Consider the following 56285-nt stretch of genomic DNA (forward strand, 5'->3'; position numbering starts at 1 on the left):
TAGGAGGCGAGGAACCCAATGCCCGCGCCCCGTTCGGAGCGTGGCAGCTCCGGCACCGCAAACAGCACCGGCAGGGCAAAGATGAAGAACCACAGGGCCGAGAACACTGCCACCAGCCGGATGTTCAGGCTGTCCGCGGTGGAGGCGCCAAACCAGTCGAAGCTGGGCTGGACAAAGAGCTGGAGCACAATCAGCAGCGCCACGATGCCGCCGAGATACCCCATTCCCCAGCCGAAGCCACTGACCTTGCCGATGTTGTGCGGGGTGGAGATCTGGGTGAGCATGGCGTTGTAGTTGACCCCCGCAAATTCGAAGAAGACGTTGCCAAGTGCTATCAGCGTGACGCCAAGGATCAGGAAGTCGGGCCGGGGAAAGACGAAGAAGCACAGCCCGGTCAGGAGCGCGACGGCGGCCGTGTTGACTCCCAGCCACAGCTTCCGCCGGCCCCCGGTGTCCGAGCGCTGCCCGGTGACCGGGGCCAGGAGGGCGACGGCAACACCGGCGGCCGCCAGCGCGGCGCCCAGGACCGCCGAGGCCTGGTCCTCCCCGCCGAATGCCTTGGAGGTCAGGTAGACGGTGAAAACAAACGTTGTCATGACGGCGTTGAAGGCAGCCGAACCCCAGTCCCACGCGGCCCACGCGAGGACCCGGCCCCTGTGCGAGACAGGGCTTCCCGATTCCAGTTCCGAGGGGCGCATTGCCTCTGGGGCGGCGGCAGTATTCATAGCCTGAATGGTAACTGCCCAGGGTCTCCTCCGCGGGGCAGCGTGCAGGGTCTCCGGCGGGTTTTGCCCGGCATTGGTAAGCTCCGGCGCCGCTTTGGCTTCGAATTGTTCAGCGGCCGGTGTCCCTGCCAAAAGAATTTGTACACGCTTGGTAAACTGTCGGCACCGAACCTAACAAATGACCCGCCTGCTCCAACTTGCTGACAATCGACTTTTCTGACGTTGCGGAGATACCAGTGATCACAGTCCTTGCCGTGCACTTTGCGGTGGCTGCTGTGGCCCCGCTGCTGTTCCGAAAGTTTGGCAGGAATTCGTTCTTCGCCCTGGCCGCGGTCCCCGCGGCCTCCTTTATCTGGCTGCTCCTGCAGCATGAGGCAGTGTATTCAGTTCCAGACGGGGCGATCACGGAAGTGGTGCCCTGGATTCCCGGGCTGCAGCTCGATCTCGCGTTCCGGATGGACGCCCTGGCCTGGGTCATGTCCCTGCTGGTGCTGGGAGTGGGTGCGCTGGTGCTGGTCTATTGCGCCCGCTACTTCGAGAACAAGGACGAGTACCTCGGCGGTTTCGGGGCCCAGCTCCTGGCCTTCGCAGGTGCGATGTTCGGCCTCGTTACCGCCGATGACCTCCTGCTGATGTTCATCTTCTGGGAACTGACCACGGTGCTGTCCTACCTGCTGATCGGCTACGCCCGCACCCGGCTCTCCGCTCGGCGCTCGGCGCTGCAGGCGCTGGTGGTGACCACCGCCGGCGGGCTGGCCATGCTTGTGGGGCTCATCATCCTCGGTTCGACGGCCGGAACCTACCGGATCCAGGCCATCGTGGACGAGGCACCCGCCCTTGTCGCCGGCCCCGCGGGCGGGGCCGTGAGCGCCGCCGTCGTCCTCATCCTGATCGGTGCGATCACCAAATCCGCCCTGGTGCCGTTCCACTTCTGGCTCCCCGGCGCGATGGCCGCCCCCACACCCGTCAGCGCGTACCTGCACGCCGCGGCCATGGTGAAGGCCGGGATCTACCTGGTTGCCCGGATGGCCCCCGGATTCGCGGAAACCGCGCCCTGGCTGCCGATCGTCCTCGGCCTGGGCCTGGCCACCATGCTGGTGGGCGGCTACCGGGCCCTGCGGCAGACCGACATCAAGCTCATCCTCGCCTACGGCACCGTGAGCCAGCTGGGCTTCATGATCATGGTGGTGGGCCTGGGCACCCCCGAGGCGGCGCTCGCCGGGCTAGCCCTGCTCCTGGCGCACGGGCTGTTCAAGGCCACGCTCTTCCTGGTGGTGGGAATCATCGACCACCAGGCCGGGACCCGGGACATCCGCGAGCTCTCCGGCGTCTACGGCTCGGCCCGGGCACTGGCGATCGTCGCGGCGATCGGCGCGGCCTCGATGGCGGGCGTACCCCCGCTGGCCGGCTTCGTCGCCAAGGAATCGGTGTACGAGGCCTTCATCCAATACAGCTCGGAGTCCGGGACCGGGCCCTGGCTGCTGGGAGGTGTGGTCCTGGGCTCCGTCCTGACCTTCGCCTACAGCGCCCGGTTCATGTGGGGCGCCTTCGCTGTCAAGCCCGGCGTGGAGCCCACGTCCTTCAAACCGATCAAACCCGCCTTCCTGGCCGCGCCTGCGATCCTGAGCCTCCTCACGGTCCTTTACGGACTATGGCCCGCCCCCGTGGACGGCTGGATCCAGCCCTATGCGGAGCTGTTTGTGGACGGCTCCACGTCCTCGCCCGGGCACCTGGCGCTGTGGCACGGCATCACCCCGGCCCTGGGGCTGACCGCGGTGACGTTCGTCCTGGGCCTGGCCATGTTCTACGGCCGCAACGCCGTGGCCCGGCTGCAGGCACTGGTGCCGGGCTGGATCGACAGCGATCGCGCCTACCAGCACACGATCGGCGCCCTGGACGACGCCGCGGTCTGGATCACCGGCCGCACCCAGCGAGGCTCGCTGTTCTTCTACCTCTCCGTCATCCTGACCGTGGCGTTCGTCCTGCCGCTGACGGCGCTGTTGATGGCCAACAAGCCGCTGCCGGAGGGTCTGTATTTCATCGATCCCGGTGCGCCGCTGCAGTTGGTGGCCGGCGCCGGGATCGTGATCGGGGCGCTGGCCGCGGTGCGCGCCAACAAACGGTTCCTGGCCGTCCTGATGGTGTCCGTCACCGGCTACGGGATTGCCCTGATGTTCGCGCTGCAGGGGGCCCCGGACCTTGCCCTGACCCAGATGCTGGTCGAAACCATCATCCTGGTGGCGTTCGTGCTGGCCATGCGGAGCCTTCCGCCGGGGCTGCGGGACCGCACCGGCGGCAGATACCGGGTCATCCGCGTGGTGATCGGCCTGGCCTTCGGCGTCACCATGATCTTCGTGGCCATCTACGCCCTCGGCGCCCGGGTGGCAGCGCCGGTCTCCCTGCAGTTCCCGCAACTGGCCTATGAAGGCGGCGGCGGCCTCAACGTCGTCAACGTGACCCTGGTGGACATCCGGGCCTGGGACACCTTTGGCGAGATCTCCGTCCTTGCCCTGGCCGCCACCGGCGTGGCCAGCCTTATTTTCGTCCGGGGCCGCGGCGACCGCCTCCAGACGTCCGCGTCGGTCGAGGAAGGGACCGTGGGCCGGCGGACCGGAGCCAGGGGCAGCACCAGGGATGATGCCGCCCTGGCGATGAACCGGCGGTTTGCTGCCGCGACGCGCGACGCCTGGCTGGTGGCCGGCCGGACCCTGGCGCCTGAACGCCGCTCGATCATCTTCGAGGTGGTCACCCGCCTCATCTTCCACTCGATCATCGTGTTCTCCCTCTATCTGCTCCTCGCCGGCCACAACCTGCCCGGTGGTGGCTTCGCCGGTGGCCTCACCGCCGGCCTCGCCCTGACCATCCGCTACCTGGCGGGCGGCCGTTTCGAACTCCGCGAAGCCACGCCCGTCGGCGCCGGCACCCTGCTGGGGATAGGCCTGGCCACGGCGGCGGCCGCCGGAATGACGCCGCTGCTGCTGGGCGGCCAGGTGTTCCAGAGCGCCATCGTGGAGCTGTGGCTGCCGGTCTTCGGTGACATCAAGTTCGTCACCTCGACCATCTTCGACATCGGTGTGTACATCGTGGTGGTCGGGCTGGTCCTGGACGTGCTGCGCAGCCTCGGTGCGGAAATCGACGAGCACTTCGAAGAGCCCGCCGAGCCCTCCGAAGACGAGGACAGCGGCGGAGTCCCCGCCGGGGCCCCCGTCGAGGCCGACGACGCCGAAACCACCTCCAGGGGGAGAACATGAGCGTCAACCTGACCCTGCTGACGGTCATGGGCGCCCTCTACGCCTGCGGCATCTACCTGATCCTCGAACGCAGCCTCACCCGGGTCCTGCTGGGCCTCATGCTGCTGGCCAACGCCACCAACCTGCTGATCCTCGCCACCGGCGGCTACGCCGGGCTGGCGCCGATCTTCGACAAGGACACCCCGGCGGGGGACTACAACGACCCCCTGCCGCAGGCCCTGATCCTGACTTCGATCGTGATCTCCTTCGCCGTCACGGCGTTTATGCTGGGCATCATCTACCGCACCTGGGTCCTGGCCCGCCAGGATGAAATCCAGGACGACGCCGAGGACCGCCGCGTCGCAGAAACGCCCAGCTTCGATGCCGAGGACGACTCCGTGATCCCGGCCGAGACGTCAGAGTTCCCGCTGGCCATGGTCGGCTCCGACGGCGCCGGAACCATAGACAAGGCCACAGCCTCCGCTCCCGCTCCCGGCACAGGGAACGGCACGGCCGCGGTCATGTCCGGTGACCGCCCCGTGCGGGCCGACAAGGCCGCCTCTGAAGAGCAGCCCGGTTCCCTGAACGTTGACCCCAGCCCGGAAGGAGGCGAAGAGTGAACATCACCAGCTTTGCCCCGCTCGCCGTCGTACTCCCCATCCTGGGCGCCGCCCTGACGTTCCTGCTCATCCATCACACCCGGGCCCAGCGCGCGATCAGCATCGCCGTCCTGACCCTGACCCTGCTGCTGGAGTGCTGGCTGCTGGCCTCCGTCTGGGAAGGCGGGACGGCCGCGGTGGACATCGGCGGCTGGCTGCCGCCCTGGGGCATCGTGCTGGTGGTGGACCAGTTCTCCTCGCTCATGCTCGTGGTGTCCTCGACCGTGAGCCTTGCGGTGCTGATCTACGCAACGGGACAGGGCATGGCCGACGGCGACCGCGACGCGCCGGTCTCGATCTTCCACCCGACCTACCTGATCCTCGTGGCCGGGGTGTCGAACGCCTTCCTCTCCGGAGACCTCTTCAACCTCTACGTCGGCTTTGAGATTCTGCTGACGGCCAGCTACGTGCTCATCACCCTCGGCGGCACGGGCCCGCGCATCCGGGCCGGCGTGACCTACGTGGTGGTTTCCGTCGTGTCCTCGGTACTGTTCCTGATCGCGATCGCCATGGTCTACGGCGCCACCGGAACCATCAATATGGCGGATCTCGCCATCAAGCTCGGGGACCTCGACCAAGGCACCCGGACGCTGCTGCACGTCATGCTGCTGGTGGCCTTCGGCATCAAGGCCGCCGTCTTCCCGCTGTCCTTCTGGCTCCCCGACTCCTACCCCACTGCACCGGCCCCCGTCACCGCGGTGTTTGCCGGGCTGCTGACCAAGGTGGGCGTGTATGCGATGGTCCGCACGGAGACGCTGCTTTTCCCGGGGGATGCGCTCAACGCCCCGCTCATGGTCGCGGCGCTGCTGACCATGGTGGTGGGTATCCTCGGCGCCCTGGCCCAAAGCGACATCAAGAGGCTCTTGTCCTTCACGCTGGTCAGCCACATTGGCTACATGGTGTTCGGCCTGGCCATGTCCACGGTGGCCGGCCTGGGCGCCGCGGTGTTCTACGTGGCCCACCACATCACCATCCAGACCAGCCTGTTCCTGGTGACCGGCCTGATTGAACGCCGCGGCGGCAGCTCATCCATGGACCGCGTGGCCGGGCTGGCCAAGCTCTCCCCGGTCTTGGGGGTCCTGTTCTTCATTCCCGCCATGAACCTGGCCGGAATCCCGCCGTTCTCGGGTTTCCTGGGCAAGCTGGGGCTGCTACAGGCAGGCGTCGAACTGGGCACACCGCTGGCCTACGCCCTGGTGATCGGTGGCGTGCTGACGAGCCTGCTGACCCTGCTGGCTATCGCGAGGGTCTGGAACCGGGCGTTCTGGCGCAAGCCCGAGGACGCTGAGCACCCCGATCCGGTGCTCCTGGCGGCACCGGCCGACTCCGCCACCGGGGACCGGGCCGGGAGGACGAACGTGACCCTGCTGCCCCGCACCATGGTGGGCTCCACCCTGGGCCTGGTGGTCTTTGGCGTGGCCCTGACCGTCTTCGCCGGGCCGCTGTTCAGGGTGGCCGACCAGTCCGCCGAGGAGATGCTGGACAGGTCCTCCTATATCCAGGCCGTGCTTGGCGAGGACGCGCCGGTGCCGCCGGTGCCTCCGGCGGCCCAGCCCGGGCAGGGCGAGTTGCAGGGTGGCGGCAAATGAACCGGAAAAGGATCTCGCTGCGCCAGGAACTGCCGCTGCTGGTGTGGCTCGTTTTTGTCTGGGGCGCGCTGTGGCAGAACTTCAGCCCGGGCAATCTCCTCTTCGGGGCCCTCATCGCCGTGCTTGTGGCGCGCATCTTCTATCTGCCCCCCGTGGAGCTCGGCGGCCGCTTCAACGTGCTCCGCGCCGTGCCCTTCGCCCTCATCTTCCTCGGAAAGGTCGTCGCGGCAAGCTTCCAGGTCCTGTACCTCGCCGTGGTCCGCGGCCCCAACGTGGTCAGCGCCATTGTCGCCGTGCCGCTCCGGAGCCATTCCGACCTCCTGGTCACTGCCACCGGGCATGTGATCTCGCTGATTCCGGGATCCCTCGTGGTGGAGGTGGACAGGTCAACGTCCACGCTCTACATCCACGGCATCAACGTCCGCAATGCCGAGGACGCGGCCAAGCTGCGCAAGGAGGTCCGGGACACCGAGGCCGGGCTGATCAGGATCATGGGGACCAAAGACGAACTGTCCGCCCTCACACAGGAGATCGCCGCATGATGCAGACCGTCCTGACGGTGACCGCCGTCGTACTTTCCCTGGCCGCCGCGGGGGCGATCGTCCGGATCGGGCGGGGCCCCTCGCTGCTGGACCGGGTTCTCGCCGCCGACGTGCTGCTCGCCATTTTCGGGGCGGCCCTGTGCATCGACATGGCCGTCAACCGGCACCTCAACAACCTGATGCTGCTCGTTGCGATTTCCCTCATCGGGTTCGTCGGCTCGGTCACTGTGGCCCGGTTCGTGGCTGAGAGAAGGGAGAGCGTCCGTGAATCCTGAAACAGTGATCGATGCCGTCTCCGCCGTGTTCATGGTGACCGGTGCGCTCATGTCACTCGGCGCCGCGATCGGGCTGTTGCGGTTCCCGGACCTCATGAGCAGGATGCACGCCGCCACCAAGCCGCAGGTCCTCGGCCTGTTCCTGCTGTTGGCGGCGCTTGGCCTGCAGATGCGCAGCTGGTGGGTGTGGCCCGTCCTGGTGGTGGCCTGGCTCTTCCAGCTGCTCACCGTCCCCGTGTCGGCCCACATGGTGGGCCGGGCCGGCTACCGGACCAAGCACCTGCATCCGGAGCTGCTGAGCTCCGACGAGCTCGAGGCCGTAGTTCAACAGGCAGCGGGCCAGCAGGCGGCCAAACACGGAGTGGACGACGACGACGAAGCCGGCCGCTGAGCCCGTTCGGTGACCGGCGCGGCAGCCCGGCACATCGACCGACGCTTCGACCGGCGCCGCCGCTAGTCGAGTCCGGTCAGACGATGTCCTGGGTCTTGGCGAAGCGGGTGATCGCGCGCTGGGTGCCGCGGTTGGCGAGCACCTGGATGATGGCGCTGACCGATGCGGAGATCAGGGCGAACGTCAGGGCCGAGCGCAGCGTGGTGGGGACGTCGTCGTCGTGGCCCTTGGGCGGCTTGTTGCCCGTGGACTTTTCCCAGATGGTGTCCACCAGCTTGGTGCCGGCAAAGCCGGCCAGGAGGCTGATGCCGGTGCCGAGCAGCTTGATGATGATGTTCATTCTTCGGTCTCCTTGGGACGGGAACAGGGTCTCTCCCTAGCCTAGCGTTCCGGTGTGAGGACCATCCGCAGGGCCTCGACCACGAGTTCGTGGTCCGCCTTCTGGGGCAGGCCGGAGACGGTGACGACGGCGACGGCGCCCGTGCCGCGCACGTAAATGGGGAACGCCCCGCCGTGGGCGGCGAACTCCGTCTGGTCCCACCAGGCGTTGTCCTCGATCATTCCGCCGGCAGCGCGGGCCCGGAGGCCCACCAGCAGGGACGGGACCTCGTACCGCATGGCGGTCCGCTTCTTGGCGTTGATCCAGCGCTCATTGTCCGGCGTGGCACCGTCCAGCGCTGCGTGGAAGAGCACCTGCTCGCCCTTGGTGATGTCGACCGCGATGGGCAGCGAGCGTTGCCTGCCCAGCTCGACAAGGAGGAGCCCGAGGTCCAGGGCGTCGTCCTTGCTGAACGACGCGAACTGGAGCGCGTCCATCTCGGCCAGTACCCGGCCGATGAGCACCGCCAGGGATCCCTGCGGCTGCGGCTCCCTCGAGTCAGGGTCGTATTCCCCGGAGGGATCTTGTGTGGCTGGTGTCTGCGTCAAAATAATCCAGCTTTCCGGTGGGTGACGAGGCCGCCCGCTGGCGGGTCCGGGTGTCCGACACGTCGACTCTACCAAGCGGGGCGTTCCCGGCCGCGGAGACCTGCTTTGCCCCGTCCCGGATTGTGACGGCACACCACTGAAAACCCGGCCCTCCGGGTGTAAACTGAGCCAGCCCACAAGGGCGAAACAATTTACGACAGGGGAGCGCCGCCGTCGGGCATCACCGGAAAAATCCGGGGAAACCTTAGGTGGGCGCTGAGAGTGCGGGCAGCCGCAGACCCTCGAACCTGATCCGGTTAGTACCGGCGCAAGGGAGTCGAGTTCTCAGGGTGCGCGGAGGGCGGCGGAAGCCGAAGCCGGCCGGAGCACCCTCCCCTCCTGTTCCTCAGGAGGACGACATGACAGATATTTCAGCACAGCATGGTTCCGCCAGCCCATCATCGGCCCGGCGCAACTACACCTGGCGTGTGGTGGACATTGTGGTGGCCGCGTTGATCGCCGTTGCCGGCGGCGTCATCTTCTGGGCCTGGTCCCAGGGCGCGAACCTCATTTCGGTCCCGGTCAACGCGCTCTACCCGCCGCTCAGCGGACTCTACGCCGGCGGCTGGATGATCCCGGCGGTGCTGGGCATGCTCATCATCCGCAAGCCGGGCGCAGCGCTCTTCTGCGAAACCGTCGCGGCCACGGGCGAGCTCATCATGGGCTCGCAGTACGGCACCACGGTGCTGATCTCCGGCATCCTGCAGGGCCTCGGCGCGGAACTGGTCTTCGCGGCCTTCCTCTATAAGAAGTTCAACCTGCCGGTGTCCCTGCTCGCCGGAGCCAGCGCGGGCCTGTTCTGCGGCCTCAACGATTCCTTCCTGCCGTGGGGCTGGAACATCGCCTACGCAGCCGGGGACAAGCTCGCCTACATCGCCTTCACCACAATCTCCGGCGCAGTGATTGCCGGCGGACTGTCCTGGCTCGCCACCCGCGGCCTGGCCAAGACCGGAGTGCTGGGCTCCTTTGCCTCCCGCAAGGCCGCCACGGAGCCTGTTTTCTCCTGATCGCTTCTCCAGAACCCTCTTATCCTGAACTCTGCAGAGCACCCATGAGATCTTCAACAGGCGTCCGGCCGGCCGCCGTCACGGCCCGCGGCTGGGGCTGGCGGCACGCCGGAAGGCCCCGGCCCGCCGTCAGCGGCCTTGAGCTGGACATCCGGCCGGGGGAGCGCGTGCTCCTGCTGGGCCCCTCCGGCGCCGGCAAATCGACGCTGCTCCACGCCCTGGCCGGCGTGCTGGGCGACGGCGCGGCCGGCGCCTCGGGGCCGGCCGGCGACTCCGAAGACTCAGACGAGACCGGAAGCCTGCTGATCGACGGTGCCCCGCCACGGGCGCATCGCGGCCGCGCCGGGCTTGTGCAGCAGGACCCGGAAACCCAGGTGGTGCTTTCCCGCCTCGGCGACGACGTCGCCTTCGGTGCGGAGAACCTCGCCGTCCCGGCGGCGGAGATCTGGCCGCGCGTGCGCGAGGCACTCGACGACGTCGGGCTGGGCCGGCTGCCGCTGGACCACCCGACGTCGGCACTCTCCGGCGGACAAAAGCAACGGCTGGCGCTCGCCGGGATCCTTGCGATGCGGCCGGGGCTGCTGCTGCTCGACGAGCCGACCGCCAACCTCGACCCCGCCGGCGTCCTGGAGGTCCGCGACGCTGTGGGCCGCTGCCTGGACAAGACCGGCGCCACCCTGGTGGTCGTGGAGCACCGGGTGGGGGTCTGGAAAGACCTGGTGGACAGGATCGTGGTGCTGCAGCCCGGGTCCGCCACGGACTCCGCCGTGCTGATTGACGGACCGCCGGACCGGGTCCTGGCCGAGGCGCGGGACATGCTCATCGGTGCGGGCGTCTGGGTGCCGGGCTACGTCCCGGCGACGCGGTTGCGGCTGCCGGCACGGGACGCAGGTCAGCTCCTGCTCGCGGCCGACGGGCTCGCGGTGTCACGCGAGCGGCCGCGGCGGGCCGGGCTGCGCGACGGCTTCCGCACGATCGCGCCGCGTCCGGTCCAGTCCGGAGTTTCCGTCCAGGTCCACGCCGGCGAGGCCCTGACCATCACGGGACCGAACGGCGCGGGGAAGTCCACCCTGGCGCTGACGCTGGCCGGGCTCCTGCGGCCCGTTGCCGGAACGGTCTCGGCCGCGCCGAAGCTCAGCGGTGATGCCGGAACCGATCCGTACCGGTGGAAGGCCCAGCAGCTGATCGCCAGGATAGGCACCGTGTTCCAGGAACCCGAGCACCAGTTCGTCACCGGCAAGGTCCTGGACGAGCTCATGTTCGGCCCCCGCCACCTCGGCTACGGCGCAGACCGCGTGGACGAGCTGCTGGAACGGCTGCGGCTCAGCGAACTCGTGGAGGCCAACCCCTACACGCTTTCCGGCGGCGAGAAGCGCCGCCTTTCGGTAGCCACCGTGCTGGCCGCGCACCCGCAGGTGCTCGTCCTGGACGAGCCCACCTTCGGCCAGGACGCCAATACCTGGGCCGAACTCGCCTCGTTCCTGTCCGAGCTGCTCGACGCCGGCACCGCCGTCGTCTCCGTGACGCATGACGCCGAATTCAGCGCCGTCCTCGGCGGCACCGAACTCCGACTCCGGCCGCGGGAAACTGCCGCCGCGGATGCTCCCGGCCCGGATCTTGAACTGCCGGAGGGGGCCTCGCCATGAGGGACGCACTGAGCCTGCGCGGCAACCATGCGCTGCTGACCCGCGCCAACCCGCTCGCCAAGTTCACCGCGGTCACCCTGATCACGCTGGTCCTGGCGCTGTCCATTGACTGGGTCTCGGCGTCGGTGGCGCTGGCCTTCGAACTGCTGCTCCTGCCGCTGGCCGGCCTGACCCTGGCCTTGCTGTGGCAGCGCGGCTGGCCGCTGATCCTCGCGGCGGCGCTGGGCGGCTGGAGCACCGCCATCCTGGCGCCCGACGCCGGATCCGTCCTGCTCGACGCCGGGATCTGGTCCATCAGCGCCGGTTCCCTGCAGCTGGGGATCGGCTTCATGCTCCGCGGGCTCGCGATCGCACTGCCTGCGGTGCTGCTGATGAGCTGCACGGACCCCACAGACCTTGCCGACGCCCTGGCCCAGAACGCAAAACTGCCGCACCGGTTCGTCCTGGGCACCTTGGCCGCCATGCGGCTGGTCGGGATCATGGCCGAGCAATGGCAGACGATCGGCATGGCCCGGCGGGCCCGCGGCGTGGGATCGAGCGGCAACCCCTACCAGCGGTTCCGCGCCGCCCTGGGCCAGAGCTTCGGCCTGCTGGTGCAGGCGATCCGGAGCGCTTCACGGCTCGCGGTGACCATGGAGGCCCGCGGGTTTGGCGGCGCGGCGCGGACCTGGGCCAGGCCGTCCACGTACAGCGGACTCGACGTCTGGGTACTGCTGGGCGGACTGGGCATCGCGGCAGCCGCCGTCGCAGCGGCCCTCGGCTCGGGCACCTGGAACCTCGTCTTCCTCGCGCGCCAGTAGCGCGCCGCCCACTGTTTCCGGCACCGCAGCGCGTCGCAAGCCACCGGGTATCGCATGATGCGGGTATCCCTGTGAGATTAACGGCACTCCGGCGGGAATGCCGGGGGTTAATAAATCATCCGTGATATTTTCGGGACATGACTCAACCGACTGCTGAACACGTAGGCCTCCTGCTCCGCGAAGCCCGCGGCGCGAAGGGCTGGACCCAGGGACAACTCGCCGCCGAGCTCGGCACCAGCCAGAGCGCCATCGCCCGGATGGAACAGGGCAAGCAGAACCTGAGCCTGAAGATGATCCAGCGACTGGAGGCGATCGTCGGACACAGCATCGTCAAGGTGGGCCGGCCCCAGATGACCCACCTCCGTGTCGAGGGCGGCCGCACACTCGCCGGCGCGGTGGACGTCAACAGCAGCAAGAACGCCGGCGTCGCCCTGTTGTGCGCCAGCCTCATCAACCGCGGCACCACCACCCTGCGCCGGCTGGCCCGGATTGAGGAAGTCAACCGGATCGTGGAGGTGCTGACCAGCATCGGCGTCGAGTGCACCTGGCTCAACGCGAACGACCTCCAGATCCGCCGCCCCGCGGTCCTGGACCTGGCATCCATGGATGTGGAGGCGGCCCGCCGGACCCGCAGCGTCATCATGCTCCTGGGCCCGCTGCTGGACGAGGCCGACACCTACCGGCTGCCCTACGCCGGCGGCTGCGACCTCGGCACCCGCACCGTGCAGCCGCACATGCAGGCACTGCGCCAGTTCGGCCTGAGCGTGGAGGCGAAATCCGGGTTCTACGCGGTGCAGGCGCCGCCGTCGGACGGTCATGACCGCTCCTTCGTGCTGAGCGAACGCGGCGACACCGTCACCGAGAACGCCATCATGGCCGCAGCCCACCGCCGCGGCACCACCGTCATCCGCAACGCCAGCCCCAACTACATGGTGCAGGACCTCTGCTTCTACCTGCAGATGCTCGGCGTGGAAATCGCGGGGGTTGGCACCACCACGCTGGAGATCACCGGCCGCCCGTCGATCGACGCCGACATCGAATACTTCCCGTCCGAGGACCCGATCGAGGCGATGAGCCTCATCACCGCCGGCATCGTGACGAACTCGGAGGTCACCATCCGCCGCGTCCCGATCGAGTTCATGGAAATTGAACTCGCCACGCTAGAACAGATGGGCCAGCGACTTGAGGTTTCCGGGGAATACTTTGCCCGCAACGGCCGCACCCGCCTGGTGGACGTCACCACCAAGCCCTCGGAGCTGCGGGCGCCGGAGGACAAGATCCACCCCATGCCCTTCCCCGGCCTGAACATCGACAACCTGCCGTTCTTCGCGGTGATCGCCGCCAACGCCCACGGCCAGACCATGATCCATGACTGGGTCTACGAGAACCGGGCCATCTACCTGACCGAGCTCAACAAACTGGGCGCCCAGGTGCAGCTGCTCGATCCCCACCGGATATACGTCAACGGGCCCACCAAGTGGCGTGCCGCCGAGGTTGGCTGCCCGCCGGCCCTCCGCCCCGCCGCCTGCCTGCTGCTGGCCATGCTGGCGGCCCGCGGCGTCTCGGAGCTGCGGAACATCTATGTCATTGAGCGCGGCTACGAGGACCTGGCCGAACGGCTCAACACCATCGGCGCGAAGATCGAGTACTTCCAAGACTGATCCCAGACTGATCCCGTGTTGGTGTAGGGGCGTTTCTGCGGATCGTGACGCACAATAGATTCATGCGCACATTCGGCGTGGAGGAAGAACTGCTGATAGTGGACCCCGAATCGGGGATGCTGCTTGCCCTCGCCGACCTGATGCTGCCCAGCCTGGTTCCGCCAAAGAGGCAGGACGCCGCCCAAGTTCTCCCAGGGCAGCAACCGGTCCACGAGGGCGCCGACTTTAGCTACGAGCTCAAACTCGAACAGATTGAGACCCAGACGCGGCCCTGCCTGGACTACGCAGAACTTCTCCGCCAGCTCAGGCAGAGCCGGGCCCGGGCGGACCAGGCCGCCCGCGCGCATGGCGGCCGCGTCGCAGCCTTGGCCACCTCGCCCCAAGGCGCAGCCACGCACCTCACACCGAATCAGCGGTACATGACCATGCAGGAACGCTTCGGGCTCACGGTCCGGAACCAGCTGACCTGCGGCCTCCACGTCCACACCTTTGTGGAGTCCCCGGAGGAGGGCGTGGCCGTGATGGACCGGATCCGCGACAAGCTTGCAGTGCTGCTCGCCCTCAGCGCGAATTCCCCGTACTGGAACGGCGCGGAGACGGGATTCGAAAGCTACCGCACGCAGGCGTGGAACCGCTGGCCGGGGTCAGGCCCCACCATGATCTTCGGCAGCCTGCCCGTCTACCGGCGGCTGGTCACCCGGCTGGTGGAAAGCGGCGTCCTGATGGACGAGGGGATGGTCTATTTCGATGCACGGCTGGCCCGGCTGCATCCCACCGTGGAAGTCCGGGTCGCCGACGTCTGTCTGCGGGCCGAGGACGCGGCGCTGATCGCCGTGCTGGTGCGCGCCCTCGTGGAGTCCGCGGCGCGGGAATGGAACGACGGCGTCGACCCCGCCCCGGTGCCCACGCTGCTGCTGCGGATGGCCGCGTGGCAGGCCAGCAATTGCGGACTCCGCGGACAGCTCCTGGACTTCGGAACGTTCACCCCGGCCCCGGCCGCGGATGTGGTCTGGGCGCTCGTGGACTTTGTGGCCCCCGTGCTGGAGGAGCAGGGCGAGCTGGATCTGGTGCGCGAAGGCGTCGACAGGATCCTGACGGAGGGCACCGGCTCGCAGCTGCAGCGGGGCCCTCACCGGGAAGGCGGGCTGGCCGCCGTCGTCGAACGGGCCGTCGAGGTGACGACCCAAGGGGCTGCCACCGGGGAACCGCTCGGCGGGAACGTGCCCCTGGACCGGCTGCACCGGGGCTGAACCGGATGGCCGCACGGCCTTCCACGGTCTCGACGGCGACGGGGTTCCCCGGCGAGGAGGCCTTCGGACTCTACCGGTGGTCCAGGGCTGGCCAAAGAATCTGAATATCAATGGTCTGAGGCGAAAGGGCGCCGGTCTTGATGTGGGGCTATGGCATGAATATGGGCTGGATGTGGCTGTGGGGCAGCCTCCTGCTCGTTGGAATAGCGCTGCTGGTATTGGTCGCGGTGCGCATGTTTGCCGGAGGCGGGAGTCAGGGCGGGATGCAGGGACCGCCGGGGCCCTACCCGGGCAGGAGCCGGGCCCGGCAGATCCTCGATGAACGCTTTGCCCGGGGTGAGCTGACCGCGGAGCAATACCGTGAGCAGCTAAAGGTTCTCGCCGAGGACCAGTAGTGCGCCCAATGAGCCGCCGGGATGCGCTCCTGCTGGGAGGCCTCGGCACGGCAGGCATCGTCGCCGGCGGGGCCGGGCTCTGGTGGACGGTGAGCTCCCGGTTCTCCCCCGTAGCGGGCGCTGAGTTCACTGAGCCGGAGGCGCTGCGCAGCAGCAGCGGACGGCTGCAGGTCCGGCTCGAGGCTTCCCCGGGTTCGGTGCGGCTCGGCGGCCAACAGGCATCGGCGCTGGGCTACAACGGAGGAGTACCCGGCCCAACCCTGCGCTTGCGGGGTGGAGACGTGCTGGCCGTCGAGCTGGTCAACAGCATGGCCGTCCCGACCAACCTGCATGTCCACGGACTCCACGTCTCTCCCCAGGGCAACGGAGACAACGTGTTTGTTGTGGTTCAGCCGGGCCACTCGTTCAGCTACGAGTACCGCCTCCCCGCGGACCACCCGCCCGGCGTGTACTGGTACCACCCCCACCATCACGGCATGGTGGCGGATCAGATATTCGCTGGCCTGTTTGGCGCGATCATCGTCGAGGACCCTGACCCCGTGGCCACCAGCCGGGAACGTGTCATGGTCATTTCCGACATCACCCTGGACGGGTCCGGGACCGTCGCCGACGCCTCGCCGATGGACAGAATGACCGGCCGGGAAGGTGACCTCGTCCTGGTCAACGGACAAAGCAACCCGAAACTCTCCGCCCGGCCAGGCGAGCGTGAGCGGTGGCTCATCGTGAATACCTGCGTGGCCCGCTACCTGCGGCTGCGCCTGGATGGGCAGCAGATGCAGCTTCGCGGCATGGACTCCGGCCGCTACCCCGCGCCCGGGACTGTGGACGAGTTGCTGCTGGCGCCGGGCAACCGTGCGGATGTCCTGGTCACAGCGGCCGCGGGCGACGCCACTCTCAGGGCTGCCTACTACAACCGTGGCGGCATGGCCGGCATGATGGGACCGGCAGGGCCAGCGCCAAACGGCGGCCAGGGCACAGCGGACATCGTGCTGGCGACGCTGTCGGTGTCCGGCGCCCCGGCCCCGGCTCCACCGGCGGTGCCAACTCAGCCTGCGCCGGCGGACCTGAGGAACGCGGTCGTTGCCGCGCACAGGCAGCTGACCTTCGCCGCCGGCGGCATGGGTATGGGGATGGGCATGATGAGCTTCACCATCAACGGCCGCGAATTCAACGCAAGCCGGACCGACACCACCGCGGCCGCGCAGACAGTGGAAGAGTGGACCCTGATAAATCCCAGCCCGATGGACCATCCTTTTCATCTGCATGTCTGGCCGATGCAGATCATCGAGGCACGAGGCACCACCCCGGACGCACCCCTCTGGCGGGACGTCGTCAACGTGCCCGCCAATGGACAGGTGAAAGTCAGGATCAATTTCAAGGATTTCGCCGGCCGCTCCGTGTACCACTGCCACATCCTGGACCACGAGGACCAAGGAATGATGGGAGTGATCGAGGTCCGCTAGGCACGGCAGCACGTGTCCCGGCAACGGCCCGGCCAACACCCGGCATGTAGCCTTAGCCTGTCCGACATCCGATCACTGCTGTCCGGAGGGAGAATGCCATGGCCGCAGCGTCCATGCACCATGCCGCAGCCGCGCTTCGCCGCGGATTCCTGCTCGTGGGCTTGCTTGCCGTCATGGCCGGATTCCTAGGGATGCACATCATGACCGGTATGCATGGCGCTCATGCCATGACGGCGGTGACTTCCTCCACGGACCCCGCAGGGTTGTCCTCCCAGACGGCACACAGTTTCGCATCCGATCCCGCGGCCCATTCCCCGCGGGCCGGGGCAACTGCCCATGACGCGATGGCTCCGCCGCCTGCGACCAGTCCGGGTCCCGGGCTGACAGGTAGCGGCAGGGCCGCCCTGCCATCGGCGTCGTGTGTGTGCCAGTCGAGCTGCACCGATCCTGCGTCGATGCACCCGGCCTGCGTGCCGTCGGCGGCCGCGGGCTCCCTGGCCGCGCCCCCTCCCGGCATGGCTCCGGCGTCGCTCCACAACCCGGACGCGCGCGCCGGCGGCGCGATCCTGACCTACTCGTATCTGCCCGCAAGTCCTTCGCCGGGCGATCTGTCCATCAGCCGGACGTAAGACGGGGCCTTGCCGTGTGGTGCCCGGCGCCCCTCCTTACCCCACACGTTCCGGCCGGATTTTTCCCCCGGCGCGGGCGTGCCATCCGCAGGCGTGCAACAACGCCATTTTGGCTATTGAAGGACTTGACCCCCATGAAGAAGACCCTGACCATTTCTGCCCTTGGCATCGCCGCCGCCATCGCCCTTGCCGGCTGCGCGGGCAACTCCGGAAGTTCACCCGCCGGCACCATGCCCGGCATGAGCGGCGGCATGGGCATGTCGTCCAGCCCGGCCCCCGCCGCCTCGGACCACAACGCGGCAGACACCATGTTCACCCAGGAGATGATCCCGCACCACGCCCAGGCCGTGGAAATGAGCGACATGATGCTCAAGAAGCAGGGCATGGACGCCCGGATCACCGCACTCGCCACGAAGATCAAGGCTGCACAGGCACCCGAAATCGAAAAGATGACGGTCTGGCTCAAGACCTGGAACGAACCCACCCAGATGGCCGGCGGCCACAGCATGGGCGACGCAATGATGGGCGGTGACGATCTCACCAAGCTCGACGCCGCCCAGGGAACCGATGCGGCCAAGCTGTTCCTGACCCGGATGATCGCCCACCATGAGGGCGCGGTGATGATGGCCAAGACTGAAAGCAGCCAAGGCAAGAACCCGGAAGCCCTCATCCTCAGCAAGGCAATCGTGACCTCCCAGGAAGCTGAAATCCAGGAAATGAAGGCCCTGCTGGCAAACCTCTAGCCCGCGTCCCGGCCCCGGTCCGGTTTTCGGACCGGGGCCTTCCCGGCCACCCCGCCCGCGTTGGCCCAGACCTGCGTTGGCCCAGACCTGCTTGAGCGCTAGACCTGCTTGAGCGCCTGGCCGAGGTCGCGGATCAGGTCCTCCACGTCCTCCAGGCCCACCGAAAGCCGGACCACGCCGTCGCTGAGCCCGATCGCCGCACGGCCTTCCGGGCCCATCGCGCGGTGCGTCGTAGTCGCAGGATGCGTGATGAGCGTCTTGGCATCACCCAGGTTGTTGGAGATGTCGATGATCCGCAGCGCGTCCAGCAGCGCGAAGGCGGCCTGCTTCGCGGTGCGTCCCGGCGAGGGCGAAAGCTCCAGCGTGAGCACCGTCCCGCCGGCCTTCATCTGCTTCACGGCGAGTGGGTACTGCGGGTGGGATGGCAGCAGCGGGTACTTGACCCAGCTGACCGCAGGCTGTCCCTCGAGCCATTCGGCCAGCCGCAGGGCGGAGGCCGAGGAATGGTTGACGCGCAGGGCCATGGTCTCCAGGCCCTTGGTGAGCACCCAGGCATTGAAGGCCGAGAGCGCCGGACCGGTGTGCCGCATGAGCTGCTTGACGGGCCCGTCGATGAATTCCTTGGTGCCCAGGATCGCCCCGCCGAGCACGCGGCCCTGGCCGTCGATGTGCTTGGTGCCGGAGTAGACCACCACGTCCGCGCCGAGCTCTCCGCAGCGCTGCAGCAGCGGGGTGGCGAAGACGTTGTCGACCACCACCGTGGCCCCGGCCGCATGCGCCAGTTCGCTCACCGCGGCGATGTCCACGATTTCCTGCATGGGGTTCGACGGCGACTCGAAGAATACCGCCGTGGCCGGCTCGGACAGGGCAGAGCGCCATTGTTCCAGGTCCGGGCCGTCCACGAAGACCGTCTCGACACCCCAGCGCGGCAGGATCTCGTTGAGGATCACAAAGCACGAGCCGAACAGCGAGCGGGCTGCGACTACGCGGTCGCCGGCAGCCAACAGCGCGCCCAGCGCGGTGAAGACGGCGGACATGCCGGACGCCGTCGCAAAACACGCCTCGGTTCCCTCGAGCAGCCGGAGCCGCTCCTGGAAGGTGGCAACGGACGGATTGCCGTAGCGGGAGTAGACGAAGCGCTCGTCTTCCCCGGTGAAGGCGCGCTCGGCAGCGGCCGCGGACCCGTAGACGAATCCGGAGTTGAGGAAGATCGGCTCGGTGGTTTCCTGGAAGCCGGTGCGGTCAAGGCCGCCGCGGACAGCCTGGGTGTCGGCGGCCCAGCCGGCGGCGTCGGGATTGAAAGTCATCAGATCTTTCCAAGGTTGGTGGGCAGGCCGCGGTTCTTCCAGCCGTTGACGGTGCGGTCGCCAAAACGGTCGGTCTCGCCTTCGAAGCCCTCAAGAACGTTGTACGAGGTGTATCCGGCGGCCGTCGCGGCCGTCGCGGCGGCGATCGAGCGGACACCGGAGCGGCAAAGGAACACCAGTTCGACGGCGGAGTCCTCCGGTGCCTCTCGCCTTAGCTGTTCCACGAAGTGCGGGTTCGGTACGCCGCCGGCGAGGTTCCACTGGATGAAAAGCGGATCGTTCCGCCTTCCGCCCGCGGACGTCGTGTCCGGGATGCCGATGTGGGCCCATTCGCCCTCGGTCCGGACATCCACCAGGAGGGCTCCCGCCTCCAGCTTGGCCCACGCCTCATGGGGGCTGAGGTCTCCGGCGTAGCTCATGCGTGGCCCTCGAATGCCCCAACAGCGTCAATCTCGTCGGCATCGAGCTCATCGACTGCATTGGCCACGGCGGCGTCCGCGCTCGCAATCGCGGCCGGCAGGACCAGCGCCTGCGCCACGATCACGGTGCTGCCGTTGAAGGTGGCGGCGGGGCTTCCGTGCAGGACATAGCCCTCGGCCAGGGCGGCGGACACGCGCTCACAAAAGGCGCGGTCATCCGTGCCGGTGAACAGCCGGTAGGCCAGTCTTTCCTCGCCGGCAGGTGGTGCACTGCGTGCTGTGCTGGGTGCTGTGGTGCTGAGTATTTCGGGTACCGCGGGTGTTGACATGGGGGGCACGACGGATCTCCTCTTTCACGCTTGCAGCTCGAATTCTCGATTGCCGAGTATTCACCTGAGGCACCCCGCCGCGAAAAGGGAGGGTTGCCGACCGGCCAGTCAGGGCTTGGCACCGGTTCTCATTACTCCCCAAAAACGTAACACCTACGACGCCGGCCCGCACCGCCGTCGTCGTCATGTTCCGTAACCGGGCCACGCCCAGGCGCTGGCGCCGGCCGGGCCCAGCGTGGGGCGGGGTGCGGCCGAGTAGTTGCGGGCTCCAATTTCGGGTACAGCCCACTCGTGTGTGCGCGGACGATTCGCCGTCTACTGGAGGACATGGCCGACGTGTCGGCCGGATTTGCAGGTTAACCGAGCTGTCCGTGAATCGAGCCGTCTGTCCATCAAAACAAGTTGTCTGTGAATCAGTGGCCGGAACCGTCGGAGCCACAGCCATGGCCCGGCCGGTGACGGCGGAATGGAGCAATTGTGGGCCCGCGCATACTGGTTACCGGGATAGCAAGCGCCGCCGGCCGGACCGTCGCGGCCCAGCTCGAAGCCCGCGGACTCCCGTATCTCGGCTCCGACGCCCGCGCCGACTCCCGCCAGGCGGAGGATGCCCCCGCCGCGGCCGCGGTCAGGCTCCTGCCGGCGACGGACCCGGACATGATCCTGGACCTGCGCCGGCTGGTGGACCGTGAAGCCATCAACGTCATCATTCCGACCCTGACTGTGGAACTTCCGGTCCTGGCCGCGGCCCGTGCCGGTTTCGCCCAGGACGTGCGGATCATCGTGGGCGACCCCGCCGCGGTGGCCCTCGCCAACGACCAGCTGTTTACCACCTGGGCGTTGCAGGCAGCCGGGATTCCGGTGCCCCAGGTCGCGGTTCCGGGCGACCTCGCCGCCGCGCCGGCATCCCTCGCCTCCCTCACCGGGCCCGTGGTGGTCAAGCCGCGGGTCTTCAAAGGCTCCCATGGTGTCCACGTGCTGGCCGGAACCGCCTCGGTTAGCTGGAAGAACATGCCGGCGGGGCAACTTGTCCAGGAGTTTATCCCGGGCGCCGACTACGTGTGCCTGGTGTTCGGCACTCCGGCACGCAACGCGATGGCGCCGGTGGCGGTGGTCCTCGAGAAGACCAGGACCCCGTATGGACACACCGGCAGCGACGAAGTCAGCCGCAGGGTGCCGGTGAGCCAGGCCGGGGACGTGCGGAAGCTGGGCCTGGCCGCCGTCCGCACGCTCGGGCTGACCGGGCCGGTCCAGGTCCGGATTCGCCGCCGCGCGGACGGAACCCCCGTGGTACTGGGCGTCTGCGCGACCCTGGGGGAGAACAGCGCCTGGGCCCCGGAAATGCTCGACGCCGTGCTGGCCACCTTCATGCTCCCGGCGTTCAACCCGGCATCGTTCCGGCGGTGCCCGGCGGTTCCCGCGGACGCCCTGGGGTGAAGCGCGGCCCGGCAGAATGGTGTGCTCACGCAGTCGCTGAGTCTCCCCACTTTTGAGGCCGGAGGACGGCGTGTTCCCACAAACCGCCGTCGTTACCGTGGTCCCTGGCCGCAAAACCGGTGAGTATCAGCGGCGCCTGCCGTGCAGCACCGGCCTGGCCGCACTATTCGATGGTGGCGAACAGGGCGTTGAGTTCGGCCGTGAGCTGGCGTCGCAGTTCCGGGGTGCCGATTTCCTGGCCGTCGATGTGGTTCACCGGGGCCAGGAGCCGGATGCTGGAGATCAGCCAGACCGCGTCGGCATCCAGCAGGTCCTTCGGCTCCAGCGGGCCGTAGCCCAGCTCCCAGCCGGCGGCCTTGGCGGCGGTGAACAGGGCGCCCTGCGAGGTCCCCGGCAGAATGCCGCTGTCCAGCTGCGGGGTGATGAGCCGCCGGGTTGTGCGGACGCCGCCGGCGCCGTCGTCCGCGGTTTCCAGATGGGCCAGCAGAACGGTCGACGTCGGTCCCTCCAGGACCCGGCCGTCCGCGGACGTGAAGATGACGTCGTCGGCGCCGTGCCGGTGGGCGTAGCGCAGCGCCGCCATGTTCACGGCGTAGGAGAGGGTCTTGGCGCCGAGCAGCAGCCAGGGGGCGCGCTCGCCGACGTCGCTGTCATAGCCACGGTCCAGCAGGATGACGTCGATTCCGGTCTCGCGCTGCCGGCGGCCCGCGGCCGCGGGCGCGGAGGCCTGGACCCAGCACGTGGGGGCGGCGGCGCCCTCCGGCCCGCGGGTCACGAGCAGCTTCACCACAACCTCGTCTTCGTCCGCGCCGCCTGTTGCTGCCGCGGCAGGATCCTTCCCCCGGAACTCGCGGAGGGCGGTTTCCACTGCCCGCCGCCACGCGTCCTCGGCAGGGATGTCCAGCTCCAGCAGCCGGGCAGAGCCGGCCAGCCGAGTCAGGTGCGCCTGGATCTTGCGGGGCCGGCCGCCCACAGCCAGGAGGGATTCGAAAACGCCGTCGCCGCGGGTGGCGCCCAGGTCCGTGGCCATCAGTTGCGGCTGCGACGCGTCGGCAACGCGGCCGCCGTCGAACGCCGGGTCGAGGAAGACCAGCACGGTCGCGGGCGCAGGAACAGGGGCTGCAGAGATCATGGCTCCAGCTTAGTCTCGGTGGTCCCGGGATAGGATTTGCACGTTGCCCGTTCAGGAACTGTTCCGCGGGCTTGTACTTTTAGGGGTTCGCCTGTGCTGTGGCCATTTCCGCTGGCGGAAACTTTACCGTCCTGGGCGGTTCTGATCCTGACGGTGATCGACTTCGCCATCCGCGTGCTGGTCCTGGGCATCATCCCAGGGAACCGGCGGCCCACCACCGCGATGGCGTGGCTGCTGGGCATCTTCATTGTGCCCATCCTTGGGCTGGCCCTGTTCCTGCTGTTTGGCAACTTCCGGCTCTCCCGCCGGCGCCGTGCCCAACAGGACGCTGTCAACACCCGGATCCGGGCCGGGACGTCCGACCTGGAAGAAGTCGAAAGCCGCTACGACGGACCCGAATGGGTGGCCTCCGCCGCTGAACTGAACAAGACGCTGGGCTCGCTGCCAATGGTGGACGGCAACAGCGTGGAGCTGCTGCCCGGCTACCCCGACTCCATCAAGGCGATGGCCGCGGCCGTCCGCGGCGCCAAATCCTTCGTCAACGCCGAGTTCTACATCATGAGCACCGACCACGTCACGGACGATCTGTTCACCGCAATGGAAGAGGCGGCGGAGCGCGGCGTCGAGGTCCGCGTCCTGTTCGACCACCTCGGCAGCCTTCGCATCAAGGGCTACAAGCAGCTCAAGGCCCGGCTCAACGCCAGCAAGATCCGCTGGCGGCCCATGCTGCCGCTGAACCCGTTGCAGGGGCAGTGGCGGCGGCCGGATCTCCGCAACCACCGCAAGATCATGGTGATCGACGGCGAGATCGCCTTCACGGGATCCCAGAACCTGATCGAGCCGTCCTACAACAACCCCAAGCACCGCAAAGTGGGCCGCGAATGGGTGGAGCTCATGGCCTGCATGCGCGGGCCGATTGTCACCACGCTGAACGTAGCCTTCGCGACCGACTGGCTCAGCGAAACCGACGAATCCCTTGAAGGGCAGCTGGAACACCGGCCCGAGCCCCACGCCGGAAACATCACGGCGCAGGTGGTCCCCAGCGGCCCGGGTTTTGTCACCGAGAACAACCTGCGGCTGTTCAACACCCTCATTTATTCGGCGCAGCACAGGATCTCGCTCTGCAGCCCCTATTTCGTCCCGGACGACTCGCTGCTCTACGCGGTGACCACGGCGGCGCAGCGCGGCGTCGAGGTGGAACTGTTCGTCTCGGAAAAGGGCGACCAGTTCCTGGTCCACCACGCGCAGCAGTCGTACTACCAGGCCCTGCTCGAGGCAGGCGTGCGGATCTACCTCTACAAGGCGCCGTTCGTGCTGCACGCCAAGCACTTCACCATCGATGACGAGGTTGCCGTGCTGGGCTCCAGCAACATGGACATGCGCTCCTTCTCGTTGAACCTCGAGGTCTCCGTGATGCTCCTCGGCGAGGACATCGTGCAGAGGATCCGCGCCGTGGAGGACACATACCGGAGCATTTCGCACGAACTCCTGCTGGAGGACTGGATGAAACGGCCCATGAAGGCCAAGTACGTGGACAATGTGGCAAGGCTGAGCGCAACCCTGCAGTAGTCCGGCCGCCGGCGGGGCAGCCTTGGGGAACGTCAGCCTTGGGGGAATTCGGCACCGAGCGCCGAGAGCACGCCGAACGCCTTGGCCCGGACTTCCTCGTACTCCTCCTGCGGGGACGAGTCGGCGGTGACGGCGCCGCCGACGCCGAGACTCACGTCGGCGGTGCCGTCGCCCAGGGCGCTGATCACGAGGGTCCGGATCGCCACGGAGAGGTCGGCGGCCCCGTTCAGGGAGAAGTAGCCGATCGCGCCGGAGTACACGCCCCGCGGCGCGGCCTCCAGCCGGTCCAGGATGGCCATGGTGCTGACCTTCGGGGCGCCGGTCATCGAGCCGGCGGGGAAACAGGCGGCGACCGCCTCGGCCCGCGGCAGTCCGGGCCGCAGCCGGGCATCGATGGTGCTCACCATCTGGTGCACGGTGGCGTAGCTCTCGATCGCACACAGCCGGCTGACGGCCACCGAGCCCGGGACGGCGAAATGGCTGAGGTCGTTGCGCAGCAGGTCCACGATCATGATGTTTTCCGCGCGGTCCTTGGCCGAGGACTCCAGTTCTTCCCGCAGGGCAGCGTCCGCGCCCGGTTCCGCGTCCCGGCGGCGCGTGCCCTTGATCGGTTCGGCCCGCATCCTGCCGTCCGCGGCAATCCGCAGGAAGCGCTCCGGCGACGTGCTCGCCACGGCGAGCTCGCCGAACCGCAAATAGCTGGCGAAGGGGGCCGGGTTGCGGCGCCGCAGGTCCAGGTAGGTCGGCCACGGATCCATCCCCTGAGAGCCCGCAGGCGAGGCAGCGGTGAGCGCCGTGGTCAGGCAGACCTCGTACGTATTGCCTTCCGCAATCTCACGCTGGGCCTCAGTGACCTTTGCCTTGTAGCCGGCTTCCGTGTCCCGTGCAGTGAAACGCGGGGCAGCCAGTTGCCGGGCACTGAACGTGGACGTGGACGTGGACGGCGCGGATGCGGCCGCGGCGACGGCCGCGCGGGCCGCCTCGAGCCAGTCTCCGGCGTCGGGCGCGTCCAGGGTCAGCAGCCAGGCTGTGCCCTCGGCGTGGTCAAGGACCACGGCGCGGCCGGCGAAGATCAGGCAGGCGTCCGGGGTGGCGGCGGCCACGTCATTGCCACCGGTTTCGCGTTTGAGCTCATAGCCGAGGTACCCGAGCCAGCCCAGGGTGAACTCGCACGGGTAGGCCTCGGGCGCATGGAGCGCCCGGCGCCCCCAAACGCCGTCGAGCCAGCGGAAGAACGGGCCGTCGGTGGACGCTGTGGCGTGGCCCGTAGTGACACGGGTCCGTCCGGAACTGTGCCGGACGGCCTGGCCGAAGCGGCCGCCGTCGTCGGCCAGGATGCTGAAGCGGCTGCGCTCCGCGGCCTCCGGGGCGAGGCCTGCCGGGTCGAGGGAGGAGTCGAGCCATACGGCGTTGGCCGAATCGCCGAAAAGCGCCGCAAACAGCTGCTCGGCCTCGGGCTGGGCGTCGATCCGTTCGGCCAGCAGCTGCAGGCCGCGCCGGGCGGCGCGTTCAGGCAGCAGGGCGGGGGCGACGGCCGGGATGTACTGGAGGGCCTGGAGGACGTCGTCGGGGGCGGTGCCGTCCGCACGGTTAAGTACGTGCACATCCGCGCGGGCCGGGACGTCGTCGGCCGCCAGCCACTCCGCTTCCTGGGCCGCCCACTGGTCCCAAAACGGTTCGTAGGTGTCGCCGTCCCGGGCCAGTGCCCTGGCCCGGCGGTCGTCGTCGGAGGAGTCCGCCCAGATCACGGCGTCCAGCAGGGGGAGTGCCGCCGCTGCGGCGGCGCCGACGCCCTCCACCAGGACGATTTCGGCAGGGCGGGTGGTGCGCGCATCGCCGTCGTAGTGCCGCTCCCAGTCCCAGCTGACCCATTCCGCGCTCTCCCCGCGCCGCAAGGGCGAGAGCACGGTGGTGACATAGCGTTCAATCCCGGCGGCGAGCCCGTTCCAGCCCGGATAGATGTCCTCGAGGTGGAAGAGCGAGACTTTGTGGTGTTCCCTGAGCCGCGCCGCCAGTTCGATGGCCAGAGTGGTCTTGCCGGAGCCGGACCGTCCGTCGATTGCGATGATGACGGGTGCGGGGCTCATGAAATAGAGCGTACCCGCTGACCTTCGCTGCCGTGATGTTGCCCGTTCTGGCGCTGAAGCTCGGTGCGCACGTGCTGCACGATCCCCGGAACTGAGGCCCGGATGAGGTTCCAGGTGGTGTCGAAGTCGGTGTGGCCGCCGTACCACGGGTCCTCGATGCCCTGCTCCAGCGGGTCCTTGTCTGCCACGGCGGGGTCGAAGCTGCGGAGCATGAGGATCTTGGCCAGGGATTCCTGGTCCGGTGCTGCCTGCCGCAGCCAGCCGTAGTGGTCGACGTCGAGGGCCAGGATCAGCTCCCGGTTTGCGAACCATTCGGGCCGCCATTCGCGCGCCACGTGGCGGTCCGATGCGATGTTGTGGGCTGTGAGTTTGCGCGCGGCCCGGGGATCGATGGGCCGGCCGGCCTCATACGCGGTGGTGCCGGCGGAATCGACCACGGCCCCGGTGAGGTGCCCGGCCCGGAATGCCTCCGCCAGCATGAGTTCGGCCATCGGAGACCGGCAAATGTTTCCGGTGCAGACCGCGATGATCCGGTACTGGCTCGACATTGAGGTCATAGCTAAGCATGAACGATCCCGGGCCTGTTGGCTAGCTGGCCCCCGCGAAGTATTACAACAAATGTCAACCGATATTCAATTTTTGTCACGCCCTCCCGTCGGCGGGCGCATCGCGGGCTGCCGGGCCGAGCCCAAGGTGCCGGACCAGCGCGTCGAGGACCGGCAGCTGGCCCTTGACCAGCCTGGACCGGGCTTCGGGCTCGGCGGTCCATTCGGCGCGGTCGATTTCGGGGAAACTGCTGATCGTGCCGGATCCTCTCGGCCACTCCAGCGTGAAGGTGTTGCTCACGATTCGTTCCGGCTGAAAGTCCGATTCGGCCGTGAAGACCGTGATGATCTTGCCGGAGGGCTGGCGGAAGTCGCCGAGCCGTTGGTAGTCGGCAGCGGGTGCCGGGGTGCCGATTTCCTCGGCAAATTCGCGGTGCGCAGCCGTCAGCGGGTCCTCGTCGGCCGGGTACTCACCCTTGGGGATGGACCAGCCTTGAGCTTCCTTGCGGGCCCAGAACGGTCCGCCCATGTGCGCTATCCAGACCTCAAGCTGCTGAGCGCTGCCGGAGTGGGGCGGCGCGCCGCTGGGCGGGGATGCACTTCCTAGCCGGTACAGCAGAATGCCGGCGCTCCGAACGGTCATGGCTCCTCCTGCCCCAAGGCTATGCCCCCGGCCCGGAATCAGGCCCGCGATCAGGCCGCTGGCCCCCACAGCGCCTTGCGGAGCAGCCCCTTGAGTGTGGCGATCTCCGTGGCGCTGAGGCCGGCCAGGGCGGCGGATTCCGCGTCCCGCGCCGCCGCCTCGGCCCGCCGGAAGACCGCTGCCCCCTCCGGGGTCGAGGAGACGATCTTGGCGCGCCGGTCCAGCTTCCCGGGCGCCCGGATCACCAGCCCGCGCTGCTCCAGCTCATCGATCAGGGCGACAATCTGGCTCGGGTCCAGGCTGAGGAATTCGGCCATCTCTCGCTGGGTTGGTTCCAGCTCGCTGTTGGCCAGGGCCAGCACCGAATACGAGCGCTCCTTGAGATCGAACGCGGCCAGTGCGTGGTTGTTCAGGACCGACCCGCCGGCATGCAGCTTGGCCAGCAGGAAGCCCGCGTCCTGGCTGATGGTCGCCGCCATGAGCTTCTCCGCCGGCTCGCTGCCCGGCTTGTCGTCAACTTCGGTCGCCATGCCCAACTCCAATAGTCCAAAAAATAAATCGTTGACTTTTTCAACTATCCATATTTTCATGGATACAGAACAGCATCCCATGCCGCGGGGCCGGATGCACAAGGCAGCTAGCAAAGGAGCGGCAATGAGCCTGTCAGGAAAAGTAGCAATCGTCACCGGAAGCGGACGGGGCCTCGGCCTAGCCTACGCCCGGGAACTGGCCCGCCAGGGCGCCGCCGTCGTCGTCAACGATGTGGACGCCGGCGTCGCCGCCGATGCCGTCCGGACGATTCAGTCCGACGGCGGCCGCGCAGCCGCCGTCGTGGCCCCGGTGGGCAGCTCCGACGTCGCCAAGCAGCTGGTGCAGGCGGCCGTCACGGAGTTCGGCCGGCTGGACATCCTGGTCACCAACGCCGGCATCCTGCGCGACAAGAGCCTGCTGAAGATGACCGACGAGGACTTCGACGCCGTGATCAACGTCCACCTGCGCGGCACCTTCACCTGCGCCCGGGAGGCGTTCGGCCACTTCAAGGAGCACGGCATTGCCGGCCGCATCATCACCATCGGCTCCCCGACCGGCCAGCGCGGCAACTTCGGCCAGACCAACTACGCCGCCGCGAAGGCCGGGATCGTGGGCATGGTGCGCACCTGGGCCCTGGAAATGAAGAAGGCAGGCGTCACCGCCAACGCCGTCATTCCCGTGGCCGCCACGGCCATGACCAAGACCGTCCCGTACTTCCAGAAGGCTGTCGAGGCCGATGAGCGCGGCGAGGCGATGCCGGCCTTCTTCCGCCACGACCTCGGCTTTGGTACGGCCGACGACGTTGCCGGGCTGGTGGCCTTCCTCGCCTCCGACGCTGCCGCAGGCGTCACCGGCCAGGCGATCGGCGCCGGCGGCGACCGGCTGCAGCTCTGGACCCACCCCGAGGCCGCCGCCACCGAGTACCGCGAGGGCGGCTGGGGCTACCAGGACCTCGTGGACAACTTCGGCGCGCTCTTCGGGGACAAGCTGCAAAGCGTGGGCGAGGACTTCCTGCCGCTGCCGGCGGACCTGCAGCCGGCGCAGCCCGCACCCTCGCAGGCGGCACCGGCCGCAGTAACGGCACAGGTCCGCTGAGATGGCCGCGCAGCGCTACGAACTCGGCATCGACGCCGCCGCCCTGGATGCGATCGACATGCACGTCCACCTCGAAGTGGACGGCCACGGCCACGAATCCCTTCCTGCGGCCCTGACCGAGGCCTCCGCCAAGTACTTCAAGGCCGAGGACCGCAGCCCCTCGCTGGACCGGATTGCCGAGGTCTACCGCGAACTGAACATGGCCGCCGTCGTCTTCACCGTCGACGCCCGGACCCAGCTCAAGCACGAGCCCAACAGCATCCCCGAACTCATCGCCGGCGCAGCCCGGAACAACGACGTCCTGATCCCCTTCGGCAGCGTCGACCCCCGGACCGGCACCGATGCCATCGAGGGCGCCAAGCACCAGGCCGTGGACCTCGGCGCCCGCGGCTTCAAGTTCCATCCGAGCCTGCAGGGCTTCGACCCTTCCAGCGAGCAGTTCTACCCGCTCTGGGAAACCCTCCAGGAGCTGGGCCTGCCGGCCATCTTCCACACCGGCCAGAACGGCATGGGCGCCGGTCTCCCCGGCGGCTACGGCATCAAGCTGGCCTATTCCAACCCGCTCCTGCTCGACGCCGTGGCCGCGGACTTCCCGGAACTGCAGATCATCATGGCCCACCCCTCGGTGCCGTGGCAGGACGAGGCCAACTCGATCGCCACGCACAAGGCGAACGTTTTCATCGACCTCTCCGGCTGGTCTCCGAAGTACTTCCCCGAGTCCCTGGTCCGCATGGCCAACTCGGTCCTGCAGGACAAGGTCCTCTTTGGCACCGACTTCCCGCTCATCACGCCGCAGAAATGGCTGGGCGCCTTCGCGGACCTGCCGCTCAAGGACGAGGTTCGGCCCAAGATCCTCAAGGACAACGCTGTCCGCCTGCTCGGGCTCGGTGGCTGAGGTGTCMGTGGAAACCGCCCCCCAGAAGACAGCGCAGGAGCGCCTCTACAGCGTGTGCGACTACTACGATGCCGAATCCCTCCTCACGGACGGGGAGCGGAAAGTGCTGGGGCGGCTGCGGGAGTTCCTGGACACCCAGGCCCGCCCGCTCCTGGCCGACTACTGGGAGCGCGGCGAGTTCCCGGACCAGCTGGCCCGGCCGCTGACCGATCTGGACCTCATGGAACCGGCGGAACTGACCGGCGCTCCGGGTGCAGAGCCGGTACCCGCCCGGGGAATCTACCAGGGGTTCCGGATCTTCGAACTCGCCCGGACGGACGCCTCGCTGGCCACCTGGTACACGGCCCAGGCCGGGCTGTTCCGGACCGCCATCCGGGTCGGCGCCTCCGCGGAACAACAGGCCGAGTGGATGCCCAGGGTCATCGACTTCTCGCTCAAGGGCGTCTTCTCGCTGACCGAGCCGGAGTCCGGCTCGGACATCGCCGGGGGACTCGCGACCACCGCCCGCAGGGAGCCCGGCCCGGACGGCGACACCTGGGTCCTGGACGGCGCCAAGCGCTGGATCGGCGGCGCGRCAACGGCCGACGTCCTGGCCGTTTTCGCCCGGGACGTCGCCGACGGGCAGGTCAAGGCCTTCCTCGTGGACCGCGAGGCCGCCGGCGTGACCCTGGAGAAGATCCGCGGCAAGACCGCGCTGCGGATGATGCAGAACGCCCACATCACCCTCGACGGCGTCCGCGTTCCCGAGGCCAGGCGGCTCCACAACGTGAACTCGTTCCGGGACGTGGCCGCGATGCTGCGGGCCATGCGCTCGGACGTCGCGTGGATCGCCACCGGCATCCAGGCCGGGGCCTTCGAAGCGGCACTGAAGTATGTCACCCAGCGGCAGCAGTTCGGCCGCCCGCTGGGCTCCTTCCAGCTCGTCCAGGAGAAGCTCGCCCGGATGCTGGGAAACCTGACCTCGTCGCTGTCCCTCGTGGTCCGGCTGACCGAACAGCAGGCCAAGGGCATCTACCGCGACCAGGACTCAGCCCTGGCCAAGATGCAGACCTCCCTGCTGATGCGCGAAACCGTAGCCCTGGCCCGCGAAGTGGTGGGCGGCAACGGCATCACGCTCGCGTCCGACGTCGCGCGGTTCCATGCCGATGCCGAGGCCGTCTATTCCTACGAGGGCACCCACGAGATCAATGCCCTGATCGTCGGCCGCGCCCTCACCGGCGAAAGCGCCTTCACCCGCTGACGCCCTTCACCCGCTGACGACGGCGCGTCCCGCCGCCGTCGTTCGACTCATCCCAACCATCACAGGAGCCAAAGATGCCCAACCTCGTCGTCGACTTCGACAAACTGCTCACCCTCGCCGGCACCGACCTCGGTGTCACCGACTACCGCGAAATCACCCAGGAACAGATCAACAAGTTCGCCGACGCCACGGGCGATGATCAGTGGATCCACGTGGACCCGGAACGCGCCAAGGACGGCCCCTTCGGCGCCCCGATCGCCCACGGCTTCCTCACGCTCTCGCTCATCATCCCGTTCTGGGGCGAGCTTTTCGACGTCGACGGCGTCACCACCAAGGTCAACTACGGCCTCGACAAGGTCCGCTTCACCTCGCCGGTCAAGGTGGGTTCACGCATCCGCATGCGGGCCACCATCGCAGAAGTCACCGAGGTCAAGGGCGGCGCCCAGATCAAGGTGGCCAACACGATCGAGATCGAAGGCCAGGAGCGCCCGGCCGTCGTGGCCGAGTTCCTCGCCCGCTTCTACAAGTAAGCCGCCCCAGCCACTTCACCATCCCTCTGCCTCATCCCTCTGCCCACAAGGAACAACGATGTCCCAAATTTCGCAGTTGCAGGCCATGGACGCGGGTACGCGTCGCCGTGAAGCACGGACCGTCATTGCCTCCAGCTATCTCGGCAGCACCATCGAGTACTACGACTTCCTGCTCTACGCCACGGCCGCCGCCGTGGTCTTTCCCAAGGTGTTCTTCTCCGGCGCGGACGAGTGGGTGGGCGTGGTGGCCGCCTACGGGACCTTCGCCGCCGGCTATGTCGCGCGGCCCCTCGGCGGCATCATTTTCGGCCACTTCGGCGACAGGCTCGGACGCAAGAACATGCTGATCGTCTCGATGCTGGTCATGGGCATCGCCTCCACCCTGATCGGGCTGGTGCCAGGCGCCGCGGTGGCCGGCGCCTGGGGTGCCGTGATGCTCGTGTTCCTCCGCGTGTGCCAGGGCATTGCCGTGGGCGGGGAGTGGGGCGGTGCCGCCCTCATGGCGCTGGAGCATTCGGAATCGGGCAAGCGCGGCTTCGCGGCCTCGTTCGTCAACGCCGGCGCCCCCACCGGTGCGGTGCTGGGCACCCTGGTCATGGGCGCTTTCGCGGCCCTGCCCAACGAGCAGTTCCTGGCCTGGGGCTGGCGCGTGCCGTTCCTGCTGTCCTTCGTCCTCCTGGGCATCGGCATGTTCGTCCGGCTCAAGGTCTCCGAAAGCCCCATCTTCAAGGCGGCACTGGAGCAAGAGAAGGCCGAACAAGAGAAAGCCGAGCGGGAGCAGGCCGATCAGGACCACGCCCAGCCGCAGCGGAGGGCGCAGGGCAGCGCGCCGGTGCGCCGCGAGATTCCCCTCCTGCAGGTCCTGCGCCGGCCCAAGACCCTGATCTTCACCATGCTGGCCGGCGCTGCCGGGTTTGCGCTCCAGGTGGTGCTGGCCACGTTCTCCGTGACCTATGCCGTGTCCAAGGGCGCGGACCGGCAGGGCGTGCTCTACGCCTTCGCGGCAGCTTCGTTCGTATCCATCGCCTTCGTCATCATGGGCGGCCGGCTCTCCGACAAGCTGGGACGGCGGCCCGTGATGATCGGCGGCCTGGTGCTCTTCATCCTTTACCTCACGCCGATGTTCCAGCTCCTGTCCTCCAACAACATCGGGCTGATCTTCGTGGCATTCGCAGTCGGCCTCATGATCCACTCCACCCTGTTCGGCCCGCTCGCGGCCTTCGTGTCCGAGCAGTTCGGCACCACCTCGCGCTACACCGGCGCCTCGCTGGGCTACCAGCTCGCCACGCTCCTCGGCGCGGGATTTACACCGGGCATTGTGGCGCAGATCTTCAAGGATTCCGGACAGGACACCTCCTCCGTGGTCTGGTATCTGGCCATCATGTCCGTCGTGTCAATCGTCTTCATCCTGCTGACGCGCGAGCCCAAGAACAACGATCTGCAGGCTGTCGGGTCCTGACCGGCCCGCAGGCGCTACCGTCTAACTAGAAAGGACTTGCCGTGGAGAATTTTGGCATCGGCTCGTGGCTGCAACGGCGCCGCCCGAAGTCGGGCACCAAGAGCGCCGTCATCGCAGGGGACAGGGAGCTCAGCTACGCCCAGCTCGCGGATCGTTCCACCCGGCTCGCCAACGCCCTCCGGGACCGCGGCGTGGCCAAGGGCGACAGGGTGGCCTACCTGGGCGAAAACGATCCCTCCTTCCTGGAGACCCTCTTCGCCGCCGGCCTGGCCGGGGCGGTCTTCGTCCCGCTGAACACCCGGCTCGCGCCGCCCGAGATCCAGTTCCAGCTCCGGGACAGCGGCGCGGTCCTGCTGGTGCACTCGGCGGCGCTCGCGGTGCTCGCGGAACGCGGCTCGGCGGACACCGCGGTGGGTTCGCGGATCGTCGTAGAGGACCCCGCGGTTCCCGACGGCGGCGGAGCCGTGGTCGGGGGAACGGCCGGCGGAACCGCCGTGGAGGCGTTTGAGGCCGTGATCGCCTCCGGTGCGGTGCTGCCGCCGGACGAGCCCGTGGGCCTGGACGACGCGGCCATGATCCTTTACACCTCCGGAACCACCGGAAACCCCAAAGGCGCGCTCCTGACGCACGGCAACATCACGTGGAACTGCGTCAACGTACTGGTCGATTTCGACTTTTCCTCCACCGACGTCGCCCTCATGATCTCCCCGATGTTCCACGTCGCCTCCCTCGACATGGGCGTCCTGCCCACCCTCCTGAAGGGCGGCACGGTGGTCCTGGAGGCCAAGTTCGATCCGCGCCGGACGCTGGAGCTGATCGAGCGGCACCGCGCAACGACCATCAGTGGGGTGCCCACCACGTACCAGATGCTGTGTGAACATCCCGACTGGGACGCCACGGACCTCAGTTCGTTGAACAAACTGACGTGCGGAGGGTCCGCCGTGCCGATGCGGGTCCTGGAAGCCTACGAGCGGCGCGGACTGCGCTTCTCCAACGGCTACGGCATGACCGAGACGGCCCCGGGCGCCACCACACTGCCGGCGTCCCGGTCCAGGGACAAAGCCGGGTCCTCGGGCCTGCCGCATTTCTTCACCGATGTCCGGGTGGCCGATCCCCTGGACCCGGAGGCGGGCCCCGCCGCACCCGGAACCGTAGGGGAGATCCAGATCAAGGGTCCCAACGTTATCCACCAGTACTGGAACCGGCCCGAGGCCTCGGCGGATTCCTACACCGCGGACGGCTGGTTCAAATCCGGTGACATGGGCTACAAGGACCCGGACGGCTTCGTGTTCATCTCCGACCGGCTCAAGGACATGATCATTTCCGGCGGCGAGAACATCTACCCGGCCGAGGTGGAGCAGGCGATCGCCGAGCTCGACGCCGTCGGCAGTGTCGCGGTGATCGGCGTGCCGGACGAGAAATGGGGCGAGGTGCCGCGGGCCGTGGTGCTGCTGCGGGACGGGGCCCGGCTCACCGAGGAGCAGCTGCGCTCCCACCTGGAGGGCCGGCTGGCGCGGTACAAGATCCCCAAGTCCGTGGTCTTCGTGGACGAGATGCCCCGGACGGCCAGCGGCAAGATCCGGAAGGCAGACCTGAGGAAGCTGACGCCCGGGCACGTCTGACGGGGGCAGGGACGCCCCCGGCGCGAGTGGGCGAAGCACAAGGAAGGGCCGGGGGCTGCGTAACGCAGCCCCCGGCCTTTCCGTGTGTCGGGGAGGCGGGCGGCCGTTAATCGACCGTGAAGATCCTGATGACCACCCGCCCGGGCTGCCGTTCGCCCGTCCCTAGCATGAGGCGCGTATTCAGCCATTCCAGGGCCGGGGAGGCGCTGGTGAGCCGCGGCCAGCAGCGGAAGTAGATCTTTGATGGATCGACGGCGGCGCCGGAGTTCAGCAGTTCGATGTCCCCGGCGCTTCCGTGGCGCAGCGCTGAATTATGCACGAAGATCCGGTGGCCGTCGTCGGTTTCCAGGACGTACCGGGCGTCCAGCTCCGTCAGCGTGGCGCTCCGGAGGAGCTGGTAGTCCGCGCCGCCCGGGAGGACCCGCCCGTTCAGGGCCGGCCCGCTGACCGTTCCGCCCGTGATCGGGATGACGCGCCGGTGGCCCTCCGGCGTTGGCCCGACGTCGATCGGCTCGCCGACGGTGACCGAGAGTTCCGCGAGGAAGGTCAGCCCCGGGGCTTCTGGGGCTTCAGGCGATGGCGCGCTCACAGGATTCCAGCCGTCAGCCGGCTGGGGTTGTTAGCACCGAACAGTACGCTCTGCGTGGCCACCACCGCGTCGGTGGAGTCATAGGCCAGCTTGCCGGTGTTGAGGTTGCGGTCCCAGCGCGGGTGGCAGCTGGACGTGACCTGGACGCGGAGCCGCTCGCCGGGGGCAAAGGTGTAGGCCGTCTGCCAGAGATTTACGGTGTATTCATACGGCCGGCCGGGTTCGATCAGCGACGGCGCGTGGCCCGGCTGGTACAGCCCTGTCCCGGCGTGGCTTTCCCGCCAGGAGGCGCGGACAATGCCGTCGGCAAAGCCCAGGGATGTGCCGTCCGGAGCGACCCGGCAGAGCCGCACCACGAAGTCCGTGTCCACGGCGGTGGAAGACGCAAAGAACGTGGCGCTGACCTCGCCGAACAGGGTGACCGGCTCCTCGAACGCCTCTGAGGTAAAGGTGAGGACGTCGGCGCGGGACTCCACGGCGTGCTGCATGGCTGGGCCCGCGGGAAAGACCCCGTGGATCATGGTGGCGCCGCCCGCGGTGGGGACCGGGTCCAGGGGGTCGTAGTCGTATTCGACGGAGCCGCCGGATCCCGGAGTGTCCTGCAGCGACCCGTCCGCGCCGAAGAACCAGGAGCGGTGGCTGCGGGGCGAAGGCAACTCATCAAAGCCGCGCCACTGGTTTTCGCCCATGAAGTAGAGCAGCACAGCCGGGACGTTGTGAAGCCGCTCGGGTTCGTCCTTGAGCACGGCGTCGAACCAGGCCGTCTGGAGCCCGGAAAGATCCCCCAGGCCGTTCATCATCCCCCCGGCCGCGCTCAGTCCGAAGCTCACCTCGGGGTAGCTGCCGGAGAAGATCGTGTGGGCCCACGGGCCCACGACAAGCCGGGGCGCAGGTGCAGCCCCCGTTCGGCTGTGCTCGAGCTGCATCGCGTACTGGGAGAGGGTGCTGGGGCAGAAGATGTCGAACCAGCCGCCGATGTGCAGTGTAGGCAGTGACACCGGCTTGATGGATGCTTCGTCCCACAGGCGCGTGAAACTGTTGCCCGGCGATTCTCCGGCCGAAGGAAGGACATGGCGGTTCATGAATGTGCCAAGCTGTGCCGAGAGTTCCCGCAGCGGCAGGGTGTCGAAGGCGCTGCCGTCGGAAAATGAGCGGTCCAGATCCAGCCACGCCTGGAATTCCTTGCCCTGCAGTTCCGGGTCGCCCGCATATTCGCGGAGGAGTTCGTTGGCTGAGATAGAGGCGTGGCCCCAGCTGAACCGGCTGCCGAGCTCGTAGGCGCCGCCGCGGTACAGGGAGCCGTTGTTCGCGTTGGCCCCGGCGGAGATTCCGAGCGAGAGGGCCGCGAGGCCGTTTGGAGCCAGGGACGCTGCCCGCCACTGTGTCTCCGCGAAGTAGGACCGGCCCCACATCCCCACGGCACCGTTGGAGTACGGCAGCAGTGCAGCCCACTCGACAGTTGCGGCGCCGTCGGACGCTTCATTGGCGGACGGGTCGAAGACCCCGTCGGAACCGAAGCGCCCGCGGCAGTCCTGCATGATGACCACGTAGCCCGCGGCCGCGACGGTTGCGGGGTTGAAGTAGGCGGAGTTGACGGAGAGGTCGCGTCCGTAGGGCGTCCTGGTCAGCAGCACCGGGCACGGTTCCCCGTCCGCCGGGCGGTACACCGTGGATCGCAGGATGGTGCCATCCGGCATCCGGGTTTCGACGTCTTGTTCAATTAGCACGGGTTTTAGCGCGGGGCGCGGTGTCACGGAAGGGTTCCTCACTGCTTTGGTCAGGGACTGTGGTGTGTTCGAGGGCTGTGGGTTGTTCGGGAAGTGCGGAGGGGAGCGGCCAGATGCTGCCCGGCCGCCCCCTCCGCACTGTCCGGGAATCAGGATCTAGGCGTTCGCGGATTCCCTGGTACCCAGCGCCTCGGTGGGGACGTTGTAGGTTTCCTTGACCCAGATGGCGGTCACGGCTGCCGAAGCAAGGCAGCAGGCCGCGGTGAAGGCGGCCACGGGAATCCACCCGGTGGGGCCGGGTTGGACAATGGCCGCGGCGATGGCCGGCGCGAAGCCGGTGACAACGAGGCCCAGCTGCGAGGCCGTGGCGGCACCGGAGTAGCGGATCTTCGTCGGGAACATTTCGGCCGTCATGGCCGGGCCCAGCGGGTTGACCATCCCGTAGCCGACGGTCATAAAGAGGATCCCGCTGGCGAAGATCAGCGGTATGGACGCGGTGCTGATGGACCAGAAGTAGGCGAAGGCGGCCACGGCGCAAATGATGTTGCCGGTGATGAAGACCGGCTTGCGGCCGATCCGGTCGGCCAGGATGCCGGCATAGGGCTGGGCGATGATGCCCAGGGCGGCCGTGGCGATGGTGACCCCGAGCATGACAGCGGACGGGATTCCGAATTTTCCGGTCGCGTAGGCCAGCCCGAAGGCCGCGAAGACCGACGACACCACGCTCCAGAGCCCAAAGAAGATGACTTTGACGATGGTGCGCCAGTGATCGCGGAGGACCACCTTGATGGGCAGTTCCTTCTCGGTTTCCGCTTCCTTCGTGGCTTCGAACACCTCGGATTCGGGCAACCGGAGGCGGATCCAGAGGCCGACGGCGACCACCAGGATGCTGGCGAGGAACGGCAGCCGCCATCCCCAGCTGAGCAGGTCCTCCTGCGGGAGCAGGGACACTGCCAGGAAAGCCAAAGAGGCGAGCATGATCCCGGCGACGGCGCCGGTGTTGACCCAGCTGCTGTAGAAGGCCCGCTTGTTGCTGGGGGCATGTTCCATGGTCATGGTGACGGCGCCGACGGATTCGCCGGCGGCGGAGGCACCCTGAAGTGCGCGCAGGACGACCAGGAGGACCGGGGCGGCCGCACCGATGGCGGATGCCGGCGGCAGGCAGCCGATGAGGAAGGTGGCCACGCCCATGACCACGAGCGTCAGGACCAGCATCTGACGGCGTCCGAGGCGGTCGCCATAGTGGCCGATGACGCTGGCCGCGAGAGGGCGGATGACGTAGCCGATGCCGATGGTGGCCATGGACAGGATAGTGCCGAGGGCGGGATCGATGCCGGGGAAAAAGATCTTGTTGAAGATCAGGGCGGACGCCGAACCGTAGATGAAGAAGTCGTAGTACTCCAGGGTGCTGCCGATGAAGCTGGCGGTGGCGGCGCGGCGGGCATGTTTGGTTCCCTCGGGGGAAACGGGGCGGGCCTGGTCCGCGGGCGGCGTCAACGGCGTCGGCGGAACGATGGGACCAGCGGTCATTGCGGATCTCCTAGGTGGGCAGGGATTTAGCGGGGAAAGGTGAGGCTGGGGGAAGATCTTGGGCTCGCATGCTGAGCAGGGCGGGCGGGGTCGGCTGTGGCCTCCGTCACTCTGGTTGCAATAGTATGCACTTGATTCAGCGTCCGTCAATGTAAGTGCAAAATAAAATGGCGGCGAAGGTGACTGGCATGATGGAGTCGTGATGAGCGAGCGGCCGGCCTCCCTACCCGGCATGGACCCGGACGTGGCCATCGACTTTCCGCGGCCTTTGAAGGGGCCGTCCACCCAGCACCAGCTGCTCACCCTGCTGGTTGACTACTGGTTCAAGAGCGAGGAATGGCTGCCGTCCCGGCTCATCGCTGCCCTGGCCGCGGGTCTGGGAATTACGGCCTCGGCGTCGGCGACGGCGCTGAGCCGCCTGGCGTCCCGGGGCGTGCTCGAACAATCCAGTGCCGGGCGTACGTCGCGCTACCGCATCACCCAGGGCGCGCGCAACCGGCTCCGTCACGGCCTCGAGCAGGTCTCCGTCTTCGGCGAACAGTCCCGCCAATGGGACGGCCACTGGACCGTCATCGCGTTTTCGATTCCGGAGACGTCGCGGGATGTCCGCGAGATGTTCCGCTCACGCCTGCGGTGGCGCGGATTCGCGCCGCTGTTCGGGGCGCTGTGGGTCTCTCCGCGCGACCACTCCGAGGAACTCGAAAAAACCTGCAAGGGCTATGGCGTGGACGACTACGTCATCTTCCGAACCGCTGAATCCAGCCTCCGCGGCAAACGGCTCGTGGAGGCCTGGTCACCGCAGGAGTTCAGGGAACAATACCGGCCCTTTACCGAAAAATTCACGCCCTGGGCTGAACGCCTCGACGCCGGAACGGTCAGCCCGGCGGAGGCCTTCAGGGTCAGGACTGAACTGATGGATGCGTGGCGGGCGTTCCCCTGGAGTGACCCGGATCTTCCCGCCGAGCTCCTGCCGGAGGCCTGGCCGCGGACAGAGGCCAGGGAACTCCTTGTCCGCCTCTACGACGGGCTCGCCGACGCTGCCACTGCCTACGTCGAGGAAATCGTGGCCCGGGAAGCCCCCGAGCTGGCGGGTACGGCGCGGGCGCTGTCGGTGACACCCGGGCTCTGACCCGGACTGGTATTCGGGCTGTGATCCGGTCCGGGCGGCGGCCCCCGAACTTAGTGGAACGTGCCTAGTGGATCGCCGCCAGCAGGATGCCGACGCCGACAAAGAGCCCTCCGAATGTCCGGTTCAGCACTTTCTGTCCGCCGGCGTCGCGGGTGAAGCGCTGGAAGGACCGGGCCGCCGCCGCGAAGAAGAACCACATGACGAGGACGTCGATCACGATCACTGTGGCGGCCAGGACCACGTACTGCGGCAGCAGCGGCTGCTCCGGCCGGATGAACTGGGGCATGAAGGCCAGGAAGAAGACCACGGCTTTGGGGTTGAGCAGGTTGACCCACAGGCCGCGGCGGAACATGGAGAGGCCCGGTTCGTTGCGCAGGGCGGCGGCCTTCTCCTGGTCCAGATCCGGCTTGTGCAGGAACTGCCGGATGCCCAGGTAGACCAGGTAGGCGGCGCCGGCGTAGCGGATCACGTTGAAGGCGACCGGTGAGCTCGCCACGAGCACCCCGACGCCGAGGGCCACGATCAGGATGTGCACTACGAGGGCGGCCTGCTGGCCCAGGATGCCCCAGAGGGAACGGCGGAATCCCGAGTTCAGGGAATTGCTCATCGTGTTGATGGCGCCCGCGCCGGGAGTGAAGCTGATCAGGACGCCGGCGCCGGCCAGGGCCAGCCAAAGGGAGGGTTGCACCCGCCAAGTTTACGGTCCAGGCCGCCGCCGGCCTGATTGATGACGGGAGTCAGTCGCGGCGGAGGCCGTAGCTGAGGATCATGTTGCCTTTGCTGGTCTGCTGGGACGACTGCAGCTCCAGCCGGGTGAGGGGATCGCCGTCGTTGAACAAACGCCGCCCGCTGCCCGCGATCACGGGATGGACGATCAGCATCAATGTGTCGAGCAGCCCGGCGAACAGCAGCTGGTGGACCAGAGAGATGCTGCTGAAGATCCCTATTTCGCCGCCGTCGCTGTCCTTCAGGCCCGCAACGAAGTCCTCCAGCCGGCCCTCGATCAGGCGCGAATTCTGCCACTCCAGCTCCCCGGCCAGGGTCCGGGACGCGACAAACTTCGGCAGCGGATTGATGAACCCGGCGAAGTCGGCGTCGCTCTCGGAGTTGGGCCAGTACTCCGCCCACTGCTGGTACCCGACGCGGCCCAGGAGCGCGGTGTCGATCCGGCCCATCATCTCGCCCATTCCGGCACCCAGCTCTTCGTCGAAGCTGTCGAATTGCCACAGGAACGGGTCTTCAACCACGCCGTCCACTGAGCAGAAAAGGCCGGCCGTCAACTTGCGCATGGGGTTCTCCTTGCCGTGGGTCTCTAGTTGGGTCTCTAGCGGGTCTCTAGTGCACCCTATCCGCTGATCCGGAAGCACGGAATGGCTGCCGAAATCTCGTCAGCGACCCGCCCCGGAGGCTGGCTGCGCCGCCAGCCCCGCGAGCCTTGGGCGTGCCCGGGGCGCGCCCAAGGCCCGCTGAGGGTTAGCCGTTGGAAGTGTACCCATCCGTGGCGGTGCCGCCCGGGCCGCCATGGCCTCCGCCGGGGCCGCCCTGGCCTTCCTGGGTTTCGGTCACGGTGAAGTTCGCATCCAGCAGGACGGTAGCGCGGGTGCCGTCCGCCTTAGTGATGTGGGCTTCGTAGGTTGCGCCGTCGGCGTCGGTCTCCATCCTTTCGATCGTCGCGTCCGGCTGGGCGGCCTTCACCGCAGCCTCGACCTTTGTGGCGGTGTCGCCGGTGAGGACCTCCTCCGTCTTGCCGTTGGCCTGGTGCGGGCCGCGCTGGCCGCCGGTGCCGTAGCCATCGGTGGCCTGGGTGGAGGACGAGCTGCTGGTCGAATCGGCAGCCATCGCGGGGATGGCCGACGCGCCGATGGCGCCGCCGCCAATCACCGCAGCGAGCATGATGCCCGCGGTGGTCTTGTTGATCTTTGCCATTGTGAAACTCCTTCGCTGAGGCCCGGATGCCGGACCGGCCGAGTTTTCGGCCTGGAACCAGCCTCAGACGTGGAGTTATGGCTGCGCTTTCGGCATGCTGTGCCGGTCCTGTGACCGCCTACGGCCGCTCAGACTCGGGCTCAGCCGCACTTGCCCAGCTTCGAATGAGCCCAGTGGAACATGGTCCTGGGAAGGTCATCATGATCCGGATATTGGTCAAAATAGGAGTGCGCACGGGCAGACATATAGCCCGTTTCGTCGATGGCGAAGTGGCCGATCAGCTGCATGCCCCGTTCTGCTGCCTTCGATTCCAATGCGTCTGCCTCGTCCATGATCGGTTCCGAGAAGTCGTATTCGCTGAATCTGCCAGGGTGGGCGATCGCAAAGTACTTGGTGAATTCCGGATTCAGCGACGCCAGAACGGCATCGTGGAACGGGGCCAGGGAACCAGCAAAATCTTCGGCCATGACCTCGACGGTGTCCAAACGCATTTCCTCGTCTACGCACATCAGCACCACCTTGGGCATGAGCTTGCCGTCCTGGACGATAAACGGGCGGGCGAGAACCTGGAAGTCAAAACCTGCTTGGATGATCATGTTTTGACGCTAAGGCGCCCGCACTCGGAGCTCTAGGGTCACAAGCGCTTATGTGGACAAAGGGGCGCCCGCTCACGCCCGGGCGATGACCTCGCCGTTGGGAATCAGGAACCAGCCGTCGTCGGTGGAGCCCCACCGGTGCCAGCCGGCGGAAATCCGGGCCAGTTCCGCCTCGCTGGCAAAGCCGTACTCGAGCGCCTGGTCCGCAAAGGATGAATGCAGCACCCGCTCGCCCCACACCCGGGCCTGCCACCGCCGCTGCTGCCCGGTGGCGTAGAGCCAGTTGCTGCTGGACGGGGCCACGTCCGTGAACCCGGCGGCCTGTGCCCAGGACACGAGCCGGCGGCCGGCGTCGGGCTCGGCCCCGTTGCGGCGGGCGATCCGCTGGTACAACTCCATCCAGTCGTCGAGCTCGGGGATGGCCGGGTACCAGCTCATGCCGTGGAAATCGGCGTCGCGCACCGCCACGATCCCCCCGGCCTTGGCCGCCCGGCGCATCTCCCGCAGGGCCGCGACGGGGTCCGTGAGGTGCTGGAGGACCTGATGGGCGTGGACGACGTCGAACGACTCGTCCGGGAAGTCGAGGTCGTAGACGTTGCCGGTGGCAAAGTCGACGTTGTCCACGCCGCGCTCGACGGCGAGTGCCGCGGCCTGGGCGATGATGTCGGGGGAACGGTCCAGGCCCGTGACCCTGCCCGGTGCCACCAGCTCCGCGAAGTCGCACGTGATGCTGCCCGGCCCGCAGCCGACGTCGAGGACGTTCGCCCCGGGCGTGAGATGCGGGATCACGAACGCTGCCGAGTTTTCCGCCGTGCGGGAGGCATGGGCACGGACCACCGACTCGTGGTGGCCGTGTGTGTACACGTCGTCAGGCTGCTGCTCACTCATAATGGAACGCTACCCTCCCGCCTCCGGAAAAGGGCAGACCCTCCCCGTGTGCCCGGCGATTCGGTCGGCGCGCGCCGGCAGGCAGTTTTTTGCGGCTTGCCGTCAGTTTTGCCGCTTCCGGCGCCGGAGAATCTGCGGATGAATGGAGGAGTGGAAATCAACAACAATAAAGACGGCAGCGGCAGCGGACTTGGCCTGTTCCGGGCCACCGGAATCTATGTCGGGGCGATCCTGGGCTCGGGTGTCCTGGTGCTTCCCGCCATCGCGGCCAATGAGGCCGGCCCGGCATCGCTCCTTGCATGGGCCGTCCTGCTGGTGTTCTGCATTCCGGTCGCCTTCAGCTTCGCCGAAATGAGCCGCCAGCAGCCCGACGCCGGAGGGATCGCCCACTTCGTCAAGCGCGCCTTCGGGCGCCGCGCCTCGGTGGTGGCCGGGTACCTCTTCTACTTTTCGATCCCCTTCGGCGCCCCGGCAACGGCCGTGATCGGCGGCAATTACATCGCTCACGCCGTCGGTGGCGGCCGGGAAACCGCGGTCCTTGCGGCGGCGGTGATCCTACTGGCCGCCTTCGCGAGCAACGCCGTCGGCATCCGGGTTTCCAGCCGCATGCAACTGGCGCTCATGGTGCTGCTGGTGGCACTGCTCGCGCTCGCCGTCGTGCTCGCAGCGCCCCACGCCAAGGCGGAAAATTTCCAGCCCTTTGCCCCGCACGGCTACTGGGCCGTCGGCGGCGCCGCGAGCCTGCTGTTCTTCTGCTTCGCCGGTTGGGAAGCGGTCTCCCACCTGGCCGGGGAGTTCCGCAACCCCGGGCGCGACCTCCGGCGGGCTACGTGGCTCACCTTGATTGTGGTGGGCGCGGTCTACATCGGCGTTGTCGCCGCGTCGGTGGCGGTCCTCGGCCCGGAACTGCCCGCTACGGCGGTGCCCGTCGCGGCGTTGCTGGAAGCAGGGTTGGGCTCACTGGCGGCCCCGCTCACCGCCGTCGCCGCTGCCGCGCTGACTTTCGGCCCCATCAACACGTTCGTGGCCGGCGCCAGCCGGCTCGGGGCCGCCCTGGCGTCCGACGGCGTGTTGCCGCCCGCCCTTGCCCGCGGTGCCGGGCGCGGTCAGGTGCCCGCCGGAAGCCTGGTAACCCTGGCCGTCCTGACGCTGCTGTCCTTCGCCGCGGCCATTGCCGGACTCACCGACATGCAGTTCCAGATCGGGGCCGCCTCGGCGTGCTTCACGGCCGTCACCGCGTTTGGCCTGGCCGCCGGCATCCGGTTGCTGCAGCCGCGGACCGTCGCCTGGTACGGCGTGATCGTGGCGGCGGGCGTCATGGTGGCCGTCCTGCTCTTTAGCGGCTGGGCCCTCGGGGTCCCGCTGGCACTGGCAGCGGCCGCCGTCGGCGTCGGCAGGCGCTTCGGCCGGAGCCCGGCGCCGAAGGCGACCCCGAAAGTTATGCAGCCGGGGGCCGCCCCGAAAGTTATGCAGCCGGAGGCGCCGCCGCCTGGCCGGCCCAAGGCTGCTGCCAGCCTGTGACGGCGCGCGCCGCGCATCAGCCGGGGCGGCGCTCCGATGCGGGGCCGCGGGCGGCTTCTTCGCCGGCCCGAACGGTGGCATCGATCATGGAGTTCATGAACCGGGTAACAACCTCCAGTTCCTCCGGCGTGAAGCTTTCCATGGCCGCGCCCATGTGGCGGGCCAGCGGGAGGAACATGGCGCCGCCGTCGCGGTAGGCCTTGGGGGTCATGCGCAGCTGCACCTGGCGGCGGTCCGCGCCTTCGCGCTCGCGGACCACGTGGCCGGAATTGTGGAGCCGGTCGATCAGAGCGGTTGTGGCAGGGGAGCTGAGGTTCAGCTCTTTTCGGAGCACTCCCGGGGTGACAATCTGGTCCCGCGCCGCGTGCCGCATGATCACGGCGAGGGCGTTGAGATCCGTGCGGTGCATGTCATTGCGGCCGCCGGCGGAATCCACATAGCGGTTGGCTTCGAGGGTGAATTCCTGCAGGAGCCGGACGAGGGGCGGCGGGCCGGCCGCTTCGGGCGGACCCGCGTCTTCGGATGGGCCTGCGTTTTCAGATGGGATCGGGGATTCGGCTGACACGGCGGACCTCCCTTGTTCCTAGTTGTGGCGTCCATTGATACGGGGCGTCTCTTGATAAGGCGTCCCTGGTTGCGGCGGCGGTCTGACCGCGGCCGGTCGGCGTCAACGACGGCGCCCTCCGGATTTTACTGCAGCCCGAACCATACTGCGGCGGCGGGGCGCCGGCTGTCCTTCCACTCTCCCCGAATTTCTCCTCAGTCCGGGCGCATAAGTCAGTCTGGGCGCATAAGGGTTATCTCCATGATGGAGATAGTCTACTATGGAGCTGAATGCCGGTCCCACCGCAGCGCACCCCGGAAGGTCACATGAAAAACTCCACACCCCCTCCGCCTTCTGAAATCCGCGGCGAATTCGGGCCCCCGCACCCCGGATCAGCAGCGCGGCCGTCCGAAAGCGGCGCAGAAACCCGAAAGCGGAGCAGAAACCGAACCACGCGCGTCCCGTTCTGGCTGCGTTGGCTGGTTCCCGCAGTGCTCGTCGTGGCCTGGCTGGCGATCGCCGGCGTCGGCGGCCCGACATTCGGCCGCTTGAGTGAGGTGTCATCAAACGATCAGGCATCATTCCTGCCGGCCGGGGCGGAGGCCACGGAGGCCGCGGACTGGCATGCCAAATTCCGGGACTCCAAGGAGATCCCCGCCGTGATCGTGATTGAGAGCGGCTCCGCCTTCACTCCGGCCCAGCTGCGTGAGGCCGCGGCACTCAAGGACAGGCTGGCGGCCCTGCAGGGCGGCAGCACGGTGATCGGCCCCATCCCTTCCGAGGACGCCAAGGCGGTCCAGTTCGTGGTGCCCATTCCTTCCTCTGCGGAAGTGAAGACGGTGGTCAAGGAGCTGCGCAACGAGGTTCAGGCGTCCGCGCCGGCAGGAATGCAGACCTTCGTTACCGGACCGGCCGGGCTCACGGCGGACCTGGTGAGTGCTTTTGCCGGTATTGACGGCATCCTGCTGCTTGTGGCCCTCGGGGCCGTGTTCCTGATCCTGCTGATCGTGTACCGTTCCCTGCTGCTGCCTGTCATGGTGCTGTTCACGTCCGTGTTCGCGCTGTGTGCCGCGATCCTGCTGGTGTTCGGGATGGCCAAGGCCGGCTGGATCCAGCTGAACGGCCAAAGCCAGGGCATCCTGTCCATCCTGGTGATCGGCGCGGCAACCGACTACGCCCTGCTGTACGTGGCACGGTTCCGCGAAGCCCTGACCCACACCACCGACCGGACGGCGGCCGCCCTCACCGCATGGAAGGCGGCCTGGGAACCGATCCTGGCCTCCGGCGCCACCGTGATCATCGCACTGCTCTGCCTGCTCTTCTCCGACCTCAATTCCAACAAGGCCCTCGGCCCCGTGGCGGCCGCGGGCATCCTCTGCGCGCTGTTCGCGGCCCTGACCCTGCTGCCGGCCCTGATGGCGCTGCTGGGCAGGGCGGCGTTCTGGCCGTTCCGGCCCAAGCTGCTGCCGGAAACCCAGCGGGAACCGGAACTGGTCACCGGGCTGGAGGGCCAGAAGGGGCTCTGGCGGGCCACCGGTTCACTGGTTGCCCGCCGGCCGCGCACCGTCTGGGTTGCCTCGGTCCTCCTGCTCCTTGTGGCCGGTTCCGGCATCCTGCAGCTCAAGGCCAACGGCGTAGCCCAGACTGACGTCATCCTCACCGCCTCCAACGCCGTCGACGGACAAGATGCCCTGGGCCGGCACTTCGACGCCGGGTCCGGCAGCCCGGCCGTGATCGTGGCCGACCAGGCAAGGGCCCAGGAGGTCCTGGATCGGGTCATGGCGAGCAACGGCGTCGGGGACGCCTATCTGCTGGCCGAAGGCGGCGTTCCCATCATGACCGGCGCACTGGCCAACCCGGCCAACCCTGCCGCCCCGGGCGCTCCGGGCGCTCCGGCGGCCCCGGCGGCCCGGGACGGGAAGGTCCTGATCAACGCGACGCTGGACTCCGCCGCGGACTCCACCGAAGCCGAAAGCGTCGTGGTGTCGCTCCGCCAGGAACTGAAGGAGATTGACGGTGATGTGCTGGTCGGCGGCGTGACGGCGACGGCCCTGGATACGAACACCACCGCCCAGCGTGACCTCGTCACGATCATTCCGGTGGTCCTGGGTGTGATTCTGGTGATCCTCATGCTGCTGTTGCGCTCGGTGCTCGCGCCGGTCCTGCTGGTCGCCTCCGTGGTCCTGTCCTACGCAGCGGCGATGGGCGTCTCAGCCTTCGTGTTCAACAACGTTTTCGGCTTCCCGGGAGCGGATGCAACGGTGCCCCTGTTCGGCTTCGTCTTCCTCGTGGCACTGGGCGTTGACTACAACATCTTCCTGATGAGCCGGGTCCGGGAGGAATCCCTCAAGCACGGCACCCGGCCCGGCATCCTGCGGGGCCTCAGTGTGACCGGTGGGGTCATCACCTCGGCCGGGGTGGTCCTCGCCGCCACCTTCGCTGCCTTGGGCGTCATTCCGATCATGTTCCTGGTGCAGCTCGCCTTCATCGTCGCGTTCGGCGTCTTGCTGGACACGGTGCTGGTCCGCTCCCTGCTGGTGCCCGCGCTGGCCTACGACATCGGCCCGCGGCTCTGGTGGCCCGGCAAGGCGGGCCGGCCGGGGAACGATGCCGCGGCCCGCAGCGGTGCCCTTTCCTCGCGCGCGCCGTCCTCCCGGCAGGAGGAAGAGGAAGCCGGAGTCCGCTAGGGGGAACCGAAAGCCGCAGCCGCCGTCGCTCTCCCGGTCATTGTCCCCCGTCCGCCCACCAGGCGACCGTGGCGGCGGCTGCTTCGTGCAGCGGGGTCGGGGCCACGCCCAGGGCGGCCTGGCTCGCGGTCGAATCCATCACGAACGGGCGCTCGAACTGGTACAGCGTCTCGGCGATTTCCCGCATGTCGGGGGAGAACACCCCCATCGCCTTCAGCGCCCATCCGGGTATCGCCGTGACACGCGGGGCCCGGGCGCCGGCTGCCTTGGCGAATGCCCCAGCAAGCTCGCGCTGGGTCAGTGCAGGTCCGGTAGGCGCATGCCACACCCGGTTCCACACCTTCGGCTTGTCCGCCGTGGCAATCATGGCGGCCGCGAGGTCGGGAACGTAGGTAAAGGAATGCGGCTGGTCCGCCCGCCCGACCACCTGCACTTGCTTGCCGGCCGCGACAGGGCGGACCATGCGCTCGCCGGCGTGCGACATGCGGACCCGCGGCCCGAAGAAATCGCCGGCCACCATGCTCACGGTGGCGGTGGCGGATGCCGCGCGGGCGGCGAGCAGCTCGGTTCGGACGCCGCGCTTGCCGCCCTGCGCCTGCCGGGGGCTGTCCTCGGCCATGACATTCTCCGGGGCGCTGTAGGAGTACAGGCTCTCCGGGAAGACGACGACGGCGCCAGCCTCGCCCGCCGCGGCGAGCACGTTCTGCTCGGCGGCCGGCAGTTCCCTGGCCCACACGTCGGCGTTGTACCGCGAGCCGTGGATGCAGTGGAAGACCGCCGTGGCGCCGAGGAAGGCCTCACCTAGTTGGGCGGGCTCCGAAACATCAATCGACAGTCTTTCGACCAGCGGGTGGGCGGGTCCGCTGCCGGACCTTGTCAGGATGCGTACGCGGTGGCCCGCCGCGGCCAGCTGTTCCGCGACGGTCCAGCCCACCGGGCCGGCCCCCGTGACGACATAGAGCCTGGCCGATGGGCGCCCGGAGGCAGCAGGTTCGGACATTTCGATCTCCTTCGATGATATGAGAGCAGTGCTCTCTCTTCAGGATGCGACGCCCGGAGCGGCAAGTCAAGAGCGGTGCTCACATTTGTTGACAGTGCTCTTGTTTGTGAAATGCTGGACTCATGCCAGAAGACAGGATTGAAGCCGACGCTGATGTTTTTCCGGCAGCCGCGGATTCCCGGCCCCGCACCCCGCGCGAGCGTGCCCGGGCCCAGACCGTCGCCGATATTGTCCGGCTGGGCCGGGAGCATCTGGCCGTGCACGGGGCCGCCGCACTGTCCCTCCGTGCGGTGGCCCGGGACCTCGGCGTGGTCTCCTCGGCGGTCTACCGCTACGTGGAGAACCGGGAAGAGCTGCTGACCCTTCTCCTGATTGATGCGTACAACGAACTTGGCGATGAAGTGGATGCCGCCGTCGGGGCGGTACCGGAAGCAGACTTCGGCGGCCGCTTTGCGGCGCTGGGCCGCGCGGTGCGGGACTGGGCGCTGCGCGAGCCCTCCCGCTACGCACTGCTCTTCGGCAGTCCGGTGCCCGGTTACCAGGCCCCGGCCGAGCGGACCACCGGTCCCGGCACCAGGGTGATTACTGCCCTCATTGGAATCCTCGACGGCGCCTTCCGGGCCGGGCGGGTTGTCGCGACGGGTCGGCGGAGTCCTGCCGTGGCCGCCGGGCTGGCAGGGGATCTGGCGAAAATCCGGGCGGAGTTCGGTCTGGCGGTGCCGGATGACCTCCTGGCCCGCGGCGCCCTGGCCTGGACCTCACTCTTCGGCGCCGTCAGCTTCGAAGTCTTTGGCCAGTACGGCGCCGGCACGTTCACTGCCCGGGAGGAGCTCTTTGACCACCAACTGGCGGTGCTGGCCGACGTCGCCGGACTGCCGGCGGCCGGCGCTGCCGTATGAACCAGGTTCCCCTGTTGCCCCGCGGTGGCGCTCGATAGACTGCCACTGCGCCCGCACGGGCGCGCCCGATGCGTCCAGGAAGGATCCATCCATGTCTGAACAGAACAGGCCCGAAGATAGCAGGCCTGAAGAGAACTTGTCTGAAGAGAACGTGTCCGGAAAAGCGGTGTCCCACGACGCCGATGCGGGTCCCACTGTGGATGAAGCGGAGGCGGCGGCGCCGGAGGGGCAGTACGTCGAGGGCGACTACGGCTCCGCCGGCACGGCAGGCGAAGTCCCGCCCACGGCCGTCGAGGGGGCGTACGCGGCTGGGGACTACGGCAGTGCCGGCGTGGCCGGAGCGGCCGTCGTTGGCGAGGTGGAAGGCGACTATCCCGAGGGCGACTACGGCGAGGGCGGGGTCTCCGGTGAGCCCGCCGGCGTCGCCGAGGAGGGGGAGTACCCCGAAGGTGACTACGGGACCGCCGGAACGGCCCGTCCCGAGCAACCCGGCCGGCCGGCAGTGGGGGAGTCGGCCGACGAGGACGCCGCGCGAGGCGATAGCTAGCGCGAAGGAAGCTGGCGGCACCAGCCGGCGCAGGCGTCGGCTGGTCTGCGGCGCGGGCCAGTGCACAGGGAGCGGGCCTCTGCGGGTGGTCAGTGCACGGGTTCGCGCAGGGCGAAATGCTTCCTAGGGAAGCGGCGGAGGGGCTGGATTCCGGGGAATCTGGGCGGTGATGAGCGGCCGCGGGCCGGACGCGAAACAAAGTTGAGTCGATGTCGCTCAACTTTGAATTGACTTATGACCGCGTCTGGGTAAAGTTGAGTGCAGATCGCTCAATAACGGTCGGACCCGGTTGGAACCACTGTGGGTCCGCGGCCATCTCCGCAAGATTCCAAGGAAGTAAGGAAGCAATCCATGTCACGTGCAGTAGGTATTGACCTCGGAACCACTAACTCCGTCGTCTCCGTTCTCGAAGGTGGCGAGCCCACCGTCATTGCCAACGCCGAGGGTGGCCGCACCACGCCGTCGGTTGTTGCCTTCTCCAAGTCCGGCGAGGTCCTGGTCGGCGAGATCGCCAAGCGCCAGGCCGTCAACAACATTGACCGCACCATCGCATCCGTCAAGCGCCACATGGGCACTGACTGGACGGTCGCCATTGACGACAAGAAGTACACGGCGCAGGAAATTTCCGCCCGTATCCTCATGAAGCTCAAGAACGACGCCGAGTCCTACCTCGGCGAAAAGGTCACCGACGCCGTCGTCACCGTGCCGGCCTACTTCAACGACGCCCAGCGCCAGGCCACCAAGGAGGCCGGAGAAATCGCCGGCCTGAACGTCCTGCGCATCGTCAACGAGCCCACCGCGGCCGCCCTGGCCTACGGCCTGGACAAGGGTAAGGAAGATGAGCTCATCCTGGTCTTCGACCTCGGCGGCGGAACGTTCGACGTCTCCCTCCTTGAGGTCGGCAAGGACGAGGACAACTTCTCCACCATCCAGGTCCGCGCCACCGCCGGTGACAACCACCTCGGCGGCGACGACTGGGACCAGCGCGTCGTGGAGTACCTGCTGAACCAGCTCAAGGTCAAGGGCATCGACCTGACCAAGGACAAGATTGCCCTGCAGCGTCTCCGCGAAGCAGCGGAGCAGGCCAAGAAGGAACTCTCCTCCTCCTCGAGCACCAACGTTTCGCTCCAGTACCTGTCCGTCACCCCGGACGGCCCGGTGCACCTGGACGAGCAGCTGACCCGCGCCAAGTTCCAGGACCTCACCAAGGACCTGCTGGACCGCACCAAGAAGCCGTTCCAGGACGTCATCAAGGAAGCCGGCATCAAGCTCTCCGAGATCGACCACATCGTGCTCGTCGGCGGTTCCACCCGCATGCCGGCCGTCTACGACCTCGTCAAGGAACTGGCCGGAGGCAAGGAGCCGAACAAGGGCGTCAACCCGGATGAGGTAGTCGCCGTCGGCGCAGCCCTGCAGGCCGGCGTCCTCAAGGGCGAGCGCAAGGACGTGCTGCTGATCGACGTCACGCCGTTGTCCCTTGGCATCGAAACCAAGGGCGGCATCATGACGCACCTGATCGAGCGCAACACCGCCATCCCCACCAAGCGCAGCGAGACCTTCACCACCGCGGATGACAACCAGCCGTCCGTGGCCATCCAGGTCTTCCAGGGCGAGCGTGAGTTCACCCGCGACAACAAGCCGCTGGGCACGTTCGAGCTGACCGGCATCGCTCCGGCTCCCCGCGGCGTCCCGCAGGTCGAGGTCACCTTCGACATCGACGCCAACGGCATCGTGCACGTTTCGGCGAAGGACAAGGGCACCGGCAAGGAACAGTCCATGACCATCACCGGCGGCACCGCGCTGTCCAAGGAAGACATCGACCGCATGGTCCACGACGCCGAAGAGCACGCAGCCGAGGACAAGGCCCGCCGCGAGGCAACCGACACCCGCAACACGGCCGAGCAGCTCGCCTACTCCGTGGACAAGCTGATCGCTGACAACGCCGACAAGCTGCCCGAAGAGGTCAAGACCGAGGTCAAGGCCGACGTCGACGCCCTCAAGAAGGCCCTCGAAGGCACCGATGACGCCGCCGTGAAGACCGCGTTTGAGAAGCTGCAGGCTTCCCAGACCAAGCTCGGCGAAGCCATCTACGCCCACGCCGGTTCCCCCGACGGCCACGCCGGTGCGCAGGGTGCCCCCGCAGGCGAGCAGGCAGCCGGCTCCGGCTCCGACGAGGACATCGTCGACGCCGAAATCGTTGACGAAGACGAGAAGAAGTAATCATGCCGCACCACGGTAACGAAGAAGAGCACGGTTCTTCCGAGGGCCGGCGCGACGCCGAACAGCAGGAGAGCGAGTCGCAGAAGCCGGTGATCCACGATCACCGCAAGGTTGACCCGAAGACCGGCCAGGCCCGCCACCCGGGCCAGGAGCAGGCCGGCGCTGCGGACTCCCGTTCCGGGGATGCCCTGTCCCAGGCGGAGGACATCCTTAACAGTGTTGAGGTGCCCGCCGAGGAATCGGTGGCGCAGGGCGTTGACGCGGCCGCGGCGGAGGAGCTCAGGAATGACCTCCGCCGGCTGCAGGCCGAGTACGTCAACTACCGCAAGCGGGTCGAGCGCGACCGTGCCGTGGCCGGCGAGATGGCCGTCATCGGCGTCCTGAACGCGCTGCTGCCGGTACTGGACGACGTCGACGCCGCCCGCCAGCACGGCGACCTCGCGGACGGTCCTTTCGCCGCGATCGCCGCCAAGCTGGAGGCTGCGCTGAAGACATACGGACTGGTCCGCATCGATGAGACCGGCGTGGAGTTCGATCCGACCATCCACGAGGCCCTCATCCAGCAGCCCGGCACGGATATCGAAATCGACACCGTCAGCCAGGTGCTGCGCTCGGGCTACAAGTCCGGCGAACGCGTGCTCCGCGCGGCCCAGGTGATCGTGGCGGTTCCGGCGTAGGTCACCCTCGGCGCTACGCCGAATAGGGGGCGGTGCCCGCTTCGCGGTGCCCTCCACACCGCCGCCCCCTATCCGGCCTCCGCGCCAGCGTGTTGCTCGCCTAAAGTGAGTTAACAAACAGCGCGAAGCAGATGATGGGCCCCGGGAGTGGCATCGGGCCTGCCGGAGCGTGGGGGGGGGGCCCCATCATCTGTGAAGCGCACGCTGCACAACTTTTGAAAGGAAACGCCATTGGCTAGCCAGGACTGGGTGGACAAGGACTTTTACAAGATCCTTGGTGTCGCCAAGGACGCTTCCGACGCCGACATCAAGAAGGCCTACCGCAAGCTTGCCCGGCAGCACCACCCGGACAGGAATGCCGGTGACTCGGCGTCGGAGAGAAAATTCAAGGACATCTCCGAGGCCTATTCCGTGCTCTCGGATCCCGATGAGCGCCAGCAGTACGACGCCATCCGGGCCATGGGTGGCGGCGCACGCTTTGCCCCCGGCGGAAGCGGCGGGGCTGCCGGCGGAGCGGGCTTCGAGGACCTCTTCGGCGGGCTCTTCACCGGCGGCGGGGGGCGCCATTCCGGCGGTTACAGCACGGCCGGCGGCATTCCGCCCGAGTTCGCAGATCTCTTCGGCGGCGGCGGGTTCGGCGGCGGGGGCCAGTCCTTCCAGCGGGCTCCGCAGAAGGGCGCGGACCGCACTGCGTCCACGTCGATCTCGTTTGCCGGGTCAATCCGCGGCACCACGATCGGCCTGCGCGAACCGGACGGCGAGGTCATCGACGTCCGCATCCCGGCCGGAATCAAGGACGGACAAAAGGTCCGTGTCCGCGGCAAGGGACAGTACGCTGCCGCCGGCAATGGCGACCTCATGGTCACCGTCTCGGTGAAGCCCCACGAGTTCTACGTCCGCGACGGCGACAACCTCCGCATCCACGTCCCGGTGTCTTTCCCGGAGGCGGCCCTGGGCGCGGATATCGAGGTTCCGACGATCGACGGCGACAAGGTCAAGGTCAGGGTCCCCGCAGGGACGCCCTCGGGCCGGACGCTGCGCGTCAAGGGCCGCGGCGTCAAGCACGCCAAGGCCACCGGCGACCTGCTGGTGACAATCGACGTCGCTGTTCCGCGGAGGCTGAACAAGGAAGCGGAGGAGGCCGTGAAGGCCTTCGCCGCGGCAACCGCCGATGAAGACGTCCGCGCGGGCCTGGCAGCCAAGGCCCGGCTCTAGGAACGGGATCCAGCCATGGCCATCGACTTCGATCAGCCGATCTTCGTCATCTCCGTTGCCGCAGAACTGGCGGACATGCACCCGCAGACACTGCGCCAGTACGACCGGCTGGGAATCGTCTCGCCCAGCCGCGCCCCGGGCAAGTCGAGGCGCTACTCGCAGCGGGATGTGAACATGCTCCGCGAGGTCCAGAGGCTCTCCCAGGAGGGGGTCTCGCTGGAGGGCATCAAGCGGATCCTGCAGCTGGAGAACCAGGTGGCCGCCCTGCAGCGCCGTGTCAGCGAACTGACGCAGGAGCTGGGACGGCGCCGCCAGGGCGCCGATTCGCGGATCTTCGCCGCCGGAACGGCTGGCGACGTCGTCAGCCTGGCCCGCGGCAAGCGCCCCCAGGCGAGGTCGCAGGCGCTGGTGGTGTGGCGGCCGCGGGGCATCGACTAGGACAAACAACAGTGCCCGGGACCAATGGTCCCGGGCACTGCTGTCGTTGCGTGCGGTGGGGTGCTGCCGCCGGGGCCTACTTGCCGGCCGCGATGAGCTGGTCGACGGCGGCCCGTTCGCGCTTCCCCCAGGTCTCCCGGGTGACCAGGGCGGCAATGAGCCCGATGGCTCCGCATGCCATATAGACAATTGCCACGCCGCTCCAGCCCCAGGCCGCTGCCGTGGCTGCTGCGATGAGGGGGAGGAAGCCGGAGATTGCGGCCGAGAGCCCTGCTCGGCCTGCCTACCGTGTGGCTGCGTGACTGTGCTCCTCAGCGTCACGTCCTTCGGTTACTTCGAGGCGTCCGGGCAAGTAGTCGCGGGAGCGGACTGAGTACACCGGAACGCGAACAAGTACCCGGCCATCCGATAGTCGGGTACCTGATTTGCGTGACTTCATGCCCGTGCCGCGCGTTGAATTGGAGTGTCAGAAATGCTGGCATGACATGCTCACAGCTCCTACGGGAAGCCCGGGCGCGGAGCCAGCGCAGGAGCAGCGTAGACGCCGGGGGGCATCGCATGCATGATTCAGCCGAATTTGATCCGTCCACTGGCGATCCTTCGCAGTTTGATCCGCCCAGGTTTCATTCGCCCCTCCGGGGCGGGTCCTGGCTGCGGCCGGCTGCGTTGATGGGCACGCCGTGAGCCCGGGACTCCAGGCGGCCGTCCTGTTTGCCGGCTCCCTGCCAGGGCACATCCTGATGTCCCTGGGACAGGCCCTGGTGGTCGTCTGCCTGTGCTTCGACTTCGTCCGCGCGGTGTCCGTGCCGCGGTCCCGCAGCCGGTACGTCGCCAACACCTGGTTCCGGACACTTGCCCTGCCTTCCATCCTGGTCATGGCGTTCAGTGTGCTCATCGACGCCGCCTCCGGCTCCTGGCAGGACGTGGGCGCCGGGGTCTTCATCCTGGTTGCCGTGATCTTCCGGTGGCACTATGACACCGACGAAGACAGCTGGTGGAAGGGCAAAGGCCGGGCCCTGGGCCGTTGGCTCAGGACTCGGGCCGCCTCGGGGTCCATGGCGGCCCCGGCCACGGCGTGAAAAAGCCCTTGCTGTCCGGGCGTCCCAGGGTGTCCAATCCTTAACACAAGGCCCTGCGGGGCACGAGTGGATGCGACGCCGGGAGGTTCTCATGCCGTCGAAGGGCGCCAAAACCCCGTCAAGGGGCCCGGTCCGGGGTACCTCTGACCTCCGGCGGGCCGACGCCAATGGCGCCGCGCCGCCGGAGCAGCCGGACAAGATCCGCAATGTGGCCCTCGTGGGGCATTCGGGTTCCGGAAAAACAATGCTCACCGAGGCCTTGCTT

55 protein-coding genes and 2 riboswitches (2 of these 57 cut by a window edge) are annotated in these 56285 nt (G+C 67.9%); of the genes, 33 read left to right on the forward strand and 22 right to left on the reverse strand.

Features of this window, described 5'->3' with window-relative positions:
* Positions 1–725, reverse strand: partial view of an MFS transporter gene (locus AC1D2F_RS14515; protein ID WP_229993109.1) — the 5' portion only. Its footprint begins 676 nt before the window's first position; the window shows 725 of its 1401 coding nt (coding positions 1–725); its start codon is at positions 723–725; its stop codon lies beyond the left edge, outside the window.
* Positions 726–961: 236 nt separating this feature from the next.
* Here AC1D2F_RS14515 and AC1D2F_RS14520 point away from each other — a divergent pair, with 236 nt between their 5' ends.
* Genes AC1D2F_RS14520 through mnhG form a run of 6 tightly spaced genes read left to right on the forward strand, consistent with a single transcriptional unit; the run spans position 962 to position 7411 of the window.
* The gene (locus tag AC1D2F_RS14520; protein ID WP_229993110.1) at positions 962–3976 is read left to right on the forward strand and encodes a Na+/H+ antiporter subunit A; all 3015 of its coding nucleotides are present in this window, start codon (positions 962–964) and stop codon (positions 3974–3976) included.
* Positions 3973–4575 (forward strand): Na(+)/H(+) antiporter subunit C, encoded by a 603-nt coding sequence (locus tag AC1D2F_RS14525; protein ID WP_229993111.1) that lies wholly within the window; start codon positions 3973–3975, stop codon positions 4573–4575. Before AC1D2F_RS14520 ends, AC1D2F_RS14525 begins: the two co-directional genes overlap by 4 nt.
* Positions 4572–6203, forward strand: coding sequence for a Na+/H+ antiporter subunit D (locus AC1D2F_RS14530; protein ID WP_476967012.1), 1632 nt, complete (start codon positions 4572–4574; stop codon positions 6201–6203). The genes AC1D2F_RS14525 and AC1D2F_RS14530 overlap by 4 nt, the downstream gene beginning before the upstream one ends.
* Positions 6200–6745: a Na+/H+ antiporter subunit E gene (locus tag AC1D2F_RS14535; RefSeq protein ID WP_229993113.1), complete on the forward strand. Its 546-nt coding sequence runs from the start codon at positions 6200–6202 to the stop codon at positions 6743–6745. Before AC1D2F_RS14530 ends, AC1D2F_RS14535 begins: the two co-directional genes overlap by 4 nt.
* Positions 6742–7020 carry an MrpF/PhaF family protein gene (locus tag AC1D2F_RS14540; RefSeq protein ID WP_090579929.1) on the forward strand — a complete coding sequence of 93 codons (279 nt, stop codon included), beginning with the start codon at positions 6742–6744 and terminating at the stop codon, positions 7018–7020. The genes AC1D2F_RS14535 and AC1D2F_RS14540 overlap by 4 nt, the downstream gene beginning before the upstream one ends.
* Complete coding sequence (gene mnhG, locus AC1D2F_RS14545; RefSeq protein WP_290369343.1) at positions 7010–7411, forward strand: monovalent cation/H(+) antiporter subunit G; 402 nt, start codon at positions 7010–7012, stop codon at positions 7409–7411. The genes AC1D2F_RS14540 and mnhG overlap by 11 nt, the downstream gene beginning before the upstream one ends.
* A gap of 76 nt (positions 7412–7487) precedes the next feature.
* Here mnhG and AC1D2F_RS14550 read toward each other — a convergent pair whose 3' ends face one another.
* Positions 7488–7751: a DUF4235 domain-containing protein gene (locus AC1D2F_RS14550; RefSeq protein WP_229993114.1), complete on the reverse strand. Its 264-nt coding sequence runs from the start codon at positions 7749–7751 to the stop codon at positions 7488–7490.
* Between the two features lie 41 nt (positions 7752–7792).
* On the reverse strand, positions 7793–8338 hold the full coding sequence (locus AC1D2F_RS14555) for a heme-degrading domain-containing protein (protein ID WP_229993115.1): 546 nt from the start codon (positions 8336–8338) through the stop codon (positions 7793–7795).
* Between the two features lie 188 nt (positions 8339–8526).
* A riboswitch (TPP riboswitch) is annotated at positions 8527–8670 on the forward strand.
* 66 nt (positions 8671–8736) lie between these two features.
* Here AC1D2F_RS14555 and AC1D2F_RS14560 point away from each other — a divergent pair.
* The 7 genes from AC1D2F_RS14560 (at position 8737) to AC1D2F_RS14590 (ending at position 16599) form a co-directional block, all read left to right on the forward strand.
* Entirely contained in the window at positions 8737–9384 is a 648-nt protein-coding gene (locus AC1D2F_RS14560; RefSeq protein ID WP_229993116.1) for an ECF transporter S component, read from the forward strand.
* Positions 9385–9428: 44 nt separating this feature from the next.
* Positions 9429–11030: an ABC transporter ATP-binding protein gene (locus tag AC1D2F_RS14565; protein ID WP_229993117.1), complete on the forward strand. Its 1602-nt coding sequence runs from the start codon at positions 9429–9431 to the stop codon at positions 11028–11030.
* Positions 11027–11830: an energy-coupling factor transporter transmembrane component T family protein gene (locus AC1D2F_RS14570; protein ID WP_229993118.1), complete on the forward strand. Its 804-nt coding sequence runs from the start codon at positions 11027–11029 to the stop codon at positions 11828–11830. Before AC1D2F_RS14565 ends, AC1D2F_RS14570 begins: the two co-directional genes overlap by 4 nt.
* A 137-nt stretch (positions 11831–11967) precedes the next feature.
* Entirely contained in the window at positions 11968–13491 is a 1524-nt protein-coding gene (locus tag AC1D2F_RS14575; RefSeq protein ID WP_229993119.1) for a UDP-N-acetylglucosamine 1-carboxyvinyltransferase, read from the forward strand.
* A 62-nt stretch (positions 13492–13553) separates the two neighbouring features.
* Positions 13554–14741 (forward strand): glutamate--cysteine ligase, encoded by a 1188-nt coding sequence (locus tag AC1D2F_RS14580; RefSeq protein ID WP_229993120.1) that lies wholly within the window; start codon positions 13554–13556, stop codon positions 14739–14741.
* Between the two features lie 137 nt (positions 14742–14878).
* A complete protein-coding gene (locus AC1D2F_RS14585) occupies positions 14879–15136 on the forward strand; it encodes an SHOCT domain-containing protein (protein WP_229993121.1) in 258 nt (85 codons plus the stop codon).
* An 8-nt stretch (positions 15137–15144) separates the two neighbouring features.
* The gene (locus AC1D2F_RS14590; RefSeq protein ID WP_229993122.1) at positions 15145–16599 is read left to right on the forward strand and encodes a multicopper oxidase family protein; all 1455 of its coding nucleotides are present in this window, start codon (positions 15145–15147) and stop codon (positions 16597–16599) included.
* A 220-nt stretch (positions 16600–16819) separates the two neighbouring features.
* On the opposite strand, the gene AC1D2F_RS14595 is transcribed toward AC1D2F_RS14590, so the two are convergent.
* On the reverse strand, positions 16820–17116 hold the full coding sequence (locus tag AC1D2F_RS14595; protein ID WP_229993123.1) for a hypothetical protein: 297 nt from the start codon (positions 17114–17116) through the stop codon (positions 16820–16822).
* 246 nt (positions 17117–17362) lie between these two features.
* Between AC1D2F_RS14595 and AC1D2F_RS14600 the strand changes: the two genes are divergently transcribed.
* Entirely contained in the window at positions 17363–17971 is a 609-nt protein-coding gene (locus tag AC1D2F_RS14600; protein WP_229993124.1) for a DUF305 domain-containing protein, read from the forward strand.
* Between the two features lie 98 nt (positions 17972–18069).
* On the opposite strand, the gene AC1D2F_RS14605 is transcribed toward AC1D2F_RS14600, so the two are convergent.
* The 3 genes from AC1D2F_RS14605 to AC1D2F_RS14615 are packed head-to-tail and all read right to left on the reverse strand — an operon-like array spanning position 18070 to position 20026.
* Positions 18070–19278 carry an O-succinylhomoserine sulfhydrylase gene (locus tag AC1D2F_RS14605; RefSeq protein ID WP_229993125.1) on the reverse strand — a complete coding sequence of 403 codons (1209 nt, stop codon included), beginning with the start codon at positions 19276–19278 and terminating at the stop codon, positions 18070–18072.
* The gene (locus AC1D2F_RS14610; RefSeq protein ID WP_229993126.1) at positions 19278–19697 is read right to left on the reverse strand and encodes a rhodanese-like domain-containing protein; all 420 of its coding nucleotides are present in this window, start codon (positions 19695–19697) and stop codon (positions 19278–19280) included. Before AC1D2F_RS14610 ends, AC1D2F_RS14605 begins: the two co-directional genes overlap by 1 nt.
* Positions 19694–20026 carry a DUF1737 domain-containing protein gene (locus AC1D2F_RS14615; protein ID WP_229993142.1) on the reverse strand — a complete coding sequence of 111 codons (333 nt, stop codon included), beginning with the start codon at positions 20024–20026 and terminating at the stop codon, positions 19694–19696. Before AC1D2F_RS14615 ends, AC1D2F_RS14610 begins: the two co-directional genes overlap by 4 nt.
* A 21-nt stretch (positions 20027–20047) precedes the next feature.
* Positions 20048–20162: riboswitch (SAM riboswitch) on the reverse strand.
* Between the two features lie 341 nt (positions 20163–20503).
* Between AC1D2F_RS14615 and AC1D2F_RS14620 the strand changes: the two genes are divergently transcribed.
* Positions 20504–21460 (forward strand): ATP-grasp domain-containing protein, encoded by a 957-nt coding sequence (locus AC1D2F_RS14620; RefSeq protein ID WP_229993127.1) that lies wholly within the window; start codon positions 20504–20506, stop codon positions 21458–21460.
* A 163-nt stretch (positions 21461–21623) separates the two neighbouring features.
* On the opposite strand, the gene AC1D2F_RS14625 is transcribed toward AC1D2F_RS14620, so the two are convergent.
* A complete protein-coding gene (locus AC1D2F_RS14625) occupies positions 21624–22592 on the reverse strand; it encodes an aminodeoxychorismate lyase (protein ID WP_229993128.1) in 969 nt (322 codons plus the stop codon).
* A 93-nt stretch (positions 22593–22685) separates the two neighbouring features.
* Here AC1D2F_RS14625 and cls point away from each other — a divergent pair, with 93 nt between their 5' ends.
* On the forward strand, positions 22686–24161 hold the full coding sequence (gene cls / locus AC1D2F_RS14630) for a cardiolipin synthase (protein WP_414645567.1): 1476 nt from the start codon (positions 22686–22688) through the stop codon (positions 24159–24161).
* A gap of 32 nt (positions 24162–24193) precedes the next feature.
* Here the strand turns inward: cls and pabB are convergent, their stop codons facing one another.
* The 4 genes from pabB to AC1D2F_RS14650 form a co-directional block, all read right to left on the reverse strand.
* Positions 24194–26248, reverse strand: a complete 2055-nt coding sequence (gene pabB / locus AC1D2F_RS14635) for an aminodeoxychorismate synthase component I (RefSeq protein WP_476967013.1) — start codon at positions 26246–26248, stop codon at positions 24194–24196.
* The gene (locus AC1D2F_RS14640; RefSeq protein ID WP_229993130.1) at positions 26245–26805 is read right to left on the reverse strand and encodes a low molecular weight protein-tyrosine-phosphatase; all 561 of its coding nucleotides are present in this window, start codon (positions 26803–26805) and stop codon (positions 26245–26247) included. The genes pabB and AC1D2F_RS14640 overlap by 4 nt, the downstream gene beginning before the upstream one ends.
* 85 nt (positions 26806–26890) lie before the next feature.
* Entirely contained in the window at positions 26891–27436 is a 546-nt protein-coding gene (locus AC1D2F_RS14645) for an NUDIX hydrolase (RefSeq protein WP_229993131.1), read from the reverse strand.
* 50 nt (positions 27437–27486) lie between these two features.
* Complete coding sequence (locus AC1D2F_RS14650) at positions 27487–27966, reverse strand: MarR family winged helix-turn-helix transcriptional regulator (RefSeq protein WP_229993132.1); 480 nt, start codon at positions 27964–27966, stop codon at positions 27487–27489.
* A gap of 124 nt (positions 27967–28090) precedes the next feature.
* Here AC1D2F_RS14650 and AC1D2F_RS14655 point away from each other — a divergent pair, with 124 nt between their 5' ends.
* From AC1D2F_RS14655 to AC1D2F_RS14680, 6 genes are all read left to right on the forward strand, one after another.
* Positions 28091–29062: an SDR family NAD(P)-dependent oxidoreductase gene (locus AC1D2F_RS14655; RefSeq protein ID WP_229993133.1), complete on the forward strand. Its 972-nt coding sequence runs from the start codon at positions 28091–28093 to the stop codon at positions 29060–29062.
* Position 29063: 1 nt separating this feature from the next.
* Positions 29064–29957 (forward strand): amidohydrolase family protein, encoded by an 894-nt coding sequence (locus AC1D2F_RS14660; RefSeq protein ID WP_229993134.1) that lies wholly within the window; start codon positions 29064–29066, stop codon positions 29955–29957.
* A gap of 7 nt (positions 29958–29964) precedes the next feature.
* Positions 29965–31197, forward strand: coding sequence for an acyl-CoA dehydrogenase family protein (locus AC1D2F_RS14665; protein WP_476967014.1), 1233 nt, complete (start codon positions 29965–29967; stop codon positions 31195–31197).
* A gap of 74 nt (positions 31198–31271) precedes the next feature.
* Positions 31272–31727 carry a MaoC family dehydratase gene (locus AC1D2F_RS14670; protein ID WP_018774069.1) on the forward strand — a complete coding sequence of 152 codons (456 nt, stop codon included), beginning with the start codon at positions 31272–31274 and terminating at the stop codon, positions 31725–31727.
* Positions 31728–31785: 58 nt separating this feature from the next.
* Positions 31786–33186 carry an MFS transporter gene (locus AC1D2F_RS14675; RefSeq protein WP_229993136.1) on the forward strand — a complete coding sequence of 467 codons (1401 nt, stop codon included), beginning with the start codon at positions 31786–31788 and terminating at the stop codon, positions 33184–33186.
* Positions 33187–33227: 41 nt separating this feature from the next.
* Positions 33228–34808: an acyl-CoA synthetase gene (locus AC1D2F_RS14680; RefSeq protein ID WP_229993137.1), complete on the forward strand. Its 1581-nt coding sequence runs from the start codon at positions 33228–33230 to the stop codon at positions 34806–34808.
* 106 nt (positions 34809–34914) lie between these two features.
* On the opposite strand, the gene AC1D2F_RS14685 is transcribed toward AC1D2F_RS14680, so the two are convergent.
* The 3 genes from AC1D2F_RS14685 to AC1D2F_RS14695 form a co-directional block, all read right to left on the reverse strand.
* Positions 34915–35397, reverse strand: coding sequence for a DUF3237 domain-containing protein (locus AC1D2F_RS14685; protein ID WP_229993138.1), 483 nt, complete (start codon positions 35395–35397; stop codon positions 34915–34917).
* Positions 35394–37151, reverse strand: a complete 1758-nt coding sequence (locus tag AC1D2F_RS14690) for a CocE/NonD family hydrolase (protein WP_476967015.1) — start codon at positions 37149–37151, stop codon at positions 35394–35396. Before AC1D2F_RS14690 ends, AC1D2F_RS14685 begins: the two co-directional genes overlap by 4 nt.
* 129 nt (positions 37152–37280) lie before the next feature.
* Complete coding sequence (locus AC1D2F_RS14695) at positions 37281–38654, reverse strand: MFS transporter (protein ID WP_229993140.1); 1374 nt, start codon at positions 38652–38654, stop codon at positions 37281–37283.
* 202 nt (positions 38655–38856) lie between these two features.
* Here AC1D2F_RS14695 and AC1D2F_RS14700 point away from each other — a divergent pair, with 202 nt between their 5' ends.
* Positions 38857–39783 carry a PaaX family transcriptional regulator gene (locus AC1D2F_RS14700; RefSeq protein ID WP_229994349.1) on the forward strand — a complete coding sequence of 309 codons (927 nt, stop codon included), beginning with the start codon at positions 38857–38859 and terminating at the stop codon, positions 39781–39783.
* A gap of 64 nt (positions 39784–39847) precedes the next feature.
* Here AC1D2F_RS14700 and AC1D2F_RS14705 read toward each other — a convergent pair whose 3' ends face one another.
* The 5 genes from AC1D2F_RS14705 to AC1D2F_RS14725 all read right to left on the reverse strand — a co-directional run bounded on the left by AC1D2F_RS14705 (position 39848) and on the right by AC1D2F_RS14725 (position 43193).
* Complete coding sequence (locus AC1D2F_RS14705) at positions 39848–40471, reverse strand: LysE family transporter (protein WP_229994348.1); 624 nt, start codon at positions 40469–40471, stop codon at positions 39848–39850.
* A 49-nt stretch (positions 40472–40520) separates the two neighbouring features.
* The gene (locus tag AC1D2F_RS14710) at positions 40521–41072 is read right to left on the reverse strand and encodes a dihydrofolate reductase family protein (RefSeq protein WP_229994347.1); all 552 of its coding nucleotides are present in this window, start codon (positions 41070–41072) and stop codon (positions 40521–40523) included.
* 184 nt (positions 41073–41256) lie between these two features.
* Complete coding sequence (locus AC1D2F_RS14715) at positions 41257–41709, reverse strand: hypothetical protein (RefSeq protein WP_229994346.1); 453 nt, start codon at positions 41707–41709, stop codon at positions 41257–41259.
* A 140-nt stretch (positions 41710–41849) separates the two neighbouring features.
* The gene (locus AC1D2F_RS14720) at positions 41850–42305 is read right to left on the reverse strand and encodes a hypothetical protein (protein ID WP_229994345.1); all 456 of its coding nucleotides are present in this window, start codon (positions 42303–42305) and stop codon (positions 41850–41852) included.
* 72 nt (positions 42306–42377) lie between these two features.
* Complete coding sequence (locus AC1D2F_RS14725) at positions 42378–43193, reverse strand: methyltransferase domain-containing protein (RefSeq protein WP_229994344.1); 816 nt, start codon at positions 43191–43193, stop codon at positions 42378–42380.
* Positions 43194–43343: 150 nt separating this feature from the next.
* Between AC1D2F_RS14725 and AC1D2F_RS14730 the strand changes: the two genes are divergently transcribed.
* Complete coding sequence (locus tag AC1D2F_RS14730) at positions 43344–44714, forward strand: APC family permease (protein ID WP_229994343.1); 1371 nt, start codon at positions 43344–43346, stop codon at positions 44712–44714.
* 16 nt (positions 44715–44730) lie between these two features.
* Here AC1D2F_RS14730 and AC1D2F_RS14735 read toward each other — a convergent pair whose 3' ends face one another.
* Positions 44731–45279 carry a MarR family winged helix-turn-helix transcriptional regulator gene (locus tag AC1D2F_RS14735; RefSeq protein WP_229994342.1) on the reverse strand — a complete coding sequence of 183 codons (549 nt, stop codon included), beginning with the start codon at positions 45277–45279 and terminating at the stop codon, positions 44731–44733.
* Between the two features lie 305 nt (positions 45280–45584).
* Here AC1D2F_RS14735 and AC1D2F_RS14740 point away from each other — a divergent pair, with 305 nt between their 5' ends.
* Positions 45585–47945 (forward strand): MMPL family transporter, encoded by a 2361-nt coding sequence (locus AC1D2F_RS14740; RefSeq protein WP_476967016.1) that lies wholly within the window; start codon positions 45585–45587, stop codon positions 47943–47945.
* Positions 47946–47982: 37 nt separating this feature from the next.
* Here the strand turns inward: AC1D2F_RS14740 and AC1D2F_RS14745 are convergent, their stop codons facing one another.
* Positions 47983–48945, reverse strand: a complete 963-nt coding sequence (locus tag AC1D2F_RS14745; RefSeq protein WP_229994340.1) for an NAD-dependent epimerase/dehydratase family protein — start codon at positions 48943–48945, stop codon at positions 47983–47985.
* 122 nt (positions 48946–49067) lie between these two features.
* Here AC1D2F_RS14745 and AC1D2F_RS14750 point away from each other — a divergent pair, with 122 nt between their 5' ends.
* The 8 genes from AC1D2F_RS14750 to AC1D2F_RS14785 form a co-directional block, all read left to right on the forward strand.
* Positions 49068–49844: a TetR/AcrR family transcriptional regulator gene (locus AC1D2F_RS14750; protein WP_229994339.1), complete on the forward strand. Its 777-nt coding sequence runs from the start codon at positions 49068–49070 to the stop codon at positions 49842–49844.
* Positions 49845–49935: 91 nt separating this feature from the next.
* A complete protein-coding gene (locus tag AC1D2F_RS14755; protein WP_229994338.1) occupies positions 49936–50391 on the forward strand; it encodes a hypothetical protein in 456 nt (151 codons plus the stop codon).
* A 351-nt stretch (positions 50392–50742) separates the two neighbouring features.
* The gene (dnaK, locus tag AC1D2F_RS14760; protein WP_229994337.1) at positions 50743–52611 is read left to right on the forward strand and encodes a molecular chaperone DnaK; all 1869 of its coding nucleotides are present in this window, start codon (positions 50743–50745) and stop codon (positions 52609–52611) included.
* Positions 52612–52613: 2 nt separating this feature from the next.
* Positions 52614–53288 carry a nucleotide exchange factor GrpE gene (locus AC1D2F_RS14765; RefSeq protein WP_229994336.1) on the forward strand — a complete coding sequence of 225 codons (675 nt, stop codon included), beginning with the start codon at positions 52614–52616 and terminating at the stop codon, positions 53286–53288.
* Positions 53289–53519: 231 nt separating this feature from the next.
* The gene (locus AC1D2F_RS14770) at positions 53520–54503 is read left to right on the forward strand and encodes a DnaJ C-terminal domain-containing protein (protein ID WP_229994335.1); all 984 of its coding nucleotides are present in this window, start codon (positions 53520–53522) and stop codon (positions 54501–54503) included.
* A gap of 15 nt (positions 54504–54518) precedes the next feature.
* Positions 54519–54941: a heat shock protein transcriptional repressor HspR gene (locus AC1D2F_RS14775; RefSeq protein WP_229994334.1), complete on the forward strand. Its 423-nt coding sequence runs from the start codon at positions 54519–54521 to the stop codon at positions 54939–54941.
* A 680-nt stretch (positions 54942–55621) separates the two neighbouring features.
* Positions 55622–56020, forward strand: coding sequence for a hypothetical protein (locus AC1D2F_RS14780; protein ID WP_229994333.1), 399 nt, complete (start codon positions 55622–55624; stop codon positions 56018–56020).
* A 91-nt stretch (positions 56021–56111) separates the two neighbouring features.
* Positions 56112–56285, forward strand: partial view of an elongation factor G-like protein EF-G2 gene (locus AC1D2F_RS14785; RefSeq protein ID WP_229994332.1) — the 5' portion only. 1989 nt of this gene lie beyond the right edge of the window; only the first 174 of its 2163 coding nucleotides appear in the window; the start codon lies at positions 56112–56114; the stop codon falls past the right edge of the window.

It is taken from the genome of Arthrobacter sp. P1_B3 (assembly GCF_056406615.1).

Bases quoted from the DNA above. Each gene is read 5' to 3' on its own strand.
- AC1D2F_RS14580 (WP_229993120.1), top strand. From the start codon at position 13,554: ATGCGCACATTCGGCGTGGAGGAAGAACTGCTGATAGTGGACCCCGAA.
- AC1D2F_RS14645 (WP_229993131.1), bottom strand. From the start codon at position 27,436: ATGACCGTTCGGAGCGCCGGCATTCTGCTGTACCGGCTAGGAAGTGCA.
- AC1D2F_RS14725 (WP_229994344.1), bottom strand. From the start codon at position 43,193: ATGAGTGAGCAGCAGCCTGACGACGTGTACACACACGGCCACCACGAG.
- pabB (WP_476967013.1), bottom strand. From the start codon at position 26,248: ATGAGCCCCGCACCCGTCATCATCGCAATCGACGGACGGTCCGGCTCC.
- AC1D2F_RS14595 (WP_229993123.1), bottom strand. From the start codon at position 17,116: ATGCCGGGAGGGGGCGCGGCCAGGGAGCCCGCGGCCGCCGACGGCACG.
- AC1D2F_RS14615 (WP_229993142.1), bottom strand. From the start codon at position 20,026: ATGTCAACACCCGCGGTACCCGAAATACTCAGCACCACAGCACCCAGC.
- AC1D2F_RS14715 (WP_229994346.1), bottom strand. From the start codon at position 41,709: ATGGCAAAGATCAACAAGACCACCGCGGGCATCATGCTCGCTGCGGTG.
- AC1D2F_RS14590 (WP_229993122.1), top strand. From the start codon at position 15,145: ATGAGCCGCCGGGATGCGCTCCTGCTGGGAGGCCTCGGCACGGCAGGC.
- AC1D2F_RS14775 (WP_229994334.1), top strand. From the start codon at position 54,519: ATGGCCATCGACTTCGATCAGCCGATCTTCGTCATCTCCGTTGCCGCA.
- AC1D2F_RS14625 (WP_229993128.1), bottom strand. From the start codon at position 22,592: ATGATCTCTGCAGCCCCTGTTCCTGCGCCCGCGACCGTGCTGGTCTTC.
- AC1D2F_RS14570 (WP_229993118.1), top strand. From the start codon at position 11,027: ATGAGGGACGCACTGAGCCTGCGCGGCAACCATGCGCTGCTGACCCGC.
- AC1D2F_RS14660 (WP_229993134.1), top strand. From the start codon at position 29,064: ATGGCCGCGCAGCGCTACGAACTCGGCATCGACGCCGCCGCCCTGGAT.
- AC1D2F_RS14525 (WP_229993111.1), top strand. From the start codon at position 3,973: ATGAGCGTCAACCTGACCCTGCTGACGGTCATGGGCGCCCTCTACGCC.
- AC1D2F_RS14605 (WP_229993125.1), bottom strand. From the start codon at position 19,278: ATGACTTTCAATCCCGACGCCGCCGGCTGGGCCGCCGACACCCAGGCT.
- AC1D2F_RS14755 (WP_229994338.1), top strand. From the start codon at position 49,936: ATGTCTGAACAGAACAGGCCCGAAGATAGCAGGCCTGAAGAGAACTTG.
- dnaK (WP_229994337.1), top strand. From the start codon at position 50,743: ATGTCACGTGCAGTAGGTATTGACCTCGGAACCACTAACTCCGTCGTC.
- AC1D2F_RS14675 (WP_229993136.1), top strand. From the start codon at position 31,786: ATGTCCCAAATTTCGCAGTTGCAGGCCATGGACGCGGGTACGCGTCGC.
- AC1D2F_RS14640 (WP_229993130.1), bottom strand. From the start codon at position 26,805: ATGACCTCAATGTCGAGCCAGTACCGGATCATCGCGGTCTGCACCGGA.
- AC1D2F_RS14540 (WP_090579929.1), top strand. From the start codon at position 6,742: ATGATGCAGACCGTCCTGACGGTGACCGCCGTCGTACTTTCCCTGGCC.
- AC1D2F_RS14745 (WP_229994340.1), bottom strand. From the start codon at position 48,945: ATGTCCGAACCTGCTGCCTCCGGGCGCCCATCGGCCAGGCTCTATGTC.
- AC1D2F_RS14655 (WP_229993133.1), top strand. From the start codon at position 28,091: ATGAGCCTGTCAGGAAAAGTAGCAATCGTCACCGGAAGCGGACGGGGC.
- AC1D2F_RS14560 (WP_229993116.1), top strand. From the start codon at position 8,737: ATGACAGATATTTCAGCACAGCATGGTTCCGCCAGCCCATCATCGGCC.
- AC1D2F_RS14565 (WP_229993117.1), top strand. From the start codon at position 9,429: ATGAGATCTTCAACAGGCGTCCGGCCGGCCGCCGTCACGGCCCGCGGC.
- AC1D2F_RS14650 (WP_229993132.1), bottom strand. From the start codon at position 27,966: ATGGCGACCGAAGTTGACGACAAGCCGGGCAGCGAGCCGGCGGAGAAG.
- AC1D2F_RS14600 (WP_229993124.1), top strand. From the start codon at position 17,363: ATGAAGAAGACCCTGACCATTTCTGCCCTTGGCATCGCCGCCGCCATC.
- AC1D2F_RS14700 (WP_229994349.1), top strand. From the start codon at position 38,857: ATGAGCGAGCGGCCGGCCTCCCTACCCGGCATGGACCCGGACGTGGCC.
- AC1D2F_RS14670 (WP_018774069.1), top strand. From the start codon at position 31,272: ATGCCCAACCTCGTCGTCGACTTCGACAAACTGCTCACCCTCGCCGGC.
- AC1D2F_RS14710 (WP_229994347.1), bottom strand. From the start codon at position 41,072: ATGCGCAAGTTGACGGCCGGCCTTTTCTGCTCAGTGGACGGCGTGGTT.
- AC1D2F_RS14535 (WP_229993113.1), top strand. From the start codon at position 6,200: ATGAACCGGAAAAGGATCTCGCTGCGCCAGGAACTGCCGCTGCTGGTG.
- AC1D2F_RS14720 (WP_229994345.1), bottom strand. From the start codon at position 42,305: ATGATCATCCAAGCAGGTTTTGACTTCCAGGTTCTCGCCCGCCCGTTT.
- AC1D2F_RS14750 (WP_229994339.1), top strand. From the start codon at position 49,068: ATGCCAGAAGACAGGATTGAAGCCGACGCTGATGTTTTTCCGGCAGCC.
- AC1D2F_RS14550 (WP_229993114.1), bottom strand. From the start codon at position 7,751: ATGAACATCATCATCAAGCTGCTCGGCACCGGCATCAGCCTCCTGGCC.
- AC1D2F_RS14695 (WP_229993140.1), bottom strand. From the start codon at position 38,654: ATGACCGCTGGTCCCATCGTTCCGCCGACGCCGTTGACGCCGCCCGCG.
- AC1D2F_RS14740 (WP_476967016.1), top strand. From the start codon at position 45,585: ATGAAAAACTCCACACCCCCTCCGCCTTCTGAAATCCGCGGCGAATTC.
- AC1D2F_RS14610 (WP_229993126.1), bottom strand. From the start codon at position 19,697: ATGAGCTACGCCGGAGACCTCAGCCCCCATGAGGCGTGGGCCAAGCTG.
- AC1D2F_RS14575 (WP_229993119.1), top strand. From the start codon at position 11,968: ATGACTCAACCGACTGCTGAACACGTAGGCCTCCTGCTCCGCGAAGCC.
- AC1D2F_RS14765 (WP_229994336.1), top strand. From the start codon at position 52,614: ATGCCGCACCACGGTAACGAAGAAGAGCACGGTTCTTCCGAGGGCCGG.